Here is a 57671-nt window from a genome sequence, read left to right on the forward strand (position 1 = left end):
TTGCTGACACCGAGCTTGGAGTAAAGGGTGGAACAGTAATTCCGTACCGTTCCCTCTGATAAAAAGAGTTTGGTGGCAATCGATTTGTAGCGAAGCCCATCCGATAAATGCTGTAAAATCTCCCTTTCCCGTTTCGTCAATCCATACGGATCATTCGGGCTGTACTTCTCTAACTGCTCACGTTGGCGCTTCATCTCTTCAAATACCCGGGTGGCGATCGACTGGTCAAGCCACGTTCCCCCGCTATTGATAAGCTTCATCGCTTCCATCATCTCTTTTGGACGAGTAGATTTTAGCATATATCCTTCCGCCCCGTGCTCCAATGCTGTTGCCGCCTGTACCGAATCCTCAAACGTTGTCATGACCACAACCTTCATGTTCGGCCAGCGTTCTTTCATTTGAAGGAAGGCCTCCAGTCCATTCATCCCTTGCATGTGCACGTCCATTAACACGATATCCGGCTGGTGTCGCTCACACTGTTCTAATGCTTCATGCCCATCACTAGCTGTACCAACAACGATAAAGTTGTCCTGCTGGCTTAAGATTTGCTGTAAGCTCTCGGCAATCATCACCTGATCGTCAACAATAAGCAGGCGGATACTTCCATGTCCAGCTTCTACCTGTATGGGAACATTACAAATGACAACGGTTCCTTGCCCTGATTGTGAATGAACGGACAGCGTACCTTGCTGTTGCTCAAGCCGTTCTTTTATTCCTTTTAGTTCTAAGCCGAACTCGATGGATTCCATTCCATTTCCATTATCTTCAATTTGTAAACGGAGTTGCTGACTTTCGAAATACAGATCAACAGATATTACACTAGCTTGGCCGTGACGAACCGCAATTGTGAGCGATTCTTGCAGGCAACGATATAAACAAATGCTCATTTTTTGCATAACGAGTGTCTCACTGCCGATCACGCGGAAGTTGACCGTTACACCTGTTGACTTCATAAATTCTTCTGTTAGTTCCAGTAGCGCCTCACTTAACGACTGATTGAACCGAGCATGAGCATGAGAGAGCTGATGGAAATGCTTTCTGATATCATCCAGGCTGCCTTGAGCGATTGAGACAAGTTTATCGACTCGTTCGATCTGTGAATCAGCAACCGAGGACCGGAGCGACTCAACACCAACAATCAGAGAGGTTAACGAATGGCCAATCGTGTCATGTAACTCATGTGACAACCGATTACGTTCCTCGATCAGTGTCAGCTCCTCGATTTGCTTAATATGCTGCTCCAGTAATTGCTTCTGTTCTTGAATGATACGGCCTTGCTTATGAGACTCAATTAATATGCTAAAGGCCATACCAATCGCAAAACCAAAGCTGCAACTAAACATGAACTCGTACGGGAGACGATTGGTAATTAACCCGTTCAAAGCCGGAAAAATAATCCCACTAGAGATTCCCGTCCACATATACGTTTTGCGACTACTGGCTACACCAATAATGATCACCAGTAAAACGAAAGACCAAATCAATCCAGGCGCTACATAGGCCACAAATAGATAAAAAAAGCCTGTCATGACGACTTCGACAGCCAGATACCCATTTTCTTTTCTATATTGAACGATCAATGGAATGGCATAAACCAAAAGGGCACTAAGGATGATGACTCCGAACGGAACGGCTATCATTGCCGGATACATAACATCTGCGATGACGATGATGCCTAGCCAAATCGTTCGCAAGGCAAAAATGACCCAATTGTACCAAAACCATTTTTTTATGTTGAATATCATTTTTCATGTACTCCTGCTCATTTGAATGGTAAGGAATTTCCCGAATGTTTCTGACTCATCATGCCTCACCAATTCCTGATCCGTCAAGCAAAATGCGCCGTGTCATATAGCCTTTATGACATTCTATCATGCCGTAAATATGATGGGTTGGCACGATGTCATATATAGATTGAACGGTATTGTCACTATGTGATTTTACAGCCCTGAGAATAAGGTGGATGTGTAAAGACAACACATTTCAACTTACAGGAGCGATGAGAAATGAAACCATTCCCTATGCAAAAAGGAGCGTCCCTTACGTTATCTGCCTTATTGATAGGAACGCTGATACTTCCTACTTACGGTTGTGCGGAAGCAGGTTTGGATCAGGCAATCACGCAACAACAGAATACGGATCATGCCAAAATAAAAGAAGCGATTGATAAAGCTGCTGCCAGCGAAAACATTCCAGGTGTCCTCTTTGCAGTAAAGAAGGGAAATGATTTCTGGTCGTATGCTTCCGGCGAAGCGAATATAGAAAGTAAGAAACCGATGGAAGCTGACTTTTCATTTCGAATCGGGAGTATAACGAAATCGTTCGTCGGTGTAGTGACCCTGCAACTAGCTGAGGAAAAGAAGCTAAGCCTCGATGACTCCGTGGAAAAATGGCTGCCAGGTGTCGTCCAAGGAAACGGATATGACGGTAACAAAATTACGATTCGTCAGTTATTAAATCATACGAGTGGAGTGGCAGACTACTTAGATGGTGAACTCAAGGAAAGTTTAATCCAGAACTCCACTCAAACGTTTACAGCAGAACAACTCATTTCTCGCGCATTAAAGCACACACCAACCACGGGTGGCTATTCGAATACGAATACAGTGCTGATGAAACTCATTATCCAAAAGGTCACAGGAGAAACGGTTGCCGAACAAATCAAGAAACGAGTGATTGAGCCGCTTCAACTAACAGAAACGTTTTTCCCGGAAAACTCTCAATCCATTCCGAAAAACAGTCCGAATGGATACTTTAACAATGCCGGTACATTAATGGATATGACTGACCTTAACCCTTCGTTTGCAGACGCAGCAGGGGCTATGATCTCGACTACGAAAGATTTAACAACGTTCTTTAGTGCTTTATTGGGCGGAAAATTGTTAACACCTGAGATGCAGAAAGAAATGTTAACCACTGTTTCTAATCCATACGGGAAATTCGGACTCGGTATTCAGGAAGTAACATTGCCGAATGGCACTACCATATGGGGTCATCAAGGTGGCATTCCTGGATTCACCAACTTCGCAGGTGGAACAAAAGACGGCGAGCATGTGATCGCGATGAGTATCAATGCATTAGAAGGTACTGTTTCTCATATGGAGAACATCCAGATGACTGAATTCTCGGGACTAGCGATGCAACCATCCACCCCGGATCAAGTAGCTCAACAACACGGGAAAGAAATGAAGGACTTCATTGATCAGAAAGCAAAAGTCGAGGGAGTCCCTGGAATCATTGCTGCTGGGTTAAGAGACGGAGAATACTGGTCTTATGCAGCGGGTGTAGCCAACCTCGATCATAAAAATCCGATGGAGCCAGACTTTACTTTCCGTATTGGCAGTGTCACAAAGGCGTTTGTTGCTACCGTTGTTTTACAGTTGGCTCAGGAAAAAAAGCTGAATCTGGATGACTCGGTAGAAAAATGGCTCCCGGGTGTGGTAAAAGGCAATGGGTATGACGGCAACAAAATCACGATTCGTCAGTTATTGAACCAAACGAGCGGGATTGCAAGCTACACGAGTACAGAAATGCGGTACGCTACCTCGTTCCCTCAATATACCGTTGATGACCTTGTACGTATGGGACTGGCTAAGCCGCCAGTATTTCAACCAGCGGCAGGATTTGACTATTCGAATACAAATACCGTACTAGCTGGTCTTGTTATTCAAAAGGTGACAGGAGAAACGTACGATGTGCAGATGAAGAAACGGATCCTCGACCCGCTTCAGATGACAAATACATCCTTTAGTGGTAGTAATCCAAAAATCCCGGGCCAGCATGCCACAGGCTATAGCTTGAATCGGGCAGGGAAACTGTTTGATTTCACAGAGTATAATCCTTCATTCGCGAATGCTGCGGGGGAAATGATTTCGACAGGGAAGGATTTGACCACCTTTTTTAGTGCGCTTTTGGGTGGGAAATTATTAAATGACGAGATGATGAAGCAGATGACAACAGGTGTGGAATCGCCTTTTGGCAAATATGGACTGGGGATTTATGAGGTGACACTGCCGAACGGAAAGACCTATTGGGCTCATGGAGGCGGCATTCATGGGTTTGAAACGTTAGCGGGTGGTACCTTAGGCGGGAAGGATATTTTGGTGACAAACATCAATGCGGTCGGTCCAGAACCTGTCGTCGCTAATCAAGCCATGTTCGAAAAGGAATTTAGCCGTTGAGTTAAGAAGGCTTTTGCCTTGGGAACTCCAAGAGCAATAAGCCTTTTTCCTTTTCAATTATATCTATAAAATTATTTATGTATATGCTATTAAAACATAATTTGTTTTATCGCTAACTCGACCTTAGAATAGCAACTGTATCCCAATCAAAAAATACCATTTCTATGACCCCATCAATTAAATAGGTACTGACATTGCTCCTTCAAGTGGCTGCGGAATGTTTTCTAAATCAAGTATATAGTTTGACATGCTTGGTTAAATAAGGACTCAGAGCTTCAACATCATTCCTAAATAGTGTCTGCCCTTCTTTAATCAAGTCCCGTAAAATCAAAGTGATATCTATAACATTCTGAAAGATGACTGCATTCGCTACAAGATCGTTGTACTTGATGCGTTTTTCCTGTTCTTCTGGATCATTCTCAGCGATCACGCCATCTCCCCCAAAAAAGAGCCACTTGGAAAATCCATTGTATGCTTCCACTTTATTTGTACTGGCCGTTATCTGCTCACGTAACGTAATATCTGAAATGTATTTCAGGAGGAAAACGGTCCGAACAACGCGTCCTAATTCCTTAAATGCTTGATAGAGTCGATTTTTCTTACTCTCGTTACTAAGTTTCCGAAGTAAGGTTGACGGTAGAATTTTACCCTCCTTGATTGACAGAACTACCTGTAAGAGATCTTTCCAATGGGTTTCAAGTAAATCCCAATCCACAGTATCACTGAATAGTGGATCTATGTGTTCGTATACGGTGTCTTCACTTGGCCTGAAAAATATGAGATCCTTCCAATTTCGAATTCTAGGCATTAGGTTGATCCTTAACAGGTACGCTAATGCGAAAACAGGAGTAGATTGTCCTTGGGTATCAGCGTGCAACGTATCAGGTTGGATGTCTGATTTGTTCTTTAGTAGGCCATCTATTATGTAGACAGCTTCCCATACTCCGCAGGGAATGAAGTGACTAAATAAAGCAATGTAGGTATCTGAAATATGATGATAAGCAATTCCGCCATACCCACCATAACGAATATGATATTCAGATAACAAATTTTCTTCGTACAAATCGAACTTCGTTCCGTCTGCAGCAGCTGTCTTCCCGTCTCCCCATAGTTTAGGCAGGCTTAGTGTATTGTATTGGTTCAGAATGTCACGTATGGCTGCATCGATCTTCTGGGCAGTTACATGTCGGCGGTTTACAAATGAGAGCATATGGGGTGTAACTAAACTTCGCATATGTTTGGATGTTTGGGCTGGCCCAAGATTGCACCCGTATCCATCGGTAATCCGATCAGGAAAATGTCCCATGCGTTCGCGCAGGTGTGAGTTATAACGTAAATTGAGACTGTTTATAAGATAGTTTGAGACTGTTTATCTCGGACATTCCGTCGAGGGCAGAGGAAACGGTCGGGGCCGAGATGGCAGCAAGCTGGCACCGGAATAGGAAATTTCCGGTGCCAGCTTGCTGGTGTTCTTAATGTGATGAAGAGCCAATGAGTTGCTCGGCAATGCTTTTGGAAAGAGTCAACGTATTAATTTCAGAAGGCATCGCATTGATATTAAGGGTTTGTACATAATCCCCGCCGCGAGTTCCACCTGCGAACGTTGCGAATCCTGGAAAGTTGCCGCCATGCCCCCAAATCGTAATACCATTCGTCAGCTTTGTTCCAACGATCCCCAAGCCGTATTCACCTACTGGAGTTTCAACCCCAGTTAACATCTGATCTAAAGTAGCTGGTTTTAATAGCTTGCCACTAAGTATAGCACTGAAGAATGTATTCATATCATCCGCTGTGGAGATCATAGATCCCGCAGCATCTGCCCAAGAGGGATTCATTTCGGTTCTGTCTATGAATTGACCGTCGAGTACGAAGTATCCTTGTGCATGTTCACCTGGAATAAACGAGTAATCGTCGGGTACATAAGTGCTCGTTAGCTTAAGGGGAGCTATGAAACGTTTCCTAATATGTTCCCCGTATGTTTCTCCAGTAGCCTTCTTAATAATCATCCCTGCCAGTACCGTATTCGTATTGGAATAAACCCATTTCTCTCCAGGCTTAGAGGTTGCCTTCATATTCAGTCCAGTACGAACTAATTCGTCAGCAGTAAAGGAATGTAACGGGTTTGGGAGTAATTTATCGAGAATATCCTTGTGTTCTGAATAGTCAGGAATACCGCTTGTTTGGTTTAATAGTTGCCGAATCGTGATATGATCCCCTTCATATTCAGTACCCTTAACAACATCAGGCAGCCATTTTTCTATCGTGTCATCCAGGTTCAGTTTTTGTTCATCAACAAGCTGAAGAACGACCATTGCAGTAAACGTCTTTGTTAGACTACCGATCCGGAAAGTAAAGTTCGTCTTAACCGGGTCAGTACCGTAAATGCTTGCTTCACCGGAAGCATATGCCCATTTTGATCCTTTGTTTGAGGAAGCTACAATTATGCCCGGTATATTTTGATGGTTAGCAGCTTCATCGATAAGTTGCTTGGCTTTGGTCTGCGAATTTTGACTGTAAGTAGTAACGAGGGGATCCGCCTGCTTTGCAAAACCAGTTCCTTGTAATGGCAGTAATAGAGTCGCGGTAATCATTGTCGATACAGTGAGCATAGAAATTTTGTTCATTTCGTTTCTCCTTTTGATTAAAGAATCGTATTATTCATTCATTCGTTGCGAAGCGATTTGTCTCCCCGAGTATTGCAAAGTAATTGTCATACTGCCAAGATGCCATTATGTCACCATGATGCGTTTTTACTGTCATATGACGGCTTATCGCCCGATTAGGACGGGATTATGATGGTATCATTAGAGAATGGAAGAAAATCACAGAAAGTTAATGGAGGATCAATTTTTAAGCCTTCTTTCCTACGTAGCTGAACAGGAACGAAAAAAAATAAGCAACGGCAGGCGGAAGGAATAGAAGTTGCCAAAAATAACGGAGTGAAATTCGGACGACGTAAGCACGAGATTAATGCAGAGTTCATTCAGTTGTATGGGGAATGGTAGTCCGGATCAATCACAGCCACCGAGTGCGCTTCGAGGCCATTTTCCTTCCTGGTGGTCATGGCACGATGTTTGACCTGCCAGATAACCAAAAGCTCCAACAATTACTGCGAGATTTTTATGAAGCAGGAAAGATTGTAGCCGCTGTTTGCCACGGTCCTGCCGGGCTCGTGGGTGCGACCTTGTCAAATGGTCAGCCACTGGTTGCAGGCAAGCGCGTGAATGCTTTCACAGACAGAGAAGAAGCAGCGACAGGCTTGGGGTCCTACCTTCCGTTCCTTTTGGAGAGCAAAATCCGCGATCTCGGTGCCATTTTTGTGGCGGCACCAAACTGGAGCATACATGTAGAAGTCGACGGCAACTTGATTACTGGACAAAATCCCCAATCTACACTCGCTGTCACAGAAGCAGTAATAAGCAAATTAGGTGAATAATACACGTGAGGCTGATAGACGAAACACATATCAGCCTTTTCTTTCAACGAAAGGAGGGCTACTCACTACCATGGCAACAGAAAATATGGCCCGTCACTCTGAACAGGCACAAGCCACTCGCAAAGGATCAACTCTCGCCTTGTACGCTCTGACACTCGGGGCATTTGCGATCGGGATGACAGAGTTCATCATTATGGGGCTGCTTTCCGAGGTAGCCACCAGTCTGAATGTTTCCATCCCGATGGCTGGCTTCCTGATTACCGGATATGCATTGGGTGTCGCTATCGGCGCTCCCATCATCACGATGGCAACACACAGAATGCCGCGCAAAGCACTTTTGCTATTTCTTATGATTCTATTTATCGCGGGAAATGCGTTAGCCGCTCTCGCACCGAACTATACGGTTTTGATGCTGGCTCGCATCCTGGCTGCTCTTACTCACGGATCGTTTTTCGGTGTGGGTTCGGTCATTGCCGCTGAGCTGGTTCCCAAGGAAAAACGCGCGGGTGCCATCGCGATCATGTTTACTGGACTGACACTGGCCAATATTTTGGGTGTACCGATTGGAACATTTCTGGGGCAAGCGTACGGCTGGCGCTCTACCTTCTGGGCAATCACGATGATTGGGATCATTGCGTTGATCGGAATCGTTATGCTCGTTCCGAAGGTCACCAGTGCAACAGCTAGTCTGCGGCAAGAGCTCGGCGTGCTCAAACGCCCAGCGGTTCATATCGCGCTTTTGATGACCGTATTCGGATTTGGTGGCGTATTTACTGCGTTTACGTACATTTCGCCAATCCTGGTGGATATCACGGGCTTTTCCCCCAGCTCTGTTTCGTACATCCTCGTCCTGTTCGGCGTAGGGATTACGATCGGGAATATTTACGGAGGAAAATTGGCAGACCGCAGGCTGTTTCCTTCCTTGCTCGGGATACTTGTCGCTCTCGCGCTCGTTCTCGCCGTGTTCAGCTTTACGGATCAAAATAAGATCCTCACCTTGATAACGGTATTCCTTTTGGGGATTGCCGCATTTGGTACGGTTCCTGGCTTGCAGCTCCACATGCTGAACACAGCCAAAGAAGCACCTACGCTCGCCTCGACACTGAACATCGCGGCCTTCAATCTGGGAAATGCGCTTGGTGCCTATATTGGGGGTGTCGTGATCGATTTTAACTTTGCAGGAGGTCTTTCTGCCGTTCCTTGGGTCGCTTCACTCGTGACGGTCATCGGAATTTTGTTTACGATATGGGGAGCGCAATACCAGAAACGTCACAGGTAAGAAGGGATAGAAAACATGGTGGACTTTGAATGGTACCGTAGCTTTATCAGCATCTATAAGCATAGCTCTGTATCGGAAGCTGCCAGAACGAGGATGATGACACAACCAGCCACGAGCCAACATCTGGCCTCCCTGGAAGCAGAGGTAGGTGAGCCATTATTTACACGAGCTCCCCGCAAAATGATTCCTACCGAGAGAGGCAAAGCGCTCTATACACAGGTGGTTCCGAACCAACGTTTGACGACAAAGAGTCTTTTGAATCGTGGCTATGCTCCCAGCCGTGGATCAGCTATGATTTGGATTTGCCGATCATCCGCCGTTTTTGGCGCGAGCATTTCCAAAAGCGACCACAAACGCATCCGACACACGTCATACCGGATTTGCACAGTGTGCTGAAGGCTATCGAGCACGGCGCAGGCATCAGCCTGTTGCCCACGTTCATGCTGGATGAACATTTGTCCAGAAACAAAGTAAAGATTATGTACCCGTCCTTTACTGTTCATAACGATCTGTATCTGGCGTATCAGGTGAAAAACCGGAATCTGCCTCATCTGAAGACATTAATTGAAACGTTGAAAAAGACGGTTTAACCTACACTTTTGTCCAAGCTAGAGAAAGGGCTGTCATCCTATAATGGATAACAGTCTTCTTTTCATCTCTTTTTTTCTAAAAACAAAACCCTTGCTTTTTTATCAATTGAGTAGTAAAGTGATAATAAGCTCAGCGAAGGGAGGCAAACTAACTTGCGTAATAACACCATAGGCTCGTTAATCTGGTTACGCTTGATGCGGTTTACCACCCAAAGCAACCAGCTTTCAAATGAGTTTCTCAAACGCTTCGATTTAACAACAGCTCAATTCGATGTCCTGATGCAAATAAGCGTCTACCAGCCTCTTACCCAGTCGGAGTTAGCTGAGAAGGTAACCGTTACACAAGGTGGTATTTCTCGGATGCTCGTCAGACTTGAAAAAGAGGGCTACATTGTACGCAAGCAGGATTGGAAAACGAAAACGATCAGCTTAACCGAAAAAGGGGAAGCCGTACTGGAACAAGCCTTTCCTGAACAACTAGCGTTTCAGTCTTCATTCTTTGATGAAGTACTAAGTGAAGAAGAACAAAAAATGCTTTACACCCTAATGACACGCGTTCATAAAAATAGCCAAAAAAAAGAATTACCGCCTGTGTAATTTTTTTTACACCATCACTTGATTAGTCAAGTTAAACAAGGAGTGACTACCATGTACACCATTCCAGGCCATCACCATGTATCTATGTTAACCAAACATGCTCCATCAAATAATCACTTTTATCAAAACGTATTGGGACTGCGCAGAGTGAAAAAAACCGTCAACCAAGACGATCCGTCGATGTATCACTTGTTTTATGGAGATTTGACAGGCAGTGCCGGAACAGAGCTGTCATTTTTTGAAATGCCGATGGTAGGAAAAACCGTACGCGGCACAAACGCGATCACTCGAATCGGACTGCTCATTCCATCACAGGAGAGCTTGACCTTTTGGAAAAAACGCTTTGAACAATTGAATGTTCACCATGGCGAGATTACCAAGTATGCTGGCCGCGATGCCTTGCATTTCGAAGACTCGGAAGGCCTGCGAATGATCCTGATCAATAACAACGGCGAAGAAATTCCGTCGAATTGGAGTGCATGGGGCGAATCCGTGATCGAAGAAAAGCATCGCATCTTGGGAATTGGCACGGTTGAGATTACCGTCCGCTCCTTGGACAAAATAGCCAGTCTGTTAACAGACACATTCGGCTACACAGAAGTATCACGCTCGGAGCAAGAAGCCATTTATCAATCCGTCCCTGGGAAATCCTTTGGTGAAATTGTCATCAAGCAGGAAGAGGGAACCCCTGAAAAACCGGGTCGAGGAAGTGTTCATCACTTGGCGATTCGCGTGAACAACGATGAGGAGCTGCAATACTGGGATGACGTCGTTCGAAAACGCGGTTTCCGCTCAACGGGGATTGTGGATCGATTCTACTTCAAAAGCTTGTATTTCCGTGAGTCAAACGGGATTTTGTTCGAAATTGCAACAGACGGTCCTGGCTTCACAGCAGATTCAACCGTCGAGGAGCTCGGAAAAGCTTTGGACTTACCTCCATTCCTCGAGGAACGCCGGGCAGAAATTGAAGCGAAACTGATACCTATAGACTAAAAGGAGTGAATCAACATGGAACAATATCGTATCGACACTAAAAAGGGACTTGAATTCGGCTTGTATTCGATTGGCGACCATGTCCCGAATCCACACACCGGCTCCAAGATTTCTTCTGAACAACGCATCAAGGAATTAATCGAGGCAAGTAAGCTGGCAGATGAAGCAGGGCTTGATGTATTCGCTGTCGGCGAAAGCCACCAGACGTATTTTACGACGCAGGCGCATACCGTCATTCTGGGTGCGATCGCACAAGCTACGAAAAACATTAAAATCGCCAGCTCCGCCACTGTATTGAGCACATCTGATCCGGTCCGCGTATATGAGGATTTTGCTACCTTGGATCTGATCTCCAATGGTCGGGCAGAAATTGTTGCCGGACGCGGTTCCCGAGTAGGAGCGTATAGCCTCCTCGGCTACGATGTGCGCGACTATGAGGAATTGTTTGAAGAGAAAATGGACCTTCTTCTCAAGCTAAATAACGAGGACCGCGTTACGTGGGAAGGGCAGTTCCGTGCACCGCTAGAAAATGCTACGATCCTGCCTCAGCCTTTACAAGGACGTCTTCCTATCTGGCGTGCAGTAGGGGGACCACCCGCAAGCGCGATTAAAGCTGGTCAAGCTGGCGTGCCTATGATGCTGACCACACTTGGAGGTCCAGCCATCAACTTCAAAGGCTCCGTCGATGCTTACCGTGAGGCTGCCAAGCAAAATGGGTTTGACCCAGCGACCTTGCCAGTAGCGACAACGAGTTTGTTTTATACAGCCGACAAAACTTCGGATGCGCTACGCGAGTTCTATCCGCATCTAAACGGTGGGTTTATCGCATTGCGTGGCGGTGGCTATCCGAAGCAACAGTTTGCACAGTCTGTCGATTATCGTGATGCATTAATGATAGGCAGCCCTGACGTCATCATCGAAAAAATGCTTTACCAATACGAGATGTACGGACAACAACGCTTCATGGCGCAAATCGACTTTGGCGGCGTACCTTTTGATAAAATCGCGAAAAACATTGAGCTGATTGCAACGAAAATCTTGCCAGAAGTGAAAAAGCATACAACCAAATCGTAACAAAAAAGGAGTGGCACCTATGAAAATCGTCGGAATTGCAGGCTCTAACGTAGGCTCGAAAACAAGAACAGCAATGGATTTGACACTCAAAAAAGCAAGGGAAAAATACCCCGATGCAGAAATGACACTGCTTGACCTGGCCGAGTACAATCTCGTCTTCAGTGACGGTCGGAATTACACGGATTACGAAGGCGACACCAAGTTCGTGACCGAAACCATCATGGGAGCCGATGCCCTTATCATTGGAACACCTACATTCCAAGCATCCATCCCCGCGACATTGAAGAACATTTTTGACCTGTTGCCCGTCAATGCATTCCGGGATAAAGTGGTCAGCGTATTGGTCACAGCAGGAACATCCAAGCACTATCTCATGGCAGAGCAACAGTTGAAGCCGATCCTGTCTTATATGAAGGCACATATCGTACCCACCTATGTCTTTATCGAAGAGAAGGACTTCAACCGCAAAGAAATCATCAATGATGATATTCACTTCCGTCTGGAGCGTCTCGTCGAGGATACCGTACTGCTCGTCGATGCCTATACACGGATTCGGGAGCAAAAAGATGCGGAGTACGATTTTTAATCGAATGGAATTTATCTCAAATTAGAGAAACTCGATTCAGAGACATCATCCCAAAGAGTTAGGAGGTGATTGTCATGTAGCAGACGCCTGAAGGCTTATACATGACACCATCTAATTCAAAAACAAAAATTCTAGGAGGAATTATCCATGACAACGAAAAACCACAATGTAATTGATGTAAACGACGCTGCTCTGTTGTTGATCGACCACCAAAGCGGTTTGTTCCAAACAGTAGGGGACATGGATGTGCCAACACTCCGCCGAAACGTGATTGCCCTTGCTAAAGTGGCCAAACTGCTGAATATCCCGACACTCACAACTGACTCTGTACCAACTGGCCCGAATGGCCCATTGATCCCAGAAATCGCCGAAATCCTGCCAAATAACGTGTATGTACCGCGTAACGGTGAGATCAATGCTTGGGATAACCCTAATTTTGTAAAAGCAGTTGAAGCCACTGGAAAGAAAACCCTGATTATTGCAGGTACACTCACTAGCGTTTGCATGGCGTTCCCTACCTTGTCTGCACTGGCAGAAGGCTACAAAGTCTTCACCGTTATTGACGCATCGGGTAACTGGAGCAAAATGGCGACAGATATTACACTGGCTCGCGTCGTGCAAGCAGGAGCAGTTCCTATTGATACACTCGCTGTCATGTCCGAATTGCAAAAAACATGGAACCGCCCAGATGCCCAAGAGTTCGCAGAAATCTATGCGGAAGTAATGCCAAACTACGGCCTGCTGATCGAAAGCTTCCAAAGAGCGTTTAAAGAGGGCCAGGCAGCTAAGTAACCTGCCATCCAACAACCATCATAATTAAAAGACGCGAATCTTCTTCTCACAAGGAAAGAAGGTCTGCGTCTTTTTTATTTTTCTATCTTCCGCTTCTGTCCAACCAAACCAAAGAAAAACATATCGACCCACTGCTCCATACTCAACGTTACTCGCTCACGATTCGATGCTTCCCAATGCCGTCCCAGCTCATTTTTGTACATCGTGAAGTACATCATCATCATTTCTTCTGTCAGATCACGCTGAATATAACCTTCCTGTTTCCCAAGCGCGACAAACTTCGTAAAAAAATGCCTGATTTTTTGCTCGTATTCGTTTTCGATGCGTTGCAGCAAGCCACTTAGTTCAGAAAAGGGGGTGTTCTGAAGCTCGTCCGTGAGGGTATGCAAATTCTTGGCTTCCAACAGCATGATGTCCTTTGTCTTTTCAGGAAAAGAACTCCCCGAATCGAGAATCCTCTCATACTGCTCCAACTGCTTATCCATCCAGTTCATTAGCATGTCCGCGTAGAGCTGTTCTTTTGTCCCAAAGTAGTTATAAATGGTCGCCGGAGAAACCTTCGCGTTCTGCGCAATTTCATTTACGCTGACTTTTTGAAAGCCATGCTTGGAGAACAATGGAAAGGCGGCGCTGTATATTTGATCGATTTTGTTCTGTTTTCGTCGTTCGAACCCGTTCATCTTCTCCACCTCTTTCTGTAGTGTAGCTCAGGTTTTAGAGTAATTCAACGGATTGACTACAAAATCATTGAAATAAACTGACCTCGATAGTTATAATTGTTTTGTAGTAATGAAGTACATTTACTACATATTTTCAAGGGATAGGAGTGAATTTATCATGAAACAAATACGGATTCCCGCTTTTTTGCATGACGTCTTCGGTGAAAAGCAGAGCATTGGCTCGATCGCAGCCATCCTGCTGTTCGGCGGAGTCCTGACCACTGCTCTCTATTTACGATTCCCTGAACTCACGGAGAGCTTGCCCATTTGGCGCAGCACGCTCGCATTGTTGCTTGTATTCGATATATTTTCTGGCTGCCTAGCGAATTTTACGATCTCAACCAGCAATTTTTATGCAGCACGTAAAAAAAATCGCCTCGTCTTCATCGCTATTCACGTCCATATCATCCTGGTTGCCCTTCTCTTACAACAAAACCTCGCGTATTCCATAGGAGTATGGGCTTATACGATTGTAGGAGCTTTTGTTGTGAATGCTCTTTTTGGGCATCGTTCGCAGCTGTTTGTCGCAGGCATTCTCCTGTCTGTTGGCCTTGGCTGGATACCATTGCTGCCGGGTATGCATCCGTTTCTGTTGATCACCTGCTTATTCTTTATGGTAAAAGTGTTGTTTAGCTTTGCAGTCAATCATTATGGGAAAGTAATCAACGACACAGGTACTGAGAAATGAAGACTTCCTACCGCATATCCAAACTCACAAAGTCGGATAAACCCGCATTCGTCTCACTCATGAGCAGGGCATTTTCGCGTGATCCTTTCTTTCTGCACGTATTTGGGAATTCAGAGCTCGATCATACAGCAAAAAAAGGCGTAACAGCTTTTCTGTCCTTTCTGTTTGATAAGAGCTTTCTGTTTCATGAGGAAGTATGGGGCATTTTTGATGAAGACAGCTTGCTCGGCACTTACGTCGTCGAAAAGCCACAAACCAGCAAGCTTCCGAATATAAAAGGGGGCTTGCTGTTAATCGGTATGCTAATTCCTTTAGTATTTCAACTGTCTGGAAAAACGCTGATGCTCCTTAATTCATATATGCGCATCACACGTTCTGCCGCTCCTCCATGGAAGCATCACTACCTCATTATGATTGGCGTAAAACCGGAGGCTCAAGGCAAGGGAGTCGGCAAAACCCTAATGCAACACCTGTTTCAAATCATAGAGGATGACCACGAATCGCAGGGAATCGCGCTGGATACGGAAAAGGAAGAGAATGTGGGTTTGTATCGCAAACTAGGATTTACGTTACGAGAACAAACCAAAATCGATGATGTACCTGTGTATTGTATGGTCTATCAAAAAAATCGATAGAATGACGGATACATGCTGCCGCCACTTCGCATTATGTTACAATTATTGTAAGAAATACGAACACCGAAGGAAGCGAGTTGATCTTATGAAAAAGAAAGTGATCCTGGCCGGCGGCACTGGCTTTATCGGCAAGTATCTGGCAGACAAATTCAATCAACTTGGCTATGAAGTAATGATCATCGCAAGAACTTCTCCTCATATAACGTGGGACAATCACGCAAAAATCGTGGAAGCTTTGGAAAATTCCGAGCTGCTCATCAACCTGGCGGGCAAATCCGTCAACTGTCGTTACCATGATCAGAACAAGAAAGAAATCTTGAAATCTCGGACAGAGACCACTCACATACTCGGCAATGCTGTTTTGGCTTGCGAAAATCCGCCTTCGCTCTGGCTCAATTCCAGCACAGCCACCATCTATAGGCATGCGGAGGATCGTCCCATGACAGAAGCAAGCGGGGAGATTGGAACAGGCTTTTCCGTCGATGTCGCCAAGCAATGGGAATCTGCCTTCTTTTCCTTTGATTTGCCGCATACGAGACAAGTAGCCTTACGCATGGCGATCGTGCTGGGTGAAAACGGCGGGGTTATTGATCCATACAAAAATCTCGTTCGCTTTGGACTCGGGGGTGTACAAGGGTCTGGCAACCAGCGTTTTAGCTGGATTCATGTCGAAGATATCTTTCAGATCATTCTCTTTTTGAAAGAGCGAACTGACTTAAGCGGGGTATTCAATTGTTCTTCTCCACATCCCGTCACAAACCGTGAATTCATGCAGCATTTTCGCAGCGTGATGAATCGGAGCTTCGGACTGCCTTCTCCCAAATGGATGCTGGAAATGGGGGCCATGATGATCGGAACGGAAACAGAGCTGGTGCTGAAAAGTCGCTGGGTCATTCCAGAAAGGCTTGAGCGTGAAGGGTACCAGTTTCGTTTTGCCCATATTGATAAGACGTTGCAGGATATCTTGAAATGACCGATATTGCCTTTGAGCTTGGATTCAGTAACCCCGTTTCCTTTAGCAAAATGTTTAAGCAGCATGAACGCAAAAAAACCACCAAGGGGGTGGACTAGAAAATAGCCGGTGATACCCTTACTTGGATAAACACCGGCTTACCAATAAATTTTAAATCACAATGCTAAATACGACCTTTATAATCGTCTATCTTCTTCGAGAACATTCCCTAAAACTATATACACAACACCTAAAACAGGGATCAAAACAGTAAAAATAAGTCTCACAATCAATGAAGAGATACCAAAAAAATCTGCAATACCACCACAAACACCTAGAATAGATTTGTCAGTAGAAGATCTTTTCAACTGTCTCTTCATTAATTAATCTCCTAACATTTAATTTGAATATTCATTCATTATTTCGTGTCAGATAAACTAAGTGTAGTGTCATAATCATCGTTTCCTACATTAAAATAAAGTTTCGCCGTAGCTGATACAGGTGGTAGAGGTAGACTGAATGTATAAGTAAAATCCATTTGACTATAAGCATATTTCGAACTAGTTTCTTTTGCTCTGTGTATAGTCACAGTAGGAGTAGTAAAAGTTCCTCCAATTACGGCAACAGTCGGATTATAAGCTTTTGATATAAAATCATTATTGATACCTTTTACAATAGTATAGTCGTTGTAGTAAGAATAATTGACAGTTCCTGTAGCCCAGTAAGACTCAACTGTGTAACTCCCAGGAGCAACCGACTTAATCCCTGAATTTACTGGTCTAACTCCATACTTTATTTTAGAACCATCAGCAAAAGTAACTACTTCAGACTGATCTAAACCTTTCTCAATATTAAAAGACCTTTTATTAATAGTCTTTTGGATATTCTCCTCTTTCATAGAATCCAATATTTGACCGCTTTCTAATTTCTTTATTAAAGTATTCTGTGTTTTTTCGTCTATACCCAATTCATTAAAACTATGTTTTAATTCTGCAATATGAGCTTGACTAATCTTAGAAACACTTCTAGTTTCTTCTGCAAAGATGCTTTGAGAAAAAATACCTAACGTTAACGCAAAAATCGACATAACTGAAACTAATTTTTTCAAATTAATCACTACTCCTTCTGGATAAATTCTACAAATTTAACTAATTCCCCTTTAAATGCATTGAAAATACTCCTCACTTGCCACCCATGCTTTCAGGTAATCCCAAGTTACAGCTTTGCTAAAGACCTGCGGTAGCCTTTTTATAGTTATATAATCCCTCCTTATTCTTATTAACAAACTGTTTGCACCCTTACAGTAACACGCATTCCAAAAAAAACCTTTTTTCAATTTTTTCGATAAAAGAGATATTTCTCGAAAAAATTTTTCTTTTTTATAAAATTTAGTGTAAAAATGTAAAATAAAGTTATAATTCACCATAAATGGATAAAGTAGGTAGGTGTTCCGCTTGATTGGTGATCTTGTAAAAGAATACAGAGGTCGTGCGAATTTGACTTTAACTGAATTATCGGAGAAGACTACTCTCTCTCATGCTACCATCAGTAAGATCGAAAATAACGGCGTTCAGAGACCGAATCCACGCCATCTCCTTACACTAGCTGAGGTTCTGGGGATACCCTTCGACCAGATAATAGGCGGTTGTGTTAACTATGTAAGAAACCCTGAAATGCTGAGCCTCTTGCTGGACAAGGCTATCACTCATAAGCATCACAGATTAATTCAGAAAATATCCGAAAAAATATTAGAGTGTACCAGAATGGATACATTTCAGACATTAGACCACCTTTACCAATATGCCGGTCTAGTGAAAGATGTAAAAATTCAAGTGCTGCTTTACGATACGATTTTGAAATACGCTCGTGAGCATGGAACTCCTGTTTATCTTGCCCGCGCGCTTTTCCAAAAATATTTGATTAAGCGTAAAGACTTAGCTCGACGAGAACAGTCCTACAACGAAGGAAAAGAGGTAGTGCACTACTTGAATTACCTCCATGAAAATGATCAGGTAATTGCTCTCTACCGACTGGGATTACAAGCGTTTAGTTTGAAACTGTACAGTGAATGTATTGAATTTTGTCGAAAGGGATTGTCCAAAAATCAGGAAGTGAGTGAGTTACAAGCAGCAGCAACTTTGGCAACTTGCAATTCCTATTTGTTTTTAGAAGATTACATACTTGCTAGCGTTTATCTGAAGGAATATGAAAAATTCGATTATCCATATGTACAAGAAAATGCCGAATATCTACGGGCCATTATTTATTCCAAAACCGAAGACTATAGAAAGGCAACTCCGTTATTTGAGAAGTGCTTGGAACGCTCAAAACCAGATGCACGAATTCCCATTGCAAACGACTTACTGAACATTTTTCTTAAAATGGAGGATGCTAACGCAGCACGAAATATTTTTCACCAAGAAGCCGCTATTTTACCCGCTAAGATCGAAACACCATATATGTTCGATCAAGTAGGACTCTACTACAGCTTAAAAGGGAAATTCTTGATCGAGCAAGGCATGTTTGATGCGGGAATAGAGTGTTTACAGAAGAGTATTCAATATTACGGTGAAATTGGTGCTCATAGCGAGATTATCGAAAATACATCACTAATTATTCGTTCTCATGTAGTTCACGGAAAAATGTTGAATTTAGAGGTGTTACAGGAACTCGACAGCCTATATAATGTAATTATTAGAAAAAATTGAGGGAGATGGTGATTACATGAAAAAGAAGGCGTCTTTCCTGCTAGTAGCATTATCAATGGTGCTTGGTTCTTTTCTAGCAATTGATGTTCCGTATAAAAACAGCAATAATGATTCTCTTTTAGCAGTTGATGTTCCTTATGGAATTAGTAAGGAAAAGTCTAACTCTCCCCAAAGAGTTCCAGACCCTGGTTATTAAAGTGTGCGGCCTATCTATACTTGTTTGCCCGGTGAGGTATGGTAGCCTCACCGTTTTTTATTGTGGTCCGCTAATATCGTTTCGTACTTCGTTTAGATAGTTCCAGTTCGTATCCCGAACAGTAAACAATCAATAGACAGAAACGTCGGAATCCTCAAAGTCGGGCGTTTTTTGCTGTTTTTGGGGATAGAAATCATCACGATTAATCCTTTCCGGGTAGGAAGCAGTTTTTTTGGCGTTACGCTATGCGACTTTGCCGCACAGCGCCGGGGGTCGGGGAATCACCCGATAACCAGAGGGCCTAGCCGGGCGCAAGCCCAAAGCCCTCTAGGTTCCTGTGTGCTTCTTTTTCCCTCCGACCCCTAAAACGCAAGAGACAGAAGAACCTAGAAAGCCCTGAAAAGCCCCTGTAGGCAGTTCAGGGAGCACTTCGGGGGGCGGCATTTCACCTTTGCTATTCAGAAAAAAAGTGATTTTGGATAAGAAATAATCATCGGGTTCGTTTATGCTGATAAGGAAACGCGAACTAAAGGGGGACTTTATCATGAAAACGAACCTGATTCAAAAAGTAGGGCAAATCGGCATCCCTGTCAAAAACCTGGAAAAAGCCGTCCATTTTTACAAAGAGCAGCTCGGGCTCCCTCTTTTGTTTCAGACAGGCAATATGGCGTTCTTTGAATGTAACGGACTTCGCCTCATGCTGAGCCTACCGGAAAAAGAGCAATTTGCACACGCCAGCTCCGTCATTTACTTTCACGTGGATGACATTCAAGGCGCTTTTGAAGAATTAAAAAATAGGGACGTTACGTTCATCGACGAGCCACATCTCGTAGCCAAAATGGGGCAAACGGAAACATGGATGACCTTCTTTAAAGACACAGAAGGGAATACACATGCCTTAGTGAGTGAAGTACAAGGAGAGACCGTTTGATTCTGAACGGTCTCTTTTTTATTTTCCCAAAAAATCTCACTCCCCAACATACTGAAAAGCACTTATGCTAATATCCCCTTTGGTCCGTTTCGTGACCATTCTAGTCAAGAATGCGAGCAGATTTTTCTGATCAGTGAAACTGACGTTGAATGCATTGTCGATATTGCCATATCCGTGTGAATCGAAAACGATAAATGAATGATTAATCTTCACTACCGCAATCGTATAACTGCCGATGACAATGGCATATCCAATTTTAGGAGCATCAGAGTTTGAGAGGATATTTTCAAAGAAAGTAGCAAATTCCGTTGCCTTCAGAGTCCGATTTTCGAGAAAAGCGATTTCAATCTGATCTCTGATCTGTACGTGATGCGCTTCGTATGGATTCAAGTAGCTTCCTTTGTGTAGCATGCCTTCGCTTCCTCTGATTGTTTCTTTGTACAACTCTGCACCGCTGTTCAGTACTTGATCGATTTCCTTAGTGGATAGCATCCGCCCTTCCCTCATGATCGTGGTAATCGCCATGAGTGAATGAGCGGAGCAAGCCGAGCTTTCTCCCACTCGTTTAAATTGATTGCGCGTTCCTTCAACACGGACTGGTGGCTGAACTTCTAAATCCATAGCTACTTCCTTCTCTTCCGGCACCGATTTCCTCTCGAATAAAAACTCATCTTCCAATTGAAGCTCCTTGTCCATCTCCCCTGTAACGTGGACAAATGGCTTATCTGCGGCAACATAAGGGGACCCGGATTTTTTGAGCTGTTCTATTTGTTCGTTCACTTCTTTTAAATCCTTCTCATACTGCTTCCAAAGCGCATGTTTTATCTTCCACTTTTGCTCGTAATCCGAAACCCTGGAACGATACGTCTCGATATCACTCTTTTTTTGGGCTTTTTCAGCTTCCTTCAGTTTGTTCTTGCTCATTTGAATATGTCTGGCGTAAGCAGCCGTATTTTTGCGGGCCAATGGCATTGCTTCTTCGAGAAACTTTTTTCGCTGGATGATTTTAATTTGCTGCATGACTGGCGCATTCGCTGTACCGTCGGCATTCCATCTCTTGTCCCCATCAGGGTTTAGTACCCTCATGTCAGAGATCGGGTGTTCATTAAATCGCAATGCGACAGGATACTTCCCTTCTGGCCGGAATGTTTTGCCGATCAGTTCCTTAAGAAAATGAACACGCTCCTCACCTGTTTTGTTATGAAATGCTTCAAGAAGGTGATCACGGTAACCGCTTCTTTCAAAATACCGAAGCTCATGTATAAGCGAGAGCGCAATGCCCTCCCGAATCTCTGGCCCGTAAAACACGTAATCCATAAAATTGGTCTCTCTGTCCAAATCCTCGTGTCGCTCTGAACCTTTTGCCTTCAAGTTCGTCTTGGAGAAGGTTGTTTTAGGTTTTTTCCCGGTCTGTGGAATATATCCGTACTTATAAATTTGCTTGTATTGGTTTGTATTGTCTTTTCGCGGTATCTCTGCTTGCCGAATGAGTGCACCCTCGTGGTCATAGTAGCTAATCATTGTTTTAGAGGATAGGGGCTTGAGCTGGTCGAACATCGATACCCAGCCATCATACTCAATAAGTGACATATCACCGGAAATTTGCGTTCCGCCGTAACGTGTTTCAATTTTTTCGTCGCCAACGTCTATACGGAAAAAAACAAATCCATGATTACCCAGCTTTTCCACATTCCCTGGCGTACTGAATTCCGATTTCCAATTGGGATTTTTCTTCGAGTACTCGGCAAAGGAGTCCAAGCTGCCGTCATTTGCTATGGGATGAAAGTTGGGCGTGGCGTGCTTAACGGTAAAGGGTAACCCGTATACGGCCAAGAACAGCTCCTTCTCGTCTGCCATTAAACAGCCCACGCCTCTATTGAAATACGACTCCAGGTCTTCAGGATTCGCTTCAAAATACCTCTGTGCATTGTCGATGAGTTGCTCGTGCAGCTTGAGGATATTGCGCTCCGAAAGCAGCTTGATTGGATTGGCTTTGTCCTTATCTTTCTTTTTGGGGTGGGTAAAGTACGGATCATGTGGATAGAGGTAATGCTTTTTCTTTTTCCCGGCATATTTCTCGAGCTGTTCGGCTATATCGTCAGGATCATTACTTACTTTGCTCAAAGCGTCCCGCAATAAGAGCTCATACTCCTTCCATTTCTCCTTCGTATCGATGTCAAACCCGCGTGAACGGGGATTAGGAATCCCAAGCTCGTGCTCCAAATACGGCTCGACAACCGTATAATCCATCCATGTAAAACTGTTAAATGTTTCCACTAAATCGTCATACGCTCGCAAAGCCTTCATTTTTATCAACGTTTTCCGACGGTATGCCGCCAACTCGTCTTTGAGCTTCGCCGATTTCCACTTGGCACCTTTCCTAATGTTGGCGTATGCATGGTGCTTTTTCCAAATTTTGATGATCGTTTGTCCTGCCTTTGCCTTCTCACTCATTTCCTTGTCATGGGGTTCGTCCAGCGGCGGTGAGATATCGTCGTCCTTCATAGCTTCCAGTGTTTGTTCTGCCTGCATTAACACGAAAGAGGCTTTTAGTAACATCGGATTATAATCATCGATAATCCCGTACATTCCCTGATAGTTCCGGTAGTTTTTCGCATCCTTTAGCTTGGAAGAGCCATTCAGAGTAGTCAAAATAAAGGTACGCAGCTCAGATGCGTTTTTCAGATACCATTGCAACTCTTCTTTATTCAGACCGCCATTGATGAGTGTATGAATGTATTCATTTAACAGCAAAATTTCTTGAATAAATTCATCGAAATGAATCTTCTCCTCGTCCTCCGCTCCGGACATACCTACCGATTGAAGCTTGCCCGTCGTTATGTTGGCAGCTTCCTCATTCGAATCGTCAATGCTTTCTGTAGAATTTTGATTCTCTAAACCGATATCGTCCTCTTGTTCATTCTGCTTGACCTTCTTTTTGGACTGGCCGGACTTTTCTTCCATTTTCTTGGAATCAGAGCTTTTTGTATCAGTATGCTTCCTTTTTTCTCCGGAACCTTTTTCCTTGCTCTCACGCATGAGTTGCAGGACAGCCTGGTTGCCGTATACGCTTTGCAATTGTAGAATCGATCGTTGACTGGATCTAGACTGTTTGGACAATAAGGGCATGATTGAGGAAGCATTGATTTTACCTATCTCCTCATGATGATTCGCATGGGGGTGTTGGTTGTTTACTGGAGTCGATTGCCGCGTGAACATGAACTTCCTCCTGACCACGAGTGAATTCTCACTTGCTGTCTACTCATGTTGCTCCTGTCTACAAATAATGGCTTCCTTGTCTTACCCTTTCACTGTGGCAATCGGCGCCACTTCGGCTACAATCTCAGCCATCCCATGATCCACATGCGACTGAATCACCGGGGTAATATCCTTGTACGCATACGGCGCCTCTTTTTTCAGCTCTTCTTCCCATTTCTTCAAAATATCGCTCCGTCCACGCAAGTCCGCCCGCTTCGGGTCAATCGGATTGATCACACGGAAGTTGGCAAGAAACTCGCGAAATCTGTCATCGTCCACTTTCACAGCATCGCCGCGAGAAAGTGCACGACCAGCTCCATGGCTTGCGCTAAACAAGCTATCCCGATTGCCAAGCCCCGCCAAAATAAAGCTGTGCGAGCCCATAGAACCGGGGATAAACACAGGTTCACCCGTATACTGAAACGGCGTACCCATCATTTGCTCGGCCGATTTCGCCGTACACGATCCTTTTCGATGCAAAAATCCGCCCACCTGCTCCAACTGTTCCTCCCACAAATAATTATGAGGCGCATCGTACAGCAGCCTATGTTCAAAATCGCCCAACACATCGGAAATCGATTTGTACATCATCAGACCGAGCATCAATCGATTGGCAAACGCAAAGTTCGCCGCATTGTACAGGAGACTCCAAAACATTCTCCACTGTGGTTCGAAACGCTCCGAAAGAGGCAGTGGATACATGCCGTTATCCGGGTGCTTCAAGGAAGTCGGGTACATCTTTTTCAGCATCTCCTTGATCCATGCACCGCTGTTATAACCAATGGAAACAGAGCCGGTATGAATCATCAGGACGACTTGCCCTTCCTTCAGCCCCCACTGACTGGCGATTGAGCCCTGATGCACTTTTTTGACCACCTGAATCTCAAAAAAATGATTCCCTCCGCCAAGTGAGCCGATTTGTGCATCCCGGGAAAGCTCGGCAGGACCGAGAAAATCATCGAGGCCAATCGTCGATTCTGCGATAAAAGACCCCATTTTATTGACATGGTTCAAATCCAGCTCCTGCTGCTTCTCGTTGTAATAACGCCAAATCCCCTCGCCATTCGCTTCCTTGTGGCTGTCCAGTATGCCGATCAGGCCTTCCTTGAACATTTTCTCGCGCATCTGCCGCGTCATGGGAATATTACGGCCCCCTTCGAAAAAAACATGGCGAACATTCCGCTCAATCGCATCCAGATTTGTGCGAATCTGCTCCTCGCGCAAATCCGTAACATACAGACGCATCCCGCAGTTAATATCGTTGCCAATCGCTTGCGGCAGCACAAACCCACGCGTAAACAGCGTCGTGCCTACAGGAATACCGCTTCCTTTGTGAAAGTCGGGTGTAATGGCTACCTCTAAAACCCCAGCATCTTGATCGTCAAAATAATCGGGGGAATGCTTTTGCAGCGTTACAATGGTTTCATTCACCTCTAAAAGTCGATGAAGCTCCTCTACCGCATTGTTTTCTACTTTTACTTCCGGATTGATGAAATATTTAATCGGAGTGTTGCTCAATTGAAGACCACCTTTATTCGTTTTACAGGAACGTATGTTCTTTATTTTCCAATAGAAAAAGCCGCTTTCATGCTCATTTCTTCCTTCCTGGATGAAAAAATGCAGCATGGTATCGCAGCCTTTACGCTTGGAGCTATTGGATTATCAAAAGGGCGTTATCCGCAGTCTATAGGAAACGGAGTTGGCTCACCCTTAAACAACGCAATTGCGTAAAAGGCATACCTATGGAGTTGGATTTTATCGCTACATGGTTTTGTTTCATGCTTGGTTACGTATGCGAACATGTTGGAATCCTCCTCCTTTCGTTTCTTGCTCACGATCTTATCATTGGATAAATTTTACTGTCAAGCCCCCGAATTATCGAGGGCCCGTGTGATCTTTCCCTTTTACATCGAAACTAATTCGCCTTCCATAAACTTGATCAGGTACACCTCCGGCTGCGCGAGGAACTCTGTAAAACTGCACAAGTCCGCATACTCCTTATGCTCCTCATCATAGCAGCCGATGCTACCTTTTTTCTTCGGATTCCACACAAGGTGCAGATGGGAGTAGTTGTCGATTTCGGCAGACAAACGCAGCAGCTTTTGCCGACCGATTTTCATTTCAATCGTATCGGTCAATGTAAAAAAGTCGATAAACCCAATGTCATACTCATTTTCCGCCAGCTCAAGACGCAGCTCTTCTCCGGTAAGAAAACCAATCAGTTCTTCGGTCAGTTTATATTTTTGCAGCTCGTACTTCCTGTTCTCCACATCATGCATCTCGGCAGGTTCCAGCGATTTCAAATACGCAGCCAACTCCGCATCTTTATTGCTGACCGCGATGGTATAAGGCCGCTCGCCACCCCTTTCCGCTACCATAACGTCCGCACCGCGTTCAACCAAATACTTGACCATGGCCACATTCCCCAAGCGTGTGGCAACTGTTAATGGAGTCGCTTGATACGGATACACCATATTCGGTTTGTTATAATTGATGTCCACCCCATGATCGAGGAAATAAGCCGTGGTCGCAAGGTCATGATCCGACACGGCTTTACGCAATACATCGCCGCCATGCAGTCTTATATCCAGTCCCAGCTCTTGAATGAGCGGGATGTTCTTTTTGTTGCCATAGTAAGCCTGCGAATAAGCGCCTGAGCGCACCTGATTGAGCATGTCCAGCTTGGCGCCTTGCGCTGCAACATAACGAACAATCTCTTCCTTGCAATAACGTACTGCCATCAAAAAAGCGGGATTATTTTTCACATTCAAATTGACACCGTGCTCTACCAGCAGCTTAACAACTTCTAGCTTCTCCGATACAAGTGCCAGATCCAACGGGCTGATCGTCGTATATTTACTAAGCACGAAGCTCTCTTCTATATCCCAACCTGCTGCAATAGCATCTTGCAAAGCAGGAACATTTCCTTGATAAATATGCATCGCGATCTCTGGCAGCTCTTCGAACGCTCCGATATCTTTCAACTTGATCATCGATTACCCTCTCCTCGCTTATGTCTTATGAAAAATATAGAAAATTAATTGGCAAAAAACAACAAATTCCTACGTTATTCTCCTTTTTTTGATTGTAAATACAGATAATTATGTCTATTTTTGCCGAATCCGCTCGATAAAAAGTTTTTTCCCAATAAAAGGAGTAGTTTTACGAGAAGAGAAATACTTATGCAAATCGTCTTATACATAATTTTTTAAGGAGAGTGGACTGATGAAGAAGATGCGTACTCTCGCTTCTCTTACGCTTGCAGCATCACTCATGCTGAGTGGCCTTCCTTACAATGCACTGGCAGCGGCGGAGTTTAGCGAACGGGATTGGGAGAAAGTAAACGAATATACCAACGCGGAAGTAGAGATTGGCTCCGAAATCTCGAAAATCTCCCCTCTGCTGAACACCAGTTCCAGCAAAAACGTCAGTGTCATTATTGAGCTGCAAAGTGAGCCTTCGATCACAGCTAAACACAGTGAAGGTTCAGAATCTTCCGTTAGATCATTACGAGCGAAAGTAGAGGATGAGCAAGCCTCCTTCCTCGATGAAGCAAAAGACAACAAGGTCAAACTGAAGGTAAAGCGCAAGTTTGAGCATGTATTCAACGGGATGGAAGTAACGGTGTCAGCCGACGAGTTGGAAGAGCTGGCTGAACTGCCACAGGTGAAGCGCATTTATCAAAATACGTATTATGAGCTTCCCGAAATTGATGCCGTTAGCGAGAAAGCATCGGCCACCAAATGGGATCAAGCCCCTCTCCAACAAATTGGCGTTCTCGATATGTGGAAGGATGGTCTGACAGGGAAAGGATTGAAGGTCGGCGTCATCGATACGGGTGTCGATTACAAGCACCCTGATCTCAAGGATGCCTATAAAGGCGGATATGACTCCTTCGACAATGACAAAGACCCTTATGAAGAAGCGCCAATTCCTGTGGAGGATGACCGCGATGGAAAAGGATATGAAGGCTCCAGCCATGGAACTCACGTCTCCGGCACCATCGTAGGACGCGCCAAAAACAGGACCTCAGATGTACAGGTAAAAGGGGTTGCCCACGGTGCAGACCTCTACGTCTACCGTGTATTGGGCCGAGGCGGCGGTAGCTCCGCTCAGGTCATCGACGGTATCGAAAAAGCGGTGAAAGACGGCATGGACGTCATTAACCTGTCGCTTGGCGCCGCTATGGAGAAGAACTCTGACTCCCCGGATGCCATCGCTGTGAATAACGCGGTACTGTCTGGTGTGATCACGGTTGTATCGGGCGGGAACTCCGCCGACGATGAACGCGGCAGACATTATTACACCGCGGGATCACCTTCTGGAGCGAGGCTGCCGATCACAGTTGCAGCGGTAGACTCTCCTACCGTGCAATATGACAGCTCAGCAACCTCGTCCTTCGGAGCCAATTACGAATTCCCTGTGATGGCATGGCAGGTCAGAAAGGATAACTTCTCCTCCATCATCGGAACCAAACCGCTGCCAGTCGTCTATGCCAACCTTGGCTCTCGCAGCGATTTTGAAAAAGCAAATGTAAAAGGCAAAGTCGCTCTCGTTTCTCGTGGTACCCTTGGCTTCACGGAAAAAATCGAAAACGCCCGAAAAGCTGGTGCTGTCGCTATCGTGGTCTTTAATGGTAACGACGCCGACGGGGATGGCGTAGCTGACCTGGATATCGCCGATCGCGAGGGCTATGTCAACACGATCCTGGGTGACCAGATCGAAGCGATTCCTACCTTTGATATGAAGGGTCTGGAAGGCCGGACACTGGCGAAAGAGTTGCTGGCTGACCCTGAGAAAGCGAAAACATTGACGTTTACGTTCTCCGGAAACTACCCAAGCACAAATGATCCTGGCGACCGCATTGCCGGATTTAGCTCACGTGGTCCAATCATGGGTGACGATTACAGCATCAAGCCGAATCTGGCTGCGCCAGGTGTGGCCGTTCTGTCCAGCTATCCATCTTGGAGCAAGCTGATCCCTGACGCCAAGTACGACAAGGCGTACGCTCGTCTAAACGGTACAAGTATGGCGGCTCCGCACGTTTCCGGTCTCGCCCTGCTGTTGAAACAGGCACATCCAGATTGGACGCCTGCCGATATCAAGGCAGCACTTGCGAACACCTCAAAACCGCTGTATAGCCCAGACGGCACACTGTACGATGTGTACTCCCAAGGTGCAGGCCGCGTAAACGGCTACGCTGCATCGAAAACACCTGCTGTTCTGACAACGGTAGAGCAGCTCACCATTTTGGGCGAAGATTTTGAGCCGAAGACCATTCCGTATTATGCGGACAACGTTTCCTTTGGCTTGCTGAAGGCTGGCAGCAATACTGTCACGAAAACGCTCCAACTGAAAAACCTGTCCAAGAAAGAAGTTTCTTATGAAGCAGAAGTGATCATGCATCCGTCCGTCACGACAGATCCGTACAAGCCAGGCTCCAAAACGCCAGATGTCGATGACATCGATGTGGAAATCTCCGACGATTCCATCTCCGCTAAAAAAGGCGATGCGACCACATTTGAGCTCAACCTGTCCGTTGACTCCGATGCAAAAGACGGCGTGTATGAAGGGGAAGTCTTGCTGAAAGCGAAAGGCAACCCTGACCTGCGCCTGCCGTTTGCTGTACACGTGGGAGACAAGCGTGAGGATACCAACTTCGGTTTCGATAACCTGAAGCTGTCCGATACGACAATCACGCCTGATGGCGATGGCGAGGAAGATTCGTTCACACTCGAAGCCGAGCTGCAAGCTAAAGACGTGAACCAGATCTCTGTTGAAGCATGGGACATGGACGATAAATACGTCGGTACGCTTGCATCCGTGTTCAACAATTACGCGCTGATTGCACCGGGCCCTATCACCTTCTCTAATCTCGATGGTACTTACTACGATGGTAGCCAAGTAGCGAAGAAGCTCGATCCAGGCAAATACAAGCTGAAGCTCGTCGGTCGAAGTGTTGACCAAAGCAAGCCGAAGGGCGAACAGATTGTAAAAGAATACGAGGCTTGGAAATCCTTCATGATTAAAGCATCGAATAAAAACGCGGTCTTGTCCAAGGTAGTTGAGGAAGCCATAGAGCAATTCGAGATTGAGATTGCGAACACCACAGAGCTGGATCAGCCAGTGCTTGCCCTGCCGGAAGAAAGCGCTGATGTGACTTATCAGGTGACAAAGAGCTCTGATGAGGCGCTTATCGATGACGAGGGGATTCTGAAGGAGCTGCCTGCCGAAGGGGAAGAGACCGTTACGCTGTATGTGACGATTACTTCTAAGGAAGATGAGTCGGTGACGGAGACTGTGAAGGTGAAAGTGACGTTGGAAGCGGAAGTAGAGTAGTTTGGTATGACGCCTCATAGATAATGGAAGGCTCCGTCATGGTGTGTGGCGGAGCCTTCTTCCTTCATCTCCCCCACTTCTACTCTGCGAAATCAAAAAGAACCTTCAATCCAAAAACGGATCAAAGGTTCCAAAAGATTGCTATTAACTAATTAACTATAAGCCAGTTCTTTTTCAACGAGACCAAGCGCCTCGTCTGTCGAACGTTGAATCTCTTGAAGAAGCTCTTGGTTTTGCAAGAGTGACACGCCATAAGAAGGAATCATTTCTTTGATTTTCGGTTCCCACTCTGCCATACGTTGCGGGAAGCATTTTTCTAATACCTCAAGCATAACCTGAACAGCTGTAGAAGCACCAGGAGATGCGCCGAGCAATGCAGCTACGGAGCCATCAGCGGCACTAACCACTTCTGTACCAAATTGAAGGGTACCTTTTCCTGCTGGTGTATCCTTGATAACTTGCACGCGTTGACCGGCTACCACGATATCCCACTCTTCGCTTTTCGCATTCGGAATGAACTCCCGTAGTTCTTCCATGCGCTTTTCATGCGATAACATAACTTGCTCGATCAAGTATTTGGTCAATGCCATTTCTTTTACGCCTGCCGCCAACATCGTGATGACGTTGTTCGGTTTTACGGAAGTGATCAAATCCATATTGGAACCTGTTTTTAAGAACTTTGGCGAGAATCCCGCAAAAGGTCCAAACAGCAAGGATTTCTTGTTGTCGATGTATCTGGTATCCAGATGCGGTACCGACATTGGAGGAGCGCCGACCTTTGCTTTACCGTACACTTTTGCATGGTGCTGCTCTACCACTTCCTGATTTTTACAAACCATGAACAATCCGCTTACCGGGAAACCGCCAATATGTTTGGACTCTGGAATACCGGTTTTTTGGAGCAAGTGCAAGCTTCCGCCGCCACCGCCGATAAAGACGAATTTGGCAATATGGTCTTCGATGTTACCGGTAGCCATATTGTACACTTTCAATTTCCACATGCCGTCGCTCGTACGTTTGATATCCTCAACAGCATGGTTGTAGTTAATCGCGACGTCTTTCGTCTTCAGGTAATCAAACAACATACGTGTCAAAGCACCAAAATTGACATCCGTACCAGAGTCGATTTTGGTTGCAGCTATTGGTTCATTCGATGCGCGGCCTTCCATGATGAGCGGAATCCATTCCTTCAGTTTTTCAGGGTCATCGGAGTATTCCATCCCTTGAAAGAGAGGATTGTTTGCCAGCGCCTCAAAACGTTTTTTCAAAAAGCTTACATTCTTTTCGCCTTGTACCATACTCATATGAGGTATCGGCATGATAAAGTCTTGCGGATTTTGGATGAGATTGTTTTTTACAAGGTAAGCCCAGAATTGTCTGGACAGATGAAAATGTTCATTGATTTTAATCGCTTTGCTAATATCTATAGATCCGTCAGCTTTCTCGGATGTATAGTTCAGCTCACAGAGTGCCGCGTGGCCAGTACCCGCATTATTCCATTCGTTAGAGCTTTCTTCGCCTGCTTTTGCGAGTTTCTCAAAAACTTTGATTTCCAACTCCGGTGCCAATTCTTTCAGTAATGCTCCCAGAGTTGCGCTCATGACCCCTGCACCAATCAAAATAACGTCTGTTTTTTGCTGTATGGAGCTCATATTACCCTTCCTTATCTACTGTTTTTGTAAAAAAGAAGTAGTAGCTCCTTGCCCCGTTGCAAGACGCTACGAAAACATCTTACCTTTCACAACTATAACTATATCATAGAAATTATTTATTGATTCAATTATCTATTATAATTAGAGGATTAATAACTATTTAATGTTGGTAAAAATGTAAGAATGCTGTCTACAGAGCCTTAACTCAGCTTTTTGCAAGGGTCCCATTTAGATGAAAAAACCTGAGCACAGTAGAGGACCGAGCTCAGGTGCGTCGATGAAGCTTATGACATTTACGACAGTTTTATGGTTCTGTCACACGCTTCCGCAACGTATTGATCATGCGTAACGATTATAATTGTTTTGCCATCATCATTGAGTCCTTTTAGAAGCTTAACAATTTCGTTTCTATTGTCCATATCCAATGAGCCCGTAGGTTCATCAGCAAGGATGAGGTCGCATGGTTTTAATAAAGTTCTCGCAATCGCTACCCGCTGCTGCTCTCCGCCTGACAAGCCGTATGTTTTTTGCTTAAGCGGTATATTCAAACCCACTTTTTCAAGCGCATCGATTTTTAGCTTTTGCTTTTCCTTTCGCGAGTTTCTTGAATAGAGTAACGGAATTTCAAGATTATAGTCCACTGTTGCATCGTCAATTAATGCGTAATTTTGGAACAAGTAACCGATCTTTGTCCGAAGAAGCCTGTTTGCTTGAGCTGAACCAATCCGAGGACTATTTTTTTCAAACAGTTTGACAGTGCCACCACTCGGTTTTTCTAGCAATCCCATGATATTTAAAACAGTTGTCTTTCCGGAGCCGCTTTTCCCAGTAATGGCGAGCATTTCACCCTCATAGACCTTCAAATTCACATGTTCAAGTACCAAATGGTCTTCATAGCGCTTGCTGACGTCCACCAGCTCACATACCGTTTTCATACTGCTCAACCCCCTCCTTTCAGGACTTTCACTTTGTTTTTCCGTTCGATAACGAAGAGTGCAACAACAGATGCCATCAATTCAATTACCATCACTCCAACCCCTACTGCAAACACGTTGATGTCAGATGACCCGATTGTCTGATAGATGGATGTCGCCACTGCAAATACGCTTGCCGCCTTCTCCAACACACTAGTTGCCAGCCCATTGTTAATAAGAAAACAGATACCGATTTGAATCACCCATGTCGCTAGTAAAAACCACAAATACTCTTTGTATGTTTTAATAAAACCGGTACCAAATAATCTGCGAACGATAAATCTTCGTTGAAATTTACTGAAGAATACGCTCAGATTCTGCACAACCAACACGATTAATCCCGCTACCAATCCGATGCTAAGGAACAAAAGCTGGTCCCTCTGCTTTTGTAGATCGTATATCTGCTCGATAACATACTGGTCAACAGATATCAGGGTGGTCAGGTTGTCATCGAGTTTGAGCCTTTTCATTTCTGGCTCCAGCGCCTTTACTGTCTGCTGACTGTCTCTATTGATCAACTTCACCTTCAAAGGATCCCGCCCTCCACCACCAGTCATCATGTTTGCTTTATCTGCAACAAGACTGTTTTTCTCGGTGATCACTTGGATGATCGGATCTACAATCATATTGTTTTCTAAGCGAAATACATCAGGGTTGAAGCTGAAAATTTTCTGGTCATTCGCAGTCCAAATGATGGTAAGCTGTTGATTCCTTACGCTGTCGGGAATCACTACTTTAAACAGATTTTCATCCGCTTCCATACGACCCTTTCTGATTTTCTTAAAGTAATCCAGAATATCTTTTTCTTTATCACGATATTTTTCAGGTACAAGCAAAATGAAATCGCTTGTCCCTTCTGATATTCCCACAGGATTGTTTTGAGTATCATACACGGGAAACTCTTGCAAATAATTAAGGTTTACAGAAATAGAACGTATACCGCTAGACTCCCTGTTAAGAATAAGTGATTGTTGCTCATACGCTATCGCGTTGATGTATAAGGCTCCCATTCGATTGAGTAGAGGGTAAAGGCCTGTCACTTCAGTTACCGTCGTTTTTGGTGAACCTTTCTCTACATCCTCCGAATCATTCCCAACCTTTACGGGATAGAACACACCATAATCCTTGCTACGCTCCCAACTCTTCAGATTTTCCTGCTTGATGCTCAATTCATGATACTGACCCCAAATTGATAGGATGACTAATATCAGAAAGATGGAGCATCCGATCTTGAGCAGGGTGTTCAACGCAAAAATGACATTCGTTTGTTTGCGATTTTTGATTACATCAACTACCTTGATCCTAGAAATATAAATGTAGGCGAAAAGTGAAATGAAAGTGACAATGACAAAACTAATCAACTGGGAAATGACAACACTTCCGATGAATGAAACAGTTGTGTCCTTAATTAGCAAGGCCGCAAGTACGGAGGCTGATGCTGAAAGAAGAAAAAGAATGGTAATGAATCTCCCTACGACCAGATACCAGAGATATAAGTTAGACAATCCATGCATCTTCATAACGCCGATCCGCTTGGATTCATTAAATATGTAGTAGATGAGCATAATGATCACGATGGTAATTATTACGTACTTGATGTATGTAAAGAAATCTTCCTCGATTTCCATTTCTCCAGAATTGTATGATTGACCCTTGAAATCTTCAGTAGTTATCACGGCCCCTTGGCCAACCAGTTTATTAGCAATTATTTTTTGAATGACACGGTCAACAAACTCATTGTACCGTTCTTCAGTCCCCTCGATAAAATACTCGCCTGCTACTGGAAGATGTTCATAAACAGTCTTAAGCGGTTTCATTTCAAAAAGGTAATGACCACCAAAACTCTTGATGATACCCACCTGATCCTGATTACCGGTATCTACCGTAGATAGAAAGGAGTTGCTCTTCTGCGTGTCTTCCGCGGTCAAAAACTTGCCCGTTGTTAATCGAAAGGAATCAAACAACCGGGTTTTGTTTGTCAGCAGCACGTATTTGTGAATTTGAGCCTCGTCATCTACACTGTAGTCTATCTGTGTTCGGAAGATATTGACCTTGCTGTCGACGGCTGCTTCGAGTAAGATCGGGTACATTTCATCTGGTGCAGCAAAATTCGCATAGTTGGGAATCTCAAACTGCTTTGATATCCCCTCTCCTGCCTTTTCCATTCGATCAAGTTCATTTCGATAGTTTTCATTGTAAACCAATAGAAAAGACACCGCGAAAACAAGAACTAGCAAACATGATAATGTCTTTTTCAATTCACCCGCTCCCCTCATGTGATGAAAAACTCCGCCCTTTCTCACAAACATACCATACGCTACTCAAAAGAGTAACGTATGGTAGTTGATTTCCAACTATTCTATTATTTAGGTGGAGTTGCCTCGTTATCCCAGTATGCATACCCGGTTTTATCTTTTGGTCCGTAAGCATCTGCCTTTGAATACTCACCAGCGTCCGCATAAGCCTTATCAGTGCTGCTTCCTACCTTAGCTGTCGAAGAGTGATAGTTCTCCGGGTGATTGTAATGGGACCAGCAGTGCTTTTGCGAACCAGAGTTCTTTGTGCCGTAATCCCAGGTACCGCCACCAACGTTTTCTACCGCGAACGGAGACACCTTAGAGTTGACTAGTTCAACCTTGCCTTTTGTCTGAATTTCTTCTGCCGCCATCGCCTGAGAACCCATTGCCAAAGTAAGTGCTGCAATTACGCCTACCATACTTTTCTTCAACAAAATTTCCATCTCCTTCAATTCTTTGTATTTTTTGCCTTGCACAAATAATATTATCACAATAATTTACCTAAAAACTTACAGTTTATATAGTTTTTGGAAAATTATAATCTCTCATATTATTTCGAGAGCGCCTTCTTCTTTTTTCTCGGGTACAAGACATATCCTTTTCCATAGTTGGAAACTAGACATTGAGGTTTCGAAGGATCATCTTCAAGACGCTCACGAATCCGTTTTATCACTACATATAGAGCATCCTTTTGAATGGTGCTGTTTTTTCCCCAGCCACGCCGGATTAATTCAGTTGGTGTCCTTTCTTCTCCCATCTTTTCTGCTAAGTAACGCAAGACTTTAAACATCGTTCGAGAAAGAGCGCGTTCCATTCCCTCTTTTACAATGACCTCTTGTTCTATATCAAGATAACAATCCTCTCCAAGAGAAATTTTCATGTTGTCGACAGTCGAATTCATAGTTTACGGCTCCCCTCTAATAAAAATTGTCACTATAAGCTAGCAGGTCTCTCAAATGATTACCTATAATTTATCATAATTTACAAAATTATCCTATATTAGTTTTCGATTATTATTCATTTATTTAAAGTAAGTTGCCTCGTTAACCGACAACTTTGTAAAAGAGGGCTTTTCGTCTAATAGGTAGAACATAGGTGACTAGAAAATGCTTCGTCTGTTTTGAGGGATATCTTTTGGTGGAATGGACTATTATACAAAGCCGCTTCCCTTGCTGAGTAGCTGTAAAGTAGCTAGAAATAAGTATGGAGATAAGTCTAAGGAGAGATGGAGATGAACTCTTTGACCCACCTGACCATCAACATTCCGTGGCAGCGTTTGACGACAGCCTATGGCAGAGGGACGGACATTCCGCGGCTAATAGAGTCCAGGCAATATGAGGAATTGGCCAATCTAATCGAGCATCAAAGCACCTTGTGGCAGACGACGCCGTGGGTGCTGCTGATACTCTTGCAGGAGCTGGCCAAACAGAAACCCGAGCAGGTCTCTTCGCAGGAAATGGAGTTGTACTTGGCTGTCGCTTCCGCTATAAACGTGGACGAAATGGGTTCACAAAATGCGGTTGAGACCATGAACGAGCTATTGGACGAAAAGTACTTGTGGCCAGAGGACGAGGAAGACGATGAATTTTGGTGGGAAGAAGAGGAGCCGCGGGGCTATGAGCAGGAAGCCTTTTTCAGCTATTTTTCTTTCAGTTATTTGCTGCTAAAGGATGCCATTCCCGTTTTCACCGCGATTATGGAGGGGAACGATAAGCTCGCTCCCGCTATTCAAGAGCTGCTGCATATGCTCCAGTCAGATGGAGATAGTGCTGTCGTCGAATAAGTATCGAAGTCTCTTTGATCGTACCCACCCACTTCTCCTTATGATGGGGTGGGTATTCCCAACTGCTGTACGTAATATTGATGTGCCACTTCAGCAATACGATCCTGGTCTTCCCAAAAGCTCTGATCAAGCTTATCCAGCCGTTCTGCCTCTTCCTCGGTAAGAAACTGTGGAATATCCCAGAGTTGGGTGAGGCGATTGTCTTCCGATAAATGCTCGATGCAGGCATAGCCGGATTGGATGATTTCGAGTGCATGTACTGCCCCAATGGCTTGTAAGGCCCGTACCGCATAGATATATGCCTCTTCTCCCCAGTTGCAAAAAAACTGCAAAAACCCGCCGTTATATATATCCGCTTCCAACAGCCACAAGGCGGCAATCTCTTGTTCCTGTGAGGTCAGTGTGTTCCAGCCCGAAGCATTCTTTTTCTGCACAAAGGCTGCGGCAAAATCGAACCATACGTCATGGATATCCAACTTACTCAACTTGTACGCCCCCTTAATGTTTAACCCCTTCTAAATCAGATGTGCACAAACGATACGAAATACATTAATCTTATATGAATACATAATCGTTTGGTAGATGGTGGTAGCTCCGCGTGCCTAACATCTACGAAAAAGAATCGTTTAGGAGGTTGCAATGGACCAGGCACTTATCGAACAATTGAATCGCTGGCATGAAGAAGACGAACACCAGCGAATTGTGGACCTGCTGTTAACCGTTCCCGAGGAGGAACGAGACTATGAGGCGGTCAGCCGACTGGGCAGAGCTTATAACAACTTGGGACTTTATGATGAGGCGCTCGACCAATTGAAGAAAATTGCTGAAGCAGGTCAACAAGATCCAGTCTGGCATTTTCGGGTAGGTTTTGCTCACTATCATTTGAAAAGATATGAAGAGGCGGCACAGGCATTCCGTACTTCTGACAAGCTAGAAACCGGTAATCAGAATACCGAATCATGGCTAAGATGGAGTTTGCAAAAATCGGAGAAGCAGCAAAGACAAGAGCTTCGGATGGCTGCCAAAAGGGCAGCGGCTGTTGAGGGTTCAGCATCGGAGGAAGTCCCTTTTTCGAATATGTCATTGGAAGACTTTTGGGACGACAGCGAGTACGCGAAAAAGGCCTATCTTTCCGAGCCACCCACGGATGAACTGATCGCATCGATCGAGGAAGAGCTGGGTTACAAGCTCCCTGCCTCCTATCTTGCACTAATGAAGCAGCAGAATGGCGGCATTCCGAAAAACACGTGCTTTCCAACAGAAGACCCTACCTCCTGGGCTGAGGATCATATTGCGATTACGGGCATTCTAGGCATTGGCCGAGAGAAAAGCTATTCGCTCTGTGGGGATCTCGGCAGTCAATTTATGATTGAAGACTGGGGATATCCCGACATTGGAGTCGTCATCTGCGATTGTCCTTCTGCTGGACATGACGTTGTGATGCTAGATTACCGTGCTTGCGGGAGAGACGGCGAACCTGAAGTCATCCACGTCGATCAGGAAAGCGATTATGAAATTACTTTCCTGGCTGAAAATTTCGAGGCGTTTATCAGGGGCTTGGTGAGCGAAGAAGAATACGATACCTCCGAGGAGGACAAGGAAGCCGCTCTTTACAAAGTAGCCCACGGGAAGTTTTCTTCGTTGCTGGAAGAGCTATGCACGCCCGTATCAGAAGTGGAACAAATCGATCAGAAAATACGCAGCATTTGTTCACGGATTGTAGAGGAAAAAGGCTATTTTTCTTTTCATGCGGATGAACTCTCGTATCTGATGTACGATGTGCAGTTTTGGCTATACACAAAGTCATATCCCGGTACCACTCAAGAACAGTACCTAGCTGTCTATGAGAAAATGATCGCCTTTGGCGGAGAATTCGGTCAAGGCGGGTACGCCCCGGGATGGATTAGCGAATGGCTGGACCATCGCAAGAAGGAAGGCCGGATCGTACAGGAAAATGGACACATCCGGTTTACAGAGCAGTTCACTGCGGAAGTAATTCAACAACTGCGAGAAGCCTAAAAAGCATGCAAGCAACAAAGAGCCCACATTTTCGCGGGCTCTTCTTTTATTTCATTTGACTGCTATGCCTCACTACTCATGAAAATCGAGTCCCGATCTGACTTCTTTTACATACCCTGCCCGAATGACGAAATCTCCGAAATGTTCGCCCTCCTCACGTTCCTTCGCATACCGATTTAAGATCGGTCGCAGTTCATTCAGTATTTCTGCTTCCCCGATGTTTTCGCGATACAGCTTGTTCAATCGATTACCGGAGAAACCGCCACCCAAATACATGTTGTATTTACCGACAGCCTTCCCAATAAAAGAGATTTCCGCCAGTGCAGGTCTTGCGCATCCATTTGGGCATCCTGTCATGCGAATCACGATCTCCTCATCGCGCAAACCCGCCTCATCCAAGATCAGCTCGATCTCATCCAGTAGTGTTGGCAAATAACGCTCTGCCTCAGCCATCGCGAGTCCGCAAGTCGGCAACGAAACACAAGCCATGGAGTTTCTCCGCAGTGCAGAATAGGTCGTTCCATCGGTGAGCCCGTATGCTTGAATGATCTGTTCAATTTCCGGCTTCTTTTCGCTGGTGACATTTCCAATGAGGAGGTTCTGATTCGGCGTCAGGCGGAAATCCCCTGTATGCACCTTGGCAATCTCCCGCAGACCGGACTTCAGGAGGTAGTTGTCCTCGTCTTTTACACGTCCATTCTGAATGAAAAGGGTAAAATGCCAGTTATCGTCACTCCCTTTCACCCAGCCGTAGCGATCGCCATTATGCTCGAAGTGATAGGCGCGTGCCTGCTCCAGCTCCCAGCCCAGTCGTTGCTCCAGTTCATGAATAAACCATTCGATACCGCGGTCGTCGATCGTATATTTGAACCGAGCGTGCTTCCGAACCGCGCGATCTCCATAGTCTCTCTGAATCATGACCGTTTTCTCAGCGACATCCAATACTTGCCCTGGTGTGACGAAGCCGATCACCCGCGCCACCTGCGGATATGTTTTGGGGTCGCCGTGGGTCATTCCCATCCCGCCCCCGACCGCAACGTTGAAGCCCAGCAGTCGACCTTCCTCATGAATGGCGATAAAGCCCAAATCCTGAGAAAAAACGTCAACATCGTTGGCAGGCGGTACGGCGATGCCGATCTTAAACTTGCGCGGTAAATAGACAGGCCCATAGATCGGTTCTTGCTCTACCCCATCCCGACTGTCGACAACCTTTTCTTCATCCAGCCAGATTTCATGATAGGCGCGGGTCCGGGGGTCGAGATGATTGCTTATTTTTTTGGCCCATTCGTAAACCTCTTGATGAACTTCCGACTCGTACGGATTCGGATTGCACATGACGTTCCGGTTGACGTCCCCACAAGCAGCCAGTGTACTTAACAAGGCTTCGTTTACTTCTTGAATCACCTGCTTCATATTCCACTTAATCACGCCATGCAGTTGGAAAGACTGACGAGTCGTCAGACGAATCGTTCCATTGGCAAACTGCTGGGCGATATCGTCCATCATGAGCCATTGCTCTGGTGTGACAACGCCGCCAGCGGCACGCACGCGCACCATGAATTGATAGGCTGGCTCCAGCTTCTGTTTGCTCCGTTCATTACGAAGATCCCGGTCATCCTGCATGTAGCTGCCATGAAATTTCATCAAGCGGTTATCATCCTCAGGGATGGACCCAGAAATCCTGTCTTCCAGCGTTTCCGTCAGACTTCCCCGCAAGTAATCGCTTTTGCGTTTAATGTCCTCTACATCGCTGTGAGGAGCACTGTTTGGCGAAAGCAAATGATTTTCTGACATGGTTTCGATCTCCCCTCTCATTCTTTCTCAACACTCAGTAGACATCTCGCTGATATCGTTTTTCCTGCTGCATCCGTTTCAAATACGCAACAGCTTCCTCTGAATCAAGTCCACCCTCTTGTTGGAGAATGGTGACCAGGGCTGCGTGAACGTCGTGCGCCATCTTTTTCTCGTCTCCGCATACGTATACGTGCGCCCCAGCCTGCAGCCATTGGTACAGCTCCTTGCTCTTCTCAAGCATCCGGTGCTGAACATACACCTTTTCGCTTGTATCTCGAGAGAACGCGACATCCATGTGCGTCAGTACACCCTGTTTGAGCCAACGCTGCCATTCGAGCTGATACAGAAAGTCCGTGGAGAAATGCTGATCGCCAAAGAAAAGCCATGTCTTGCCGGTCGCCCCTAGCTCCTCCCGTTCTCCCAGAAAGGCACGGAATGGAGCGACGCCCGTGCCGGGACCAATCATGATCAACGGAATGTCCGGGTTAGCCGGGAGCTTAAAGTTGGGGTTATGCTGCACAAATACTGGCAGCGTATCACCCGTTTCCAAACGATTCGCGATATAGCTCGAACAAACGCCGTACCGATCACGCCCATGAGCCTGATAGTGAACATTGCGAATTGTCAGATGAACTTCGTCCGGGTAGGACTTTAAGCTGCTTGAAATCGAATAGAGACGCGGCGGCAGCTTTCTAAGAATGGAGACAAATTCTTTGGCAGGCACGCCCTTCAAATCGTAGTCCTCTACCAGGTCCAGCAAATCCCGATTTCGAATATAATCACGAAGCTCTTGCTCTCGCCCTTCCGCAAGCAGTTCCTGCAACCCGTTTCCTGATGATAGCTTTACTGCTTGTTCCAGGAGGGGCTTGGTGAGAACCGTGATTTCAAAATGACTGGACAAGGCCTCTTCCAACGTGCGCTCTTCCCCGTTTTTATGAATGGGAACGAGCTCTTCCGGCTTCCAGCCCATCGCGTCAATCAGCTCACGGACAAGGTCGGGATGATTTTTAGGATAGACTCCCAAACAGTCACCCGGTTCATACTCGAGATTGGAACCCTCAAGGGAGATTTCCAGGTGGCGAGTTTCCTTATCTGCTCCCCGTCCGTTCAGATTCAAGTTTTCCAAGACCACAGCCTGAAACGGATTCGACCGTGAATATTCGGTCTGTGTCCCTGTCCCGATCACTGCGCTTGCAGCAGCAACCTGAGTTACCGACGTTTCACTGAGAGAGGCCAGAACTTGATTCATCCATTCAGAGGCTTGCTCTTCGTAATCCACATCGCAATCGACTCGAGGAGTAAGACGCTTGCCACCGAGCTCTTCTAACCGCTTATCGAACTCTTTGCCAGTTTGGCAGAACAATTCATAGGAAGTATCGCCCAATGCCAGCACGGAAAAACGCAGGCCCACCAATTGCGGCGCTCTTTTGCTGTGCAGGAACTCATGGAAGGAGATGGCGTTGTCCGGTGGTTCACCATCCCCGTGTGTGCTTACCACAACAAGCAGGTTTTCAACCTTTTTCAACGTATTCGTCTTAAAGTCGCTCATGGAGGAAAGAGTTACGTGGAAGCCGTGCTCCTGAAGCTTTCCGGTCAGCACCTTCGCCAACTTTTGGCTGTTCCCGGATTGAGATCCGCAAAGCACTGTCACCTCTTTGGAAATGACTGGCCCATTCGCAGTTGAAGCGGCTTGAAACCCAGCGGCCATCGGTGATTCCACTTTGTGAAGAGCTGCAAGAAACCCGCTCAGCCAAACCTTTTGCACCTCCGAAAGCGTAGGCAGCAACCGATTTAGGAGCTCTACTTGTTCCTGACTGAAAGGACTGTCTGTTACCTTAAGTACCAACGATATACACCTCACACGAGAAAAAATTAATTCCGAGTAATCTTATATGATTATTTACTTTAAGCTACCACAGTGAGTAGAAGCCGAGCAATTGGAATTCGTTATTGTCATCATAAGTTTTACTAATCATTGGAAAACAACAAACCCCGGTCCTAAGATAAGGAACCGGGGTGTTTTTCACTCAAATTCTTGCTATTCAACTTGTTACGTACATGAAAAGTTATCTTTGTCCCTGTACCTAGCGTACTTTCGATATGCAGACCTGTTCCGAAGTGCCGCTTTAATCGCTGATCTGTATTGATCAATCCTACTCCTGAACTGCTATCAGCTTTTCTTTCGAGAAGTCGTTGTACTTGATCTTCGTCCATTCCGATCCCATCATCTTCAACGGTTATTTCAGCATGCGTTTTCTGGACGGAAATCCGAATCTTAATTTCCCCCCCACGAATACGGTTCATCACACCATGTATGATCGCATTTTCTACGAGAGGCTGGATCGTGAGAAAGGGAATTTTTATATCCTCACAGTCATCTATCTCCCAAACAACTTGCAGCCTTTCTTCAAACCGAACCTTTTCAATATATAGGTAAGAGCGCACCAGACTTAGCTCCGTTTCGATCGGAACAAGCCCGTCCATATCTTCAAATTTGAATTTATTCCTCAAAAAATTGCTGAACTCATACAGTAAATCACGCATCTTGTCCAAATTGATGTCACTTAAAGCCGTTACAGCGCTCAACGCATTAAATAAAAAATGAGGCTGGATTTGGGCTTGCAGCCATGCAGCTTCTAATCGCAGTTGTTCCCGGACGGATTGTTTAATCGTAGTTAGCGCCTTAATCCGTGATTTTATTTCCATTCCTTCCACTGGTTTGGTCACGTAATCGTTTGCTCCCGCTAAAAAACCACTTTGAATATCTTTTGGTTGGCTTCTTGCGGTAAGAAGCAAAACAGGGAGTTCCGTGAGTGTAAATCGCTCACGAATCATTCGTGTTAGCTCATATCCGGACATCTGCGGCATCATAATATCGGAGATGACGAGATCCCATTCCTTTGTATCCAGTATGGCCAACGCCTCTTTTCCACTCGTCACCATTGTTACATCATATTCGTCTGGAGGTAGTATGGCTTCCAGCACCTGAAGGTTAACAGGGTCATCATCCACAATTAATAGGCGCGGATGATCGCGATTCACTTCTAATAAAGTTGTTGGTTTCGTAGCTGAATGAATCTCCACTTTTGCCTGAATCGGCATAGGTTGTACGACTATCGGTTCGAATGAGCGAGAAACAGCCACCTCTTCCTCCGCTTCCATCTGTGCCAGCTTTAACGAAAAGGTAAATGTTGAGCCCTCCCCTAAAACAGAGGATACATCCAACGTCCCTCCATGAAGCTCAACCAGTTGCTTGCTTATTCGTAGACCTAACCCAAAGCCACCTTCAATCATGGTCTCACTCGTGCTGGCTTGCTCATAAGGACGGAATAGGCGCTTTTGCATGTCTTCATCCATTCCAATCCCTGTATCATGAATCACAATAAAAGCTCTTCCGTCCTTGGCAAAAGATTGAATCGAAATGATCCCTTCACTCGTATATTTCACAGCATTGTGAAGTAAATTGAAAACGATTTGAATCACCCGATTCTCATCCGCGTGTACGGGAGGAAAATCTTCAGGGATTTGATTTACAATTTTTACAGGCTTTACTTCTGTGTTAAATTGCAGCATATCAAGTACCCCGGTCACGATGGGCTGAATCCATATGACTTTTTTCTGTAGGCGCGGGTTGCCTTCCTGTAAACTCATTACATCGATCAAATCATTTAATATCAATGTCAGCCGTCGCCCTACAGATAAAACCGTTTCAAGCTCTTTGATACTCCTTTCCTTCAACAAATGTCGTTCCCTGTTTAAAACGGATTGTGACATGTTCAGAATGCTATGTAGCGGATTTTTAAATTCATGTGAAGTGTTGGCCAGAAATTGATCCTTATGGTCATTCATTCTTTGCAAGGTTGCAGCAATTTCTTTTGTGTTGGCATGCATGATGAAATAGCCCTTAAACCACACAGTGGCTAAGCAACCCATCGAAATAATCAGATCAAACGGATAGTAGACTAGACTCAACCCACTCTCCCGCCAAATTAACGACCAAATAAAATGGTGAAGCAACGCAAGAAAAGAAAAAAGCAGTAAAAGATTGCTCATGATGTCTTTGATCAACTTTTTAAAGATGGAAATCAACGTGATCACTGCGGCAATACCGACCAATCCAAAATAAACGGGAAAGAGCATCGTCACCTGATCAGGGTCTAAAAACAGCGTAATGCCAGCAGTCCCAAAATTCATCACCCTGTATACAGGATACATCCTGCTCCAAAAAGGGAGTTCGCGATGATTCATACACTCCAACAAAGCGTAGGCGCCAATAACGAGGGCAATATTCGCTAACCGAAAATCCCAATCAATGCCGATATAAAATAATTGGTGGAACAACTTCTCATCGTTGCTTAACACGCTAGTAAGCGCTATGCATAATGTCAGCAAAGAAAAATACAGCAGATTCTTTTTCTTATCTCCTAGTAAAAATAAAATAAACGCATAAGCAGAATGTATAAGAAATATCATGGCTGCCAGAAGCTGCGTAGAAACGGAGACTTTTATTTCTTTTGCAATGGCTTCTTCTGAACCAAATTTAATGGATCGAACAATGCCGCTGCTTCGACCATCCACATAGTTTGCCGCCTGAATGACGATATCGATTACGCCATTTTCATCTGCCGTAAAGGTTGAAGAATAAGGCAGATTCTTCGCAATATATTCATCCTCCGATTCCCCCACCCGCCCCGATTTCGCAAGCAAACGGCCGTTTACGTATAATTCCGATGCCGTGCGCACGCTGGGTACACGAATACTATAATTCAGGTCCTTTTCCGGATTTACATACAGACGCAAGCGATAAGAAGCAAATCCATAGGGAGTTGACTTGTCTGCATGCAAAGCTTCATTCCATCTTCCCGGAACCTGAATAAGCGCTGGCTCCTTCTCTTCTATTCCTTGTTGCCGTCTGCCATCCATCAACCATTGAGAGGGATAAAACTCCCACTCTCCATCGAGTAAGAGAGTTTCGCCATCTTCTGCATTCCAATCACGCAAATCGAATTGCCCATTTTTAATGTCCGCTTGTTGATCACGAAACGATTCCATCCACAAAATGCGTGCACCGGACAAGATGATTACTACTAAGCCTAGTAATAGTAGGACATGGCCCTTTTTCATTTGACTCTCCTAGTCATTTTCTTCTTAGACATCTAAATAGAATCTGTCCATAATTTACCACATAGAATAGGGCAGAGAAATACAGTTGTTATGGAAAAAGCTACGGTTATCTGAGGAATACCGTAGCTTATCAAATGGAGTTCTATGAAGTTTTTCTATTTAATAGAGACCCGTTCCGGTTCATAAGCCCCATCTCGACTCTATGTAGTGGCTATCAGGAACTCCTCTCCGCTTGGCAGCGAAAGACCATCGGTGCGTCCGGTGAAGTAGCGCTGGTTAAGTTCTGCCGAGGATACATGCTGGACTTCTCGGAAACCAGCCTCGCGGGCCAGTGCCACCATCTCCGGCGGTGTGAAGAAGCTGATAAAAGGTGTGCCGCTTGCTCGTGCTCCCTTTTCCGCCTCTTCAACCTCAGGACGCTCCTTGGTTTCTGTGAGGTTAAAGGGGAGCAGGAACGTCATAGCCAGCGTGGAGCCTGGGGCAAGCGTCGCTGCTTGGCCCAACGTAGCCACAATCGCATCCTTGGTGAGGTACTGAGTGACGCCAGTGGATGCTACCACAGCCGGTCGTCTGGCCTCAAAGCCAGCGGTCTTTAGTTGCTCCCACCAAGACCCGCCTGCCTCGAAGTCAACGGTTACGAATCGTAGCCACTCGGGAATGTCAAAGCCCAGCTCGCTCAAGCGTTGCTTCTTCCAGCCCTGTGTGCCTGGCTGGTCGACCTCGAAGATCCGCATTCGTGAAGCGATCTCTGGTCGGCGCTGAGCAAAGGTGTCGAGGCCAGCGCCGAGGATGACGTACTGGGTGACGCCTTGCCCGAGCTGTCCGGTGACCAAATCTTCAATAAAGCGAGCACGAGCCACAATAGATGCTCGAAATCCGCTGGTGCTCTCCGGGTCCATGTCAGGGCGTTGGCGCCATCCGTCTTCCGGGTCCGCCAGTCGCAGACCGATCTCGTCTTCTAACACATGCGGCGGTGAATCGACCTGTACGTGCAAGGCCCGCCACAACGCGACCCGCACTGCCGTATGGTCTGGCTCCGTAATTTGCTTATCATGCATGGCTGCTCTCTCTCCTATCGATTCGTTTGATTTTAATATGCTCCGATTTAATAGGACAATCCTGACAAATAGCCATTCAATACTTCCAGACCACTCTCCTCCAATGACTTGCCGCCACCTAGTCTCAGCTTCATGAACTTATCGGCAAAAAAATTTAAAAAGGAGTACGCCGCAGCATGCTCCTTTTGTTGATTTGCATATGATTTTGCTCACTACTTCCCCGGCACATGCCTTGTAGAAGGACGGGTACAAAAATAACGGCTGAAACGAAGTTATCTCGTGAACAGAATAGCCCTCACAAAATGTGTTACACTACTATAAGCAACCGCTTATATGAACATCTCGAATGACATCCTGGGGGCATGTGATGAAACCATTGATATCGGCGATTCCCGGTGGGATCATAACCATCCTTATCTTTTATCTGAATTACTTTCCATTTAATCTTGTCGAAAAATTCCTCATGTTTGCAGCTTTCGTCATTGTACCTCTAGTGATTTTACTTTTGCGCTATGACGAAAAGAATAAACAGCAACGGGGTATTTATGCTGCTATAAAGCTGCTTCACTTTCCCGCAGCGCTTCTCGCCTTAGCCTCTGTAATGGGCAGCAAAACGTGGGGACTGGGAAGCACAGCCATACCAGGGACCCTCTCGCTCGGGTGGCTACTGTTCACATTCTTGCTCTGCCTCTATGGCCTGACCGTTATTGTGAATCGCAAAGGAAGGACAGAGGAAATCGCGATTGGCGCGGGGCTCGTTTACTTTTTTATCGGGGGCATTTGGTTCACTCTCTATCAGTATCAATTTGATCTCTTCCAGGCTAAACCCGCGACGCATGCCCTGAGTTCGGTCCACTTTCATTTTTCATCAGCAATTGTTCCGATTTTTATCGGTCTATTGGGACGGATCATGACGAAGAAAAGCTGGTATCCTTGGGTCGTTGCCGTTGATATTATCGGCCCCATTCTGATCGCTGTCGGGATTATTTTCTCGAAGCCGATTGAGTACATTGGCGTCACCTTGTTCGCGTGTAATATTGCGATTTACACTACTTATCTGCTTGCTTACTTGAGGAGAGGCTCATTGCAGAATAAGTTGAGCTTCTTTTTAGTCCTTTCCTGCATGGCCTTTTACACCATTGTCGTCGTTTCCATTTGCTATCCGATATTGAAAAGCATGTTTTCATTAACCATACACGATTTCATTCCGATTTACGGATCGCTGCATGCGTTTGGGTTTGTTTTGTGTGGGCTGATTGGATGGGTGTATATGATAGATTCTTTTAAGGAAAAACGCTAGCTTGCGAGTTTACAACAAAGAGCAACATGAGTGATTACCACTACGTGTTGCTCTTTGTTTCTGAATTACACTTCGCATCCTTTTGATAGAAGCCATTGTTTCATAACAGCAAATGTTTGTTCAGCATCCTCTTCGTACATGACGGCAACCTCTTGCCTGTTGGCATAATTAAACCTTACATGGCCGCCTAGCTGCTGGTAAAACAGCTTGCAAAGATATTCGTTCTCAAGCACCAAATCAGGGAGAAAGGCTTCTTGGCACATGCCAGCCAGCTCCGGCAACGATATTCCATCCTGCATCGGGGGTAAGCGCAAAAAGAGGTGACTCCGCGTCTCCGACCACGGCTCATAATAAACCGCTCCCTCTTGGTCACTTCCGTATACTTGGCGATAGATTTCGTCCAGCACTCTAGCATACATCTCTTCGTCTTCCTGCTTCTGCCCTTGTAGCGATAGCGCCTTCAATCGCTCAGCATGCCTCGGCAGCCAAAGCAGTTGATCGGTCTGGAGATGCACGGCCAGAAAATCGCCGTCCACCGTAGTGCCTATCGCAACACACTGACCGATTTGCTGCTGCGTAATCGGGCTGCCAGCATCATGCTCCCATAAATCGTACTCGGCAAAAGGCTGAAGCACCTCCGTATCAGGCAAATTGACATTCATCCATCCTCTGTAAGTCCCCTCACCGAATTGCTGTAAAAATCGGAAGTATCCCGGTGGAAAAAAAGCGGCTTCCTCCTTCGATAGCGCTTGGTTTCGGCCATCGGACAACCGCTTTGGCTGCGATACTATGTACATGAATGCCTCCTCCTGTATCCTACAAATCGAGACTTCCTCATCTGCGCTCGTCCATCAACCGTTCCAAAAACTTCGCAAAAGACGAAGCATACGTGTCATACATGGGCTTCACCCTCTCTCCTCACACTCGACTCATTCCGGGAGCAAGCGGCCTTTTCAGGAGCCGCTCCATTTTTGATAACCTAACTTTACTAACGATTCTTGTATTTCTTGGTCTACTTTTGTTTTGGTAGTAACAAATTCCACTGTAGATAGAGCACTTGGAAGTTTTTGATGGATAAAGGTATCAAAATCGATGGCTGTTTTTAAAATGCGGAGCTTGCGCAGCGAAGGCAATTGCTCCATTCCCGTCAAACGAGCCAAGCCTTTACAATTCCAAATGGATAGCTCCTCCAACGCCTTCATCTCCCGATCAAAGCTGACTTCACGCAGTTGAATTTGATCCTCAATCACAAGACGCGTTAGCGCTCGGAAGTTCGCGATATTGGACAAGTCATGAAAACCGCGGACTCTGGAAATCTCCAGATCGTCGATTTCATTCTCTTCAATTTCCTGAATATGCTCTCGTCCTCCAAGCAAAATGCGAAGGTGCTTCAGCTTTTTCAGTCGGTTAACAAAATGTAACGGTAATTTGCTGATCGAATGCAGCGCGAGATAATTCAAATCCTTCAGATCGCCTACCGCCTCCAGGTTTTTCACCTTGCCCCCGACATGCAATTGCTCCAGATGAGAGAACTCTTTCAAATATTGCAGGTTGAGAATTTTTTTCTCAGAGAGAATCGATAAATCTCTGAGAGAGCGCAGCGTATCTATTCCCAAAATGTCCGAATTCTCCAGCTCGTATATACCCAGGTGTAAACTATGCAAATGTTTCAGCGTGGCCAATACTTCCGTGTTATGCGCATGGGCAAGACTATTGAGATGCAGCATCTTGACATGGGGAATCCGCAAGAGAGTATGTCCATCGAACGAGAGAGAATAGTGCCCGTAGAAACGCACTCCGAAGTTTTCATCCAAACGCGCGCATAGCTCATCGACTTCCTCCAAAATGGAGCCATAAAACTCCGGGTGAGAAAACTGGACGATCACTTGGTTGCCTTCGCGTAAGTCCTGCTCGATCTGAACCCGGTCCAGTTCAACAGGATTATTGATCAGAATCTTTCTCTTCCATATTTTTCGCACGCGTGCATCCTCCTATGGCAAGCCCTTCGGTGATCAAACCAAGTAATGATCCTCAAACGAAATAACACCATCCGTAAATGAAAATTGGTTGGCTTGGAACCTCTTTAATATTTCAATGGAAAACTCTTCGAATGAGTCTGCAATCACCTCTTGATAACCCATACCAGAGTGATATTTAAAAATTTGTCCCGCGTCCTCAACCAATTCATTCAGCATGGACCATGTTTCGATGATAGCTGGAATAGACAAAAAGGAGTTGTAGCCGATAAAAGGCACCTGCTCTTGTTGTCCGTTCCATGTAGATAGATAATCGCGAAAATGAATGGGTAGTTGTACGTTTAATGTGCTTTCTAAGAGGTTTATTTCTTCCGCTGTAGCAGGGGGATTAACTGTGGAATAAATCGGGTGTGATATCGTTTGGATATGTTGTCCCATACGTCCTTAGCCATTTCTGGTTCACCACCACTTTTCATCATCTTTATTGAAAACAAGGAGGCGTGCCTATACAGCTCATGTAGTTTCAAAATTCATATTTCTCGAACCGTTCTCTGAGAGATTCCTCGTGTGGTATCCACTCCGCATCACTCCATAACGACATTCTTACAAGTTCCGACAGCTTATCAACGGCTTGATAAGGACTGGTCATGCTGATGAAGTCGTCAAAATCCTGGATATCTAACACTTCTCGCAGGTAGTCATCATGAAGACGCTCTTCTTTGAGTCCATATTCATCCCTTGTCCACTGTTCACAAAAGATTCTTTCGGCTTGAATGTCTCCATTCTCGAAAACCGACAATTCGAATATTTCCTCATTCATATATCCGGCTGTCATCACTGGTTCCTCGGTAAGCTGGGACAATGTTTTGCCGATCTTCTTCACTGTGCCCCATACAAAATAATCGTGGAGCACGCTAATCCAGTTCTCGTTGCTTTTGCTTACATACATGACAACTTTGATCGCTTGAGCCTTATCTTTTGACTTGCCTAGTACTTCGGGGGCAAATTTGCGAATGATCTTCCCACGAGCTGGCCTCCTCAAATCGCTTTCTCATGCATGGTTGTTATTTCCATTATAGTATGGGTCTTTCCTGGTCTACCTACTTTTTGCCTGAATTTTTGAAATGATCTTTTCATCTTAAGGTAGAAGCCATTCTGTTTCTTGTATTCGCTCTCCCCGTCAGGTCATTGTAGTAGATGGCGGTTCTACGCTGGTATGACAACGAATCCAATCAGAAAAAAACGATCTCCATTGATGATATGGCTCACCGTGTTGTCTATAACGGCAACCTCTTGAAAAAAAGAAGCCTCCGGTTTGGAGGCTTCTTTTCGTTTCCTATGCTTTTCTCAGATCCAATTATTCGCTTCTCAAAATGTGCTCGATTCGCTTTTCCGGCACGACCCAGATCGCGGCAACGAGTACGTAAAAGAAGCCGGATACCCATGGACTCACATACGCGGTCAATATCGCGAGCAAATAGAGAACAGGAGATATTTTCACCTTCCAGTCTCTGCCCATTGACTTTACGAATGCAGAATCGCCAGAATGCTGATTAATGATTGCGAGTTGAAGCATTCTGTAAGAAGTCGCTGCAAGCAAAAGAATGATCCCGTACAATGCCATCGGAGTGGGCGCAAACTGGCTTTCCCCCATCCACGCGGTTGTAAACGGAATAAGAGATAGCCAGAAGAGCAATATCAAATTCAGCCACATGAGCCGCCCATTCATTGTGCGAACCATGTGCAGTAGATGATGATGATTGTTCCAGTAGATGCCGATATAAACGAAACTGAAGATGTAGCTAAGAACTTTTGGGCCTAATTCGATTAACGAATGCCAGTCGTGGCCTTCTGGTACTTTGAATTCTAGTACCATAATCGTAATGATAATTGCCAGCACGCCATCGCTGAACGCTTCCATCCGGTTTGCTCTCATTTGGTGATCACCTATTTCCCGCTTTGCGCGCTGAATTGATCTAATAGATATCCATAGTTTATTCTATCTTTTCTTCATGATGTCAAGCACAACCTTTCCCTCATTCAGGATTGTTTTAACGCAGACACTTGGCCAATTTGATGACGAAGACCGAGATCCCATTGTGCTACAAAGTGATCCCTATTAGTATATTATGGAAGGGGGTAGGGTTTCGTTGAAAACAGCGAGTGAGATACTTTCGATAATCAGTCATGACCGTTTTTTAGAGAATGTCTTCAATAAAGATGTTGATTGGGACGCTGAATTAGACGCTAGGGATGCTGTTGAATTTGATACGGCATGGAGTTCTAGTTACAAAAAAGTTGATGAAATTGACCCCTCTGAAAATACCGTTATCAGAGAAATTAGGGAATTTGTGTTCAAGCAAACTTTTCGGATAACCCAGAATTCTGAGCTGGCAGGGTATGCGTCGGACGACTTTGGTCTGATTTCCAAGGCGTTTGAAAACAAGATCAATATGGAATTTATCAATAACCTGTGGGATTCCTACCTGCAAGGGATTTTCCCGAATTACAGTATATGTGAATGAATCTTCATACATAGGGGTCATGAGAGTAGTCGAAAAAGACCGGAGAAGCATATAAAATATGCACTCCGGTCTTCTTAGATTAGGAAAGAGAGTTCCCTTTACTTTTTGGTTGCTGCTTCAATATCTTTGTACGCCCAATGGGTTGGAGGTACATCTGGCCAGCTTTGTCCTATTACTGAACTTAACTGCGAATGGTTCAGCAAACGATTGATGATAGTGACCGTTTCTGCTCGAGTCAATGTATTTTGGGGATGGAATGTACCATCTGGATAACCGGACATGTAGCCTTCTTTACTTACTGCCGCGATAATCTGAGTTGCCCAGTGATCTGCTGGTACATCGTAGAAGTTGTTCGGCATGCTGTCTCCATTTAATCCCAGATGTTTGTATACAATGGTCGCCATTTCCGCGCGCGTGATTCCGCCTCCCGGATTGAACGTGCCATTCGAATAACCGTTCATCAGCCCTGCTGCATTCGCTCTTCTAATCGCATCTGCCGCCCAATGTTGGTCGGCTACGTCCATAAACATTCCACTTGCGGATGTAGTCTTAACCATTCCTGTGTTTACCAGGATCATGGCCATTTCTGCACGGGTCACTTGGCGATTTGGATCGAAGTTTCCGGTAGGATAGCCGTTCATGTAGCCTGTTTGGTCGTTTTCTTCTTTCACAGGCTCACTTGGCTTCGGTTCTACATTACCGGAGTTGCCTCCAGTAAAGAACGGGTTTTGAACTTGATTAGTGCCGTCCCGGTCTTTTTTCCGTTCTTTTTCCCGGTCTCTGTCTCGTTTATCGACAGATTCTAAACCTCTTCTTGCTTTTTTAAGCTCAGCAAGTGCTTCGTCTACCTCGTCTTGGGTTGCATCAGGATCATCCAGTACGTCATTTGCTCGCTTTAATGCTTTTTCGAGTTTTCTCCAACTGGAAGATGTATAGTCATCCTCATCCAAGTCTTCATCGTCAATTTCATCTACTCTTGCTTGCAGTTTTGATTTGTCGACTGTAGGTGTTGGCGTTGGCTCGTCTGGTTTTTTCAAACCTTCTCTGGCCTTTTTCAATGCCGAAAGCGCTTTGTCTACTTCTTCTTGAGTTGCATTTGGATCAGCCAGTATTGCATCCGCTTTTCTCAAAGCTTTTTGCAGCTCTTCCCAGCTCTCGCTTGTGTAGTCTTCACCCTCAAGACTCTCGGATTGGATTTCGTCCGCTTTTGCTTGCAGTTTTGATTTGTCGACTGTAGGTGTAGGCGTTGGTACGCTTGGTTTTTTCAAACCTTTTCTGGCCTTTGTCAATGCCGAGAGCGCTTCGTCTACTTCTTCTTGGGTTGCATTTGGGTCAGCCAGAACCGCATCCGCTTTTTGCAATGCCTTTTGCAGTTCTTCCCAGCTCTCGCTTGTGTAATCGTCTGCCTTTAGATTCTCGGATTTAATTTCGTCCGCTTTTGCTTGCAACTTTGATTTGTCGACTGTAGGCGTAGGCTCGCTTGGTTTTTTCAAACCTTCTCTGGCTTTTGTTAATACCGAGAGCGCTTCGTCTACTTCTTCTTGGGTTGCATTTGGATCAACGAGAACCGCATCCGCTTTTTTCAATGCCTTTTGCAGTTCTTCCCAGCTTTCGGTTGTGTAATCGTCTGCCTTCAGATTTTCGGATTGGATTTCGTCCGCTTTTGCTTGCAGCTTCGATTTGTCGACTGTAGGCGTTGGCACGTTATGTTTTTTCAAATCTTCTCTGGCTTTTGTCAATGCCAAGAGCGCTTCGTCTACTTCTTGTTGGGTTGCGTTTGGATCAGCCAGAACCGCATCCGCTTTTTGCAATGCCTTTTGCAGTTCTTCCCAGCTTTCGGTTGTGTAATCGTCTGCCTTTAGATTTTCGGACTTGATTTCGTCCGCTTTTGCTTGCAGCTTCGATTTGTCGACGACAGGTTCGGTTGGTGCTGTAACTACGGTGATAGACTTTGTCGCTTTGGCTGACTTGCCGTCTACTGTCGTCGCTGTTACCACAATTGTATATTCACCATCTTTTAAATCTTGGGTAGGTGTAAACGTCCAGTTGCCGTTTTCATCTACGATAATATCACCTGAAACCTCTACTTCTTGGCCTTGATTTTTAATAACTACCTTGATGGTAGAACCAGGTTCAGCTGTTCCTTTAATCTCTGGCTTCGTTACCGTGACTGGATTGGTACTTGGTTCAGTAATCGTAAGTGTCGCCCCAGAATCTACATTTTTGTTAAATGGATCTACTGGAGCACCGTTTGTACCTTTTAAGTTCCCCAAGCCATCATAGGAAATGTTTACTGCTTTATTGGAAACATCCGTACCTGCTGGCAAGGTGATCACTAGCTTTGTAGCATCGTTTTCGTCAACTTTGAAAGTTAGACCACCGTTTTCTACAGGTGTACCATCAACTGTAATTGTAAACCCAGTTAAATTGGTTAAAGCCACTCCTCGATCAAACGTCACCGTTAATTTATTGCCATCCGCTACTGTTTGCTCAATGGTAGCATCTGTTGGTACGGGTACAGTTGCGGCAACCGTAAAATAATTGCCATGTGCAAATTCAGCACTATTAAGTGTTACTGTACCATCTGTTAGTGGATGGAACGCATCATTCTGATCGAATTGCTCATCCTCACTAACAACCAGATACAAAGGCCACTCAGAAGCACCTTCTACTTTGTCTACGTGCAGGGTAATGTCTGTATCTTGCCAATTCGTTTTCTCTACTTTATAGGTGCGTCCAATACGTTTTAGACTTTCTGTATCTTTTGTTATTGGAGTCACGAATGTAACGTCTCCACCATTATCGCTAAAAACAAAGAATGATTTATCTTGTGCAATTGTCTTGGTATTCAGGGCATTCGTCTCTTCGATCGCATTTCCTATTGCAAGCGTGACATTGGCACCGTCAACCTGAGATTTCGATTGCTTTTGATACAAAGCACCTACTTCATCACGACCGATCCCTGTTATGCGGTTGCCGTAGCCAGTGTTGTTGCTAGCTGCCCACATCGTAGAGCCATCGCTAGCGACATAATCAATCGGAGCATTATTATCATCTTTCAATGTCAATCCGTATTTTAAAGCAAGGTAACTGTTGACTTTGTTTCGGTCTTCATCAGTCAATTTACGGTTATAAAGGATCGTTTCAGACATCTTCCCGTAAAAGCGACTGTTATGACCTGCACCAAAATAATAAGGTTTACTTCCGCTTGTTATAGGAGATACAAAGTTGGGAGTATTGCTGTTTGTCGTCTGTAACACTTTCCCATTTAGCGAAAGTACCCAATCATTTGGTGCACTCCAGATATTTAACATCGCTCCATTTTTTAATTGGTAATCACCGACGTCTGCGCTCAGGATACCTTCGTCTCTACCGAAATTTGCGCTTATGGATTTTCCATTATTACCTCCATAAACAACTGGAGCTATATATTTTCCTCCAAACTCCCATGGAAATCCGCTATATCTGTCACTTGCTTGGACAGAGAATATTTCCCTAGCCGTAGTAGCATTATTATTAAAATCAATGGAAGAGCGAGTATAATATCCTTTATTAGAGTCAATTTGGATTCCGCTATTAAAATTCAGAGCGTTAGGCACATTGTCATTGGAAGTAGCACCGCTAGGCATCCATACTCCGCCATCTGCCAAGTCTGTTAATTGATTGATTTGTTTCCCCGAAAGCACAGCACTTTGTTCTACATCAACCCAAGAGAGCAAGCCCTCACTCACCCCGCCTGGTGATGTTGATGTCGCAATGGCAGAGACTGTTCCGGTTGCCGTAGCACCACCAATGGCCACAGCGCTTAAACTGCTTTCAACTGAAGCATTGTCGGGAATATAGTAAACGGTCACTTTTCCTTCGCTGTCTGTTTTCACTGTAGACAAGTCTGTGATCGGGTTGCCAGTTGCATCCTTCCAGGTTCCAGCCTGGGAGCTTGTCAACGCGACAGGCACCTCTACAGCATTCTGGCCTGTAGCATCTTTGGCAGTAATCACAATCGGATAAGCACCATTTACCTTTGAACCAACCTCCATGTTCAGAGAGGATGGGGCCTGTTTGTATTCGCTGGAAGTATCAGGGTTGCCGAAATCGCTGCCAATCGGAGCAAGGTCGTTAACGAAATACCAGCTCAAGACTTTGTGACTTTCAGCAGCTCCCCCTGTCGCAGCTGTAAAACCTGCATAGATCTTATCTTTTCCTGCAAAAGCTTGCTTCAAATTTATGCCGTTACCCGTAATAAAAGGTGCCTCGGGTTTTGTTGCTGTATCGCTAAAGTAAACGGTCAGCGTTTCGGCAGAACCATCGTAGTCGATCCAAGTATAGTACGTCTTTCCATTGGATAATACATGGCCTGTACCATTCAAATCCTTGAACCAGGTCTGCTTTACAGGATCATTTGGATAGTTGTACACATCACCATCTACCGCAATGCCAATATAGTTGTTGGAAGGATCACCCCATCCAGAACCATTCTGATACGTATCAAACTTTACCGCTACGCTTGGCTTCACTGGCCCTTTGCCATCCCACGGCCCGCCAATGCCAAGAAAGCCTCCTTGTGCACCCAGGTTTTCCGGGTCGGATACGATGGCAAAGGTCATTCCATCCCCAGAGCTGGAAGCATTGATTTCAAAGGAGAAACCTGTACTAAATGACATGTTTTCATTCGGGCTGATCCCAACTCTATTAAATACACTGCCTTGTTGCGCCTTAATATTATCGGTAAGGACCATCTTGCCCGCATCCTCACCAGTGCCCCAATGTGCATTTCCATTTACCTTGAATAAAGCTTGTTGATCCGTGTTCGCAAAGTCTTTCATGTCAAACTTGTAGGTCAACCACTTTATCGCCTCAGCCGCCTGTACTCTTCCAGGGACTCCTGGCATCGAGAAACTGCTTGCCACCAACGTCAACAAGAGCATAAACGCCAGTGAACGCCTCCACCAATTTCGCCGCTTTGTGCTAGTATTCATTGCTCTTCCTTCCGCTCCTCTCAAGTCTCTATCTTTCTTGCGATTGCCTAAGAAAGAAATCGGCCCTCATCCATCGAACACCCCCTTCACCAAAAGAAGCTATTCTGCCTATGAGCTTGATGGAGCTTCTAAAATATTTTGTATAAGCTATCTATTTTTCAATAGATCTTTCCCGATATGACATCTTAACAGGGCCGCCTCTACAAAACCTCTACAACTTTCCTAGTCTACCTTGATAT

Annotated in this window: 45 protein-coding genes and 3 pseudogenes (1 of these 48 cut by a window edge); 23 read left to right on the forward strand and 25 right to left on the reverse strand. The window is 45.2% G+C overall.

The annotated features are described in order from the left end of the window. Positions 1-1745, reverse strand: the 5' portion of a protein-coding gene (locus AB432_RS29865; RefSeq protein WP_048035402.1) for a helix-turn-helix transcriptional regulator. The gene continues 46 nt to the left of window position 1, outside the view; the window shows 1745 of its 1791 coding nt (coding positions 1-1745); it begins with the start codon at positions 1743-1745; its stop codon lies off the left edge, out of view. Positions 1746-2006: 261 nt separating this feature from the next. Here AB432_RS29865 and AB432_RS29870 point away from each other — a divergent pair, with 261 nt between their 5' ends. Next, entirely contained in the window at positions 2007-4181 is a 2175-nt protein-coding gene (locus AB432_RS29870; protein ID WP_048035403.1) for a serine hydrolase domain-containing protein, read from the forward strand. 177 nt (positions 4182-4358) lie between these two features. Here AB432_RS29870 and AB432_RS29875 read toward each other — a convergent pair. Both AB432_RS29875 and AB432_RS29880 read right to left on the reverse strand, forming a co-directional pair. Further along, positions 4359-5454: pseudogene (locus AB432_RS29875) on the reverse strand (transposase); the annotation flags it as partial. Positions 5455-5653: 199 nt separating this feature from the next. Beyond that, complete coding sequence (locus AB432_RS29880; protein ID WP_053079648.1) at positions 5654-6805, reverse strand: serine hydrolase domain-containing protein; 1152 nt, start codon at positions 6803-6805, stop codon at positions 5654-5656. Between the two features lie 152 nt (positions 6806-6957). Here AB432_RS29880 and AB432_RS30930 point away from each other — a divergent pair. The 10 genes and pseudogenes from AB432_RS30930 to AB432_RS29920 form a co-directional block, all read left to right on the forward strand. Further along, positions 6958-7135: pseudogene (locus AB432_RS30930) on the forward strand (recombinase family protein); the annotation flags it as partial. Between the two features lie 80 nt (positions 7136-7215). Then, positions 7216-7617 (forward strand): annotated as a pseudogene (locus AB432_RS29885) (type 1 glutamine amidotransferase domain-containing protein); the annotation flags it as partial. Between the two features lie 70 nt (positions 7618-7687). Next, positions 7688-8896 carry an MFS transporter gene (locus AB432_RS29890; protein WP_048035404.1) on the forward strand — a complete coding sequence of 403 codons (1209 nt, stop codon included), beginning with the start codon at positions 7688-7690 and terminating at the stop codon, positions 8894-8896. Between the two features lie 15 nt (positions 8897-8911). After that, complete coding sequence (locus AB432_RS29895) at positions 8912-9292, forward strand: LysR family transcriptional regulator (protein ID WP_419178458.1); 381 nt, start codon at positions 8912-8914, stop codon at positions 9290-9292. Next, entirely contained in the window at positions 9193-9486 is a 294-nt protein-coding gene (locus AB432_RS31585; protein WP_419178459.1) for a LysR substrate-binding domain-containing protein, read from the forward strand. Before AB432_RS29895 ends, AB432_RS31585 begins: the two co-directional genes overlap by 100 nt. 153 nt (positions 9487-9639) lie before the next feature. Then, the gene (locus tag AB432_RS29900; protein WP_048035405.1) at positions 9640-10083 is read left to right on the forward strand and encodes a MarR family winged helix-turn-helix transcriptional regulator; all 444 of its coding nucleotides are present in this window, start codon (positions 9640-9642) and stop codon (positions 10081-10083) included. Positions 10084-10134: 51 nt separating this feature from the next. Then, positions 10135-11076: a ring-cleaving dioxygenase gene (locus tag AB432_RS29905; RefSeq protein WP_048035406.1), complete on the forward strand. Its 942-nt coding sequence runs from the start codon at positions 10135-10137 to the stop codon at positions 11074-11076. Positions 11077-11091: 15 nt separating this feature from the next. Beyond that, positions 11092-12150: an LLM class flavin-dependent oxidoreductase gene (locus tag AB432_RS29910; RefSeq protein ID WP_048035407.1), complete on the forward strand. Its 1059-nt coding sequence runs from the start codon at positions 11092-11094 to the stop codon at positions 12148-12150. A 19-nt stretch (positions 12151-12169) separates the two neighbouring features. Then, positions 12170-12736 carry an NADPH-dependent FMN reductase gene (locus AB432_RS29915; RefSeq protein ID WP_048035408.1) on the forward strand — a complete coding sequence of 189 codons (567 nt, stop codon included), beginning with the start codon at positions 12170-12172 and terminating at the stop codon, positions 12734-12736. Positions 12737-12883: 147 nt separating this feature from the next. Beyond that, a complete protein-coding gene (locus tag AB432_RS29920) occupies positions 12884-13528 on the forward strand; it encodes a hydrolase (protein WP_048035409.1) in 645 nt (214 codons plus the stop codon). Between the two features lie 74 nt (positions 13529-13602). Here the strand turns inward: AB432_RS29920 and AB432_RS29925 are convergent, their stop codons facing one another. After that, positions 13603-14208 (reverse strand): TetR/AcrR family transcriptional regulator, encoded by a 606-nt coding sequence (locus tag AB432_RS29925; protein WP_048035410.1) that lies wholly within the window; start codon positions 14206-14208, stop codon positions 13603-13605. A gap of 157 nt (positions 14209-14365) precedes the next feature. On the opposite strand from AB432_RS29925, the gene AB432_RS29930 reads away from it, so the two are divergent. The 3 genes from AB432_RS29930 to AB432_RS29940 all read left to right on the forward strand — a co-directional run bounded on the left by AB432_RS29930 (position 14366) and on the right by AB432_RS29940 (position 16543). Continuing rightward, entirely contained in the window at positions 14366-14935 is a 570-nt protein-coding gene (locus AB432_RS29930) for a hypothetical protein (protein WP_048035411.1), read from the forward strand. Continuing rightward, the gene (locus tag AB432_RS29935) at positions 14932-15570 is read left to right on the forward strand and encodes a GNAT family N-acetyltransferase (RefSeq protein ID WP_048035412.1); all 639 of its coding nucleotides are present in this window, start codon (positions 14932-14934) and stop codon (positions 15568-15570) included. The genes AB432_RS29930 and AB432_RS29935 overlap by 4 nt, the downstream gene beginning before the upstream one ends. An 85-nt stretch (positions 15571-15655) precedes the next feature. Next, entirely contained in the window at positions 15656-16543 is an 888-nt protein-coding gene (locus tag AB432_RS29940) for a TIGR01777 family oxidoreductase (protein WP_048035413.1), read from the forward strand. A 176-nt stretch (positions 16544-16719) separates the two neighbouring features. Here the strand turns inward: AB432_RS29940 and AB432_RS29945 are convergent, their stop codons facing one another. Next, positions 16720-16902, reverse strand: a complete 183-nt coding sequence (locus AB432_RS29945; protein WP_048035414.1) for a PspC domain-containing protein — start codon at positions 16900-16902, stop codon at positions 16720-16722. A 38-nt stretch (positions 16903-16940) separates the two neighbouring features. After that, on the reverse strand, positions 16941-17630 hold the full coding sequence (locus AB432_RS29950; protein ID WP_048035415.1) for a DUF5626 family protein: 690 nt from the start codon (positions 17628-17630) through the stop codon (positions 16941-16943). 346 nt (positions 17631-17976) lie between these two features. Here AB432_RS29950 and AB432_RS29955 point away from each other — a divergent pair, with 346 nt between their 5' ends. From AB432_RS29955 to AB432_RS29965, 3 genes are all read left to right on the forward strand, one after another. Next, the gene (locus tag AB432_RS29955; RefSeq protein ID WP_053079649.1) at positions 17977-19230 is read left to right on the forward strand and encodes a helix-turn-helix domain-containing protein; all 1254 of its coding nucleotides are present in this window, start codon (positions 17977-17979) and stop codon (positions 19228-19230) included. A 16-nt stretch (positions 19231-19246) separates the two neighbouring features. Continuing rightward, the gene (locus AB432_RS29960; RefSeq protein ID WP_048035417.1) at positions 19247-19426 is read left to right on the forward strand and encodes a hypothetical protein; all 180 of its coding nucleotides are present in this window, start codon (positions 19247-19249) and stop codon (positions 19424-19426) included. Positions 19427-19970: 544 nt separating this feature from the next. Continuing rightward, positions 19971-20357, forward strand: a complete 387-nt coding sequence (locus AB432_RS29965) for a VOC family protein (RefSeq protein ID WP_048035418.1) — start codon at positions 19971-19973, stop codon at positions 20355-20357. Positions 20358-20393: 36 nt separating this feature from the next. On the opposite strand, the gene AB432_RS29970 is transcribed toward AB432_RS29965, so the two are convergent. Beyond that, positions 20394-23576, reverse strand: a complete 3183-nt coding sequence (locus AB432_RS29970; RefSeq protein ID WP_048035419.1) for a hypothetical protein — start codon at positions 23574-23576, stop codon at positions 20394-20396. A gap of 81 nt (positions 23577-23657) precedes the next feature. Next, positions 23658-25133, reverse strand: a complete 1476-nt coding sequence (locus AB432_RS29975; protein WP_048036007.1) for an RtcB family protein — start codon at positions 25131-25133, stop codon at positions 23658-23660. On the opposite strand from AB432_RS29975, the gene AB432_RS30615 reads away from it, so the two are divergent. Further along, positions 25134-25346, forward strand: a complete 213-nt coding sequence (locus AB432_RS30615; RefSeq protein WP_162630275.1) for a hypothetical protein — start codon at positions 25134-25136, stop codon at positions 25344-25346. Between the two features lie 173 nt (positions 25347-25519). Here the strand turns inward: AB432_RS30615 and AB432_RS29980 are convergent, their stop codons facing one another. Continuing rightward, positions 25520-26608: an ankyrin repeat domain-containing protein gene (locus AB432_RS29980; RefSeq protein ID WP_048035420.1), complete on the reverse strand. Its 1089-nt coding sequence runs from the start codon at positions 26606-26608 to the stop codon at positions 25520-25522. A 232-nt stretch (positions 26609-26840) separates the two neighbouring features. Between AB432_RS29980 and AB432_RS29985 the strand changes: the two genes are divergently transcribed. Then, complete coding sequence (locus tag AB432_RS29985) at positions 26841-29954, forward strand: S8 family serine peptidase (protein ID WP_048035421.1); 3114 nt, start codon at positions 26841-26843, stop codon at positions 29952-29954. A gap of 152 nt (positions 29955-30106) precedes the next feature. On the opposite strand, the gene AB432_RS29990 is transcribed toward AB432_RS29985, so the two are convergent. The 5 genes from AB432_RS29990 to AB432_RS30010 form a co-directional block, all read right to left on the reverse strand. Continuing rightward, a complete protein-coding gene (locus AB432_RS29990; protein ID WP_048035422.1) occupies positions 30107-31606 on the reverse strand; it encodes a malate:quinone oxidoreductase in 1500 nt (499 codons plus the stop codon). A 293-nt stretch (positions 31607-31899) separates the two neighbouring features. Then, the gene (locus AB432_RS29995; protein ID WP_048035423.1) at positions 31900-32541 is read right to left on the reverse strand and encodes an ABC transporter ATP-binding protein; all 642 of its coding nucleotides are present in this window, start codon (positions 32539-32541) and stop codon (positions 31900-31902) included. A 5-nt stretch (positions 32542-32546) separates the two neighbouring features. Next, the gene (locus AB432_RS30000) at positions 32547-34838 is read right to left on the reverse strand and encodes a DUF1430 domain-containing protein (RefSeq protein ID WP_048036008.1); all 2292 of its coding nucleotides are present in this window, start codon (positions 34836-34838) and stop codon (positions 32547-32549) included. Between the two features lie 104 nt (positions 34839-34942). Then, positions 34943-35353, reverse strand: coding sequence for a lactococcin 972 family bacteriocin (locus AB432_RS30005; protein ID WP_235617580.1), 411 nt, complete (start codon positions 35351-35353; stop codon positions 34943-34945). A gap of 74 nt (positions 35354-35427) precedes the next feature. Beyond that, entirely contained in the window at positions 35428-35778 is a 351-nt protein-coding gene (locus AB432_RS30010; protein WP_053079651.1) for a winged helix-turn-helix domain-containing protein, read from the reverse strand. A 330-nt stretch (positions 35779-36108) separates the two neighbouring features. Here AB432_RS30010 and AB432_RS30015 point away from each other — a divergent pair, with 330 nt between their 5' ends. Next, a complete protein-coding gene (locus tag AB432_RS30015; RefSeq protein ID WP_048035424.1) occupies positions 36109-36660 on the forward strand; it encodes a hypothetical protein in 552 nt (183 codons plus the stop codon). A gap of 38 nt (positions 36661-36698) precedes the next feature. Here the strand turns inward: AB432_RS30015 and AB432_RS30020 are convergent, their stop codons facing one another. Beyond that, positions 36699-37145 (reverse strand): DMP19 family protein, encoded by a 447-nt coding sequence (locus AB432_RS30020; RefSeq protein WP_048035425.1) that lies wholly within the window; start codon positions 37143-37145, stop codon positions 36699-36701. Positions 37146-37299: 154 nt separating this feature from the next. Here AB432_RS30020 and AB432_RS30025 point away from each other — a divergent pair, with 154 nt between their 5' ends. Then, positions 37300-38679 carry an SMI1/KNR4 family protein gene (locus AB432_RS30025; RefSeq protein WP_048035426.1) on the forward strand — a complete coding sequence of 460 codons (1380 nt, stop codon included), beginning with the start codon at positions 37300-37302 and terminating at the stop codon, positions 38677-38679. 72 nt (positions 38680-38751) lie between these two features. Here the strand turns inward: AB432_RS30025 and cysI are convergent, their stop codons facing one another. From cysI to AB432_RS30045, 4 genes are all read right to left on the reverse strand, one after another. Beyond that, complete coding sequence (gene cysI, locus AB432_RS30030; RefSeq protein WP_048035427.1) at positions 38752-40473, reverse strand: assimilatory sulfite reductase (NADPH) hemoprotein subunit; 1722 nt, start codon at positions 40471-40473, stop codon at positions 38752-38754. Positions 40474-40507: 34 nt separating this feature from the next. Next, a complete protein-coding gene (locus AB432_RS30035; protein WP_048035428.1) occupies positions 40508-42319 on the reverse strand; it encodes an assimilatory sulfite reductase (NADPH) flavoprotein subunit in 1812 nt (603 codons plus the stop codon). A 152-nt stretch (positions 42320-42471) separates the two neighbouring features. Beyond that, positions 42472-45597 carry a hybrid sensor histidine kinase/response regulator gene (locus AB432_RS30040; protein ID WP_048035429.1) on the reverse strand — a complete coding sequence of 1042 codons (3126 nt, stop codon included), beginning with the start codon at positions 45595-45597 and terminating at the stop codon, positions 42472-42474. 200 nt (positions 45598-45797) lie between these two features. Further along, the gene (locus AB432_RS30045) at positions 45798-46655 is read right to left on the reverse strand and encodes a class I SAM-dependent methyltransferase (RefSeq protein WP_048035430.1); all 858 of its coding nucleotides are present in this window, start codon (positions 46653-46655) and stop codon (positions 45798-45800) included. A 367-nt stretch (positions 46656-47022) separates the two neighbouring features. On the opposite strand from AB432_RS30045, the gene AB432_RS30050 reads away from it, so the two are divergent. After that, positions 47023-47955 (forward strand): YndJ family transporter, encoded by a 933-nt coding sequence (locus AB432_RS30050; protein ID WP_048035431.1) that lies wholly within the window; start codon positions 47023-47025, stop codon positions 47953-47955. 65 nt (positions 47956-48020) lie between these two features. Here the strand turns inward: AB432_RS30050 and AB432_RS30055 are convergent, their stop codons facing one another. The 5 genes from AB432_RS30055 to AB432_RS30075 all read right to left on the reverse strand — a co-directional run bounded on the left by AB432_RS30055 (position 48021) and on the right by AB432_RS30075 (position 51867). Then, complete coding sequence (locus AB432_RS30055; RefSeq protein ID WP_048035432.1) at positions 48021-48752, reverse strand: hypothetical protein; 732 nt, start codon at positions 48750-48752, stop codon at positions 48021-48023. A 156-nt stretch (positions 48753-48908) separates the two neighbouring features. Next, the gene (locus AB432_RS30060) at positions 48909-49934 is read right to left on the reverse strand and encodes a leucine-rich repeat domain-containing protein (protein WP_048035433.1); all 1026 of its coding nucleotides are present in this window, start codon (positions 49932-49934) and stop codon (positions 48909-48911) included. Positions 49935-49967: 33 nt separating this feature from the next. Further along, complete coding sequence (locus tag AB432_RS30065) at positions 49968-50369, reverse strand: SMI1/KNR4 family protein (RefSeq protein ID WP_048035434.1); 402 nt, start codon at positions 50367-50369, stop codon at positions 49968-49970. 85 nt (positions 50370-50454) lie between these two features. After that, the gene (locus AB432_RS30070) at positions 50455-50973 is read right to left on the reverse strand and encodes a hypothetical protein (RefSeq protein ID WP_048035435.1); all 519 of its coding nucleotides are present in this window, start codon (positions 50971-50973) and stop codon (positions 50455-50457) included. Between the two features lie 315 nt (positions 50974-51288). Beyond that, positions 51289-51867 carry a TMEM175 family protein gene (locus tag AB432_RS30075; RefSeq protein ID WP_048035436.1) on the reverse strand — a complete coding sequence of 193 codons (579 nt, stop codon included), beginning with the start codon at positions 51865-51867 and terminating at the stop codon, positions 51289-51291. Between the two features lie 214 nt (positions 51868-52081). On the opposite strand from AB432_RS30075, the gene AB432_RS30080 reads away from it, so the two are divergent. After that, positions 52082-52456 carry a hypothetical protein gene (locus AB432_RS30080; RefSeq protein WP_048035437.1) on the forward strand — a complete coding sequence of 125 codons (375 nt, stop codon included), beginning with the start codon at positions 52082-52084 and terminating at the stop codon, positions 52454-52456. Positions 52457-52554: 98 nt separating this feature from the next. Here the strand turns inward: AB432_RS30080 and AB432_RS30085 are convergent, their stop codons facing one another. After that, complete coding sequence (locus tag AB432_RS30085; protein WP_082196024.1) at positions 52555-57432, reverse strand: DUF8202 domain-containing protein; 4878 nt, start codon at positions 57430-57432, stop codon at positions 52555-52557. Positions 57433-57671 lie beyond the last annotated feature (239 nt).

The organism is Brevibacillus brevis (assembly GCF_001039275.2).
Taxonomy (GTDB): Bacteria; Bacillota; Bacilli; order Brevibacillales; family Brevibacillaceae; genus Brevibacillus; species Brevibacillus brevis_C.

Coding starts and splice junctions, on each gene's coding strand:
- AB432_RS29870 (WP_048035403.1), top strand. CDS start 2,007: ATGAAACCATTCCCTATGCAAAAAGGAGCGTCCCTTACGTTATCTGCC.
- AB432_RS29880 (WP_053079648.1), bottom strand. CDS start 6,805: ATGAACAAAATTTCTATGCTCACTGTATCGACAATGATTACCGCGACT.
- AB432_RS29890 (WP_048035404.1), top strand. CDS start 7,688: ATGGCAACAGAAAATATGGCCCGTCACTCTGAACAGGCACAAGCCACT.
- AB432_RS29895 (WP_419178458.1), top strand. CDS start 8,912: ATGGTGGACTTTGAATGGTACCGTAGCTTTATCAGCATCTATAAGCAT.
- AB432_RS29905 (WP_048035406.1), top strand. CDS start 10,135: ATGTACACCATTCCAGGCCATCACCATGTATCTATGTTAACCAAACAT.
- AB432_RS29910 (WP_048035407.1), top strand. CDS start 11,092: ATGGAACAATATCGTATCGACACTAAAAAGGGACTTGAATTCGGCTTG.
- AB432_RS29915 (WP_048035408.1), top strand. CDS start 12,170: ATGAAAATCGTCGGAATTGCAGGCTCTAACGTAGGCTCGAAAACAAGA.
- AB432_RS29920 (WP_048035409.1), top strand. CDS start 12,884: ATGACAACGAAAAACCACAATGTAATTGATGTAAACGACGCTGCTCTG.
- AB432_RS29925 (WP_048035410.1), bottom strand. CDS start 14,208: ATGAACGGGTTCGAACGACGAAAACAGAACAAAATCGATCAAATATAC.
- AB432_RS29930 (WP_048035411.1), top strand. CDS start 14,366: ATGAAACAAATACGGATTCCCGCTTTTTTGCATGACGTCTTCGGTGAA.
- AB432_RS29935 (WP_048035412.1), top strand. CDS start 14,932: ATGAAGACTTCCTACCGCATATCCAAACTCACAAAGTCGGATAAACCC.
- AB432_RS29940 (WP_048035413.1), top strand. CDS start 15,656: ATGAAAAAGAAAGTGATCCTGGCCGGCGGCACTGGCTTTATCGGCAAG.
- AB432_RS29945 (WP_048035414.1), bottom strand. CDS start 16,902: ATGAAGAGACAGTTGAAAAGATCTTCTACTGACAAATCTATTCTAGGT.
- AB432_RS29960 (WP_048035417.1), top strand. CDS start 19,247: ATGAAAAAGAAGGCGTCTTTCCTGCTAGTAGCATTATCAATGGTGCTT.
- AB432_RS29965 (WP_048035418.1), top strand. CDS start 19,971: ATGAAAACGAACCTGATTCAAAAAGTAGGGCAAATCGGCATCCCTGTC.
- AB432_RS29970 (WP_048035419.1), bottom strand. CDS start 23,576: ATGTTCACGCGGCAATCGACTCCAGTAAACAACCAACACCCCCATGCG.
- AB432_RS29980 (WP_048035420.1), bottom strand. CDS start 26,608: ATGATCAAGTTGAAAGATATCGGAGCGTTCGAAGAGCTGCCAGAGATC.
- AB432_RS29985 (WP_048035421.1), top strand. CDS start 26,841: ATGAAGAAGATGCGTACTCTCGCTTCTCTTACGCTTGCAGCATCACTC.
- AB432_RS29990 (WP_048035422.1), bottom strand. CDS start 31,606: ATGAGCTCCATACAGCAAAAAACAGACGTTATTTTGATTGGTGCAGGG.
- AB432_RS29995 (WP_048035423.1), bottom strand. CDS start 32,541: ATGAAAACGGTATGTGAGCTGGTGGACGTCAGCAAGCGCTATGAAGAC.
- AB432_RS30010 (WP_053079651.1), bottom strand. CDS start 35,778: ATGAATTCGACTGTCGACAACATGAAAATTTCTCTTGGAGAGGATTGT.
- AB432_RS30015 (WP_048035424.1), top strand. CDS start 36,109: ATGAACTCTTTGACCCACCTGACCATCAACATTCCGTGGCAGCGTTTG.
- AB432_RS30025 (WP_048035426.1), top strand. CDS start 37,300: ATGGACCAGGCACTTATCGAACAATTGAATCGCTGGCATGAAGAAGAC.
- cysI (WP_048035427.1), bottom strand. CDS start 40,473: ATGTCAGAAAATCATTTGCTTTCGCCAAACAGTGCTCCTCACAGCGAT.
- AB432_RS30040 (WP_048035429.1), bottom strand. CDS start 45,597: ATGAAAAAGGGCCATGTCCTACTATTACTAGGCTTAGTAGTAATCATC.
- AB432_RS30045 (WP_048035430.1), bottom strand. CDS start 46,655: ATGCATGATAAGCAAATTACGGAGCCAGACCATACGGCAGTGCGGGTC.
- AB432_RS30050 (WP_048035431.1), top strand. CDS start 47,023: ATGAAACCATTGATATCGGCGATTCCCGGTGGGATCATAACCATCCTT.
- AB432_RS30055 (WP_048035432.1), bottom strand. CDS start 48,752: ATGTACATAGTATCGCAGCCAAAGCGGTTGTCCGATGGCCGAAACCAA.
- AB432_RS30065 (WP_048035434.1), bottom strand. CDS start 50,369: ATGGGACAACATATCCAAACGATATCACACCCGATTTATTCCACAGTT.
- AB432_RS30075 (WP_048035436.1), bottom strand. CDS start 51,867: ATGAGAGCAAACCGGATGGAAGCGTTCAGCGATGGCGTGCTGGCAATT.
- AB432_RS30085 (WP_082196024.1), bottom strand. CDS start 57,432: ATGAATACTAGCACAAAGCGGCGAAATTGGTGGAGGCGTTCACTGGCG.